Annotated in this window: 40 protein-coding genes (1 of these 40 running past the window's edge); 21 read left to right on the top strand and 19 right to left on the bottom strand. The window is 72.5% G+C overall.

All coding sequences use genetic code 11. The annotated features are described in order from the left end of the window. The 7 genes from AB0K02_RS20010 to AB0K02_RS19980 form a co-directional block, all read right to left on the bottom strand. Positions 1-334, bottom strand: the 5' portion of a protein-coding gene (locus tag AB0K02_RS20010; protein WP_365993786.1) for an aminotransferase class IV. 581 nt of this gene lie to the left of the window's left edge; the window shows 334 of its 915 coding nt (coding positions 1-334); its start codon is at positions 332-334; its stop codon lies off the left edge, out of view. A gap of 10 nt (positions 335-344) precedes the next feature. Further along, positions 345-1,175, bottom strand: coding sequence for a hypothetical protein (locus AB0K02_RS20005; protein WP_365993785.1), 831 nt, complete (start codon positions 1,173-1,175; stop codon positions 345-347). Positions 1,176-1,197: 22 nt separating this feature from the next. Continuing rightward, positions 1,198-2,997: an asparagine synthase (glutamine-hydrolyzing) gene (gene asnB / locus AB0K02_RS20000; RefSeq protein ID WP_365993784.1), complete on the bottom strand. Its 1,800-nt coding sequence runs from the start codon at positions 2,995-2,997 to the stop codon at positions 1,198-1,200. Between the two features lie 3 nt (positions 2,998-3,000). Next, complete coding sequence (locus AB0K02_RS19995; RefSeq protein ID WP_365993783.1) at positions 3,001-3,948, bottom strand: peptidase; 948 nt, start codon at positions 3,946-3,948, stop codon at positions 3,001-3,003. Further along, positions 3,945-5,240, bottom strand: a complete 1,296-nt coding sequence (locus AB0K02_RS19990; RefSeq protein WP_365993782.1) for an ATP-grasp domain-containing protein — start codon at positions 5,238-5,240, stop codon at positions 3,945-3,947. The genes AB0K02_RS19995 and AB0K02_RS19990 overlap by 4 nt, the downstream gene beginning before the upstream one ends. Next, complete coding sequence (locus AB0K02_RS19985) at positions 5,237-9,064, bottom strand: amino acid adenylation domain-containing protein (protein ID WP_365993781.1); 3,828 nt, start codon at positions 9,062-9,064, stop codon at positions 5,237-5,239. Before AB0K02_RS19985 ends, AB0K02_RS19990 begins: the two co-directional genes overlap by 4 nt. A 283-nt stretch (positions 9,065-9,347) precedes the next feature. Next, a complete protein-coding gene (locus tag AB0K02_RS19980) occupies positions 9,348-10,568 on the bottom strand; it encodes an MFS transporter (protein ID WP_365993780.1) in 1,221 nt (406 codons plus the stop codon). Positions 10,569-11,078: 510 nt separating this feature from the next. Here AB0K02_RS19980 and AB0K02_RS19975 point away from each other — a divergent pair. The 4 genes from AB0K02_RS19975 to AB0K02_RS19960 all read left to right on the top strand — a co-directional run bounded on the left by AB0K02_RS19975 (position 11,079) and on the right by AB0K02_RS19960 (position 15,268). Further along, positions 11,079-11,219: a hypothetical protein gene (locus AB0K02_RS19975; RefSeq protein WP_365993779.1), complete on the top strand. Its 141-nt coding sequence runs from the start codon at positions 11,079-11,081 to the stop codon at positions 11,217-11,219. 192 nt (positions 11,220-11,411) lie between these two features. Continuing rightward, positions 11,412-13,469, top strand: coding sequence for a phosphocholine-specific phospholipase C (locus tag AB0K02_RS19970; protein ID WP_365993778.1), 2,058 nt, complete (start codon positions 11,412-11,414; stop codon positions 13,467-13,469). Between the two features lie 19 nt (positions 13,470-13,488). Next, on the top strand, positions 13,489-13,998 hold the full coding sequence (locus AB0K02_RS19965; protein WP_365993777.1) for an SRPBCC family protein: 510 nt from the start codon (positions 13,489-13,491) through the stop codon (positions 13,996-13,998). Positions 13,999-14,155: 157 nt separating this feature from the next. Then, positions 14,156-15,268, top strand: a complete 1,113-nt coding sequence (locus AB0K02_RS19960) for an ABC transporter substrate-binding protein (RefSeq protein ID WP_365993776.1) — start codon at positions 14,156-14,158, stop codon at positions 15,266-15,268. 118 nt (positions 15,269-15,386) lie between these two features. Here the strand turns inward: AB0K02_RS19960 and AB0K02_RS19955 are convergent, their stop codons facing one another. Further along, positions 15,387-15,842, bottom strand: coding sequence for an Lrp/AsnC family transcriptional regulator (locus tag AB0K02_RS19955; RefSeq protein WP_177148056.1), 456 nt, complete (start codon positions 15,840-15,842; stop codon positions 15,387-15,389). Between the two features lie 130 nt (positions 15,843-15,972). Between AB0K02_RS19955 and AB0K02_RS19950 the strand changes: the two genes are divergently transcribed. The 5 genes from AB0K02_RS19950 (at position 15,973) to AB0K02_RS19930 (ending at position 23,226) form a co-directional block, all read left to right on the top strand. Continuing rightward, positions 15,973-16,995 (top strand): asparaginase, encoded by a 1,023-nt coding sequence (locus tag AB0K02_RS19950; protein WP_365993775.1) that lies wholly within the window; start codon positions 15,973-15,975, stop codon positions 16,993-16,995. Positions 16,996-17,120: 125 nt separating this feature from the next. Beyond that, on the top strand, positions 17,121-18,572 hold the full coding sequence (aspA, locus tag AB0K02_RS19945) for an aspartate ammonia-lyase (protein WP_365993774.1): 1,452 nt from the start codon (positions 17,121-17,123) through the stop codon (positions 18,570-18,572). 170 nt (positions 18,573-18,742) lie between these two features. Next, positions 18,743-19,639, top strand: a complete 897-nt coding sequence (locus AB0K02_RS19940) for an arginase family protein (RefSeq protein WP_365993773.1) — start codon at positions 18,743-18,745, stop codon at positions 19,637-19,639. A 302-nt stretch (positions 19,640-19,941) separates the two neighbouring features. Beyond that, positions 19,942-22,656, top strand: a complete 2,715-nt coding sequence (locus AB0K02_RS19935) for a SpoIIE family protein phosphatase (RefSeq protein WP_365993772.1) — start codon at positions 19,942-19,944, stop codon at positions 22,654-22,656. Between the two features lie 72 nt (positions 22,657-22,728). Continuing rightward, entirely contained in the window at positions 22,729-23,226 is a 498-nt protein-coding gene (locus tag AB0K02_RS19930) for a peptidylprolyl isomerase (protein ID WP_365993771.1), read from the top strand. A gap of 82 nt (positions 23,227-23,308) precedes the next feature. Here AB0K02_RS19930 and AB0K02_RS19925 read toward each other — a convergent pair whose 3' ends face one another. Continuing rightward, positions 23,309-23,683, bottom strand: coding sequence for a transglycosylase family protein (locus AB0K02_RS19925; RefSeq protein WP_365993770.1), 375 nt, complete (start codon positions 23,681-23,683; stop codon positions 23,309-23,311). Between the two features lie 299 nt (positions 23,684-23,982). Here AB0K02_RS19925 and AB0K02_RS19920 point away from each other — a divergent pair, with 299 nt between their 5' ends. Continuing rightward, positions 23,983-25,047 (top strand): cation diffusion facilitator family transporter, encoded by a 1,065-nt coding sequence (locus AB0K02_RS19920; RefSeq protein ID WP_365993769.1) that lies wholly within the window; start codon positions 23,983-23,985, stop codon positions 25,045-25,047. Between the two features lie 12 nt (positions 25,048-25,059). On the opposite strand, the gene AB0K02_RS19915 is transcribed toward AB0K02_RS19920, so the two are convergent. The 3 genes from AB0K02_RS19915 to AB0K02_RS19905 form a co-directional block, all read right to left on the bottom strand. Beyond that, a complete protein-coding gene (locus AB0K02_RS19915; protein WP_365993768.1) occupies positions 25,060-27,549 on the bottom strand; it encodes a SpoIIE family protein phosphatase in 2,490 nt (829 codons plus the stop codon). A gap of 99 nt (positions 27,550-27,648) precedes the next feature. Next, positions 27,649-28,449 (bottom strand): L,D-transpeptidase family protein, encoded by an 801-nt coding sequence (locus AB0K02_RS19910; RefSeq protein ID WP_365993767.1) that lies wholly within the window; start codon positions 28,447-28,449, stop codon positions 27,649-27,651. A 205-nt stretch (positions 28,450-28,654) separates the two neighbouring features. Then, positions 28,655-30,115 (bottom strand): amino acid permease, encoded by a 1,461-nt coding sequence (locus AB0K02_RS19905; protein WP_365993766.1) that lies wholly within the window; start codon positions 30,113-30,115, stop codon positions 28,655-28,657. A 379-nt stretch (positions 30,116-30,494) separates the two neighbouring features. Between AB0K02_RS19905 and AB0K02_RS19900 the strand changes: the two genes are divergently transcribed. Together AB0K02_RS19900 and AB0K02_RS19895 are read left to right on the top strand one after the other, a co-directional pair. Continuing rightward, positions 30,495-31,091 carry a carbonic anhydrase gene (locus tag AB0K02_RS19900; protein ID WP_365993765.1) on the top strand — a complete coding sequence of 199 codons (597 nt, stop codon included), beginning with the start codon at positions 30,495-30,497 and terminating at the stop codon, positions 31,089-31,091. 204 nt (positions 31,092-31,295) lie between these two features. Next, positions 31,296-32,792, top strand: a complete 1,497-nt coding sequence (locus tag AB0K02_RS19895; RefSeq protein WP_365993764.1) for a SulP family inorganic anion transporter — start codon at positions 31,296-31,298, stop codon at positions 32,790-32,792. 45 nt (positions 32,793-32,837) lie between these two features. Here AB0K02_RS19895 and AB0K02_RS19890 read toward each other — a convergent pair whose 3' ends face one another. After that, the gene (locus AB0K02_RS19890) at positions 32,838-34,319 is read right to left on the bottom strand and encodes a TIGR00366 family protein (RefSeq protein ID WP_365993763.1); all 1,482 of its coding nucleotides are present in this window, start codon (positions 34,317-34,319) and stop codon (positions 32,838-32,840) included. A gap of 303 nt (positions 34,320-34,622) precedes the next feature. Here AB0K02_RS19890 and AB0K02_RS19885 point away from each other — a divergent pair, with 303 nt between their 5' ends. Next, positions 34,623-35,144, top strand: coding sequence for a hypothetical protein (locus AB0K02_RS19885; protein ID WP_365993762.1), 522 nt, complete (start codon positions 34,623-34,625; stop codon positions 35,142-35,144). 145 nt (positions 35,145-35,289) lie between these two features. Then, a complete protein-coding gene (lpdA, locus tag AB0K02_RS19880) occupies positions 35,290-36,690 on the top strand; it encodes a dihydrolipoyl dehydrogenase (protein ID WP_365993761.1) in 1,401 nt (466 codons plus the stop codon). A 21-nt stretch (positions 36,691-36,711) separates the two neighbouring features. On the opposite strand, the gene AB0K02_RS19875 is transcribed toward lpdA, so the two are convergent. From AB0K02_RS19875 to ctaD, 3 genes are all read right to left on the bottom strand, one after another. After that, positions 36,712-39,144 (bottom strand): SpoIIE family protein phosphatase, encoded by a 2,433-nt coding sequence (locus AB0K02_RS19875; protein ID WP_365993760.1) that lies wholly within the window; start codon positions 39,142-39,144, stop codon positions 36,712-36,714. Beyond that, positions 39,144-40,982 carry a glycoside hydrolase family 15 protein gene (locus tag AB0K02_RS19870; RefSeq protein ID WP_365993759.1) on the bottom strand — a complete coding sequence of 613 codons (1,839 nt, stop codon included), beginning with the start codon at positions 40,980-40,982 and terminating at the stop codon, positions 39,144-39,146. Before AB0K02_RS19870 ends, AB0K02_RS19875 begins: the two co-directional genes overlap by 1 nt. A gap of 97 nt (positions 40,983-41,079) precedes the next feature. Beyond that, positions 41,080-42,810 carry a cytochrome c oxidase subunit I gene (ctaD, locus tag AB0K02_RS19865; RefSeq protein WP_365993758.1) on the bottom strand — a complete coding sequence of 577 codons (1,731 nt, stop codon included), beginning with the start codon at positions 42,808-42,810 and terminating at the stop codon, positions 41,080-41,082. 404 nt (positions 42,811-43,214) lie between these two features. Here ctaD and AB0K02_RS19860 point away from each other — a divergent pair, with 404 nt between their 5' ends. The 5 genes from AB0K02_RS19860 (at position 43,215) to AB0K02_RS19840 (ending at position 48,977) form a co-directional block, all read left to right on the top strand. Continuing rightward, positions 43,215-43,910, top strand: a complete 696-nt coding sequence (locus AB0K02_RS19860) for a GntR family transcriptional regulator (RefSeq protein WP_365993757.1) — start codon at positions 43,215-43,217, stop codon at positions 43,908-43,910. 150 nt (positions 43,911-44,060) lie between these two features. Continuing rightward, entirely contained in the window at positions 44,061-45,356 is a 1,296-nt protein-coding gene (locus AB0K02_RS19855) for an amidohydrolase family protein (protein ID WP_365993756.1), read from the top strand. A 211-nt stretch (positions 45,357-45,567) separates the two neighbouring features. Then, positions 45,568-46,920, top strand: a complete 1,353-nt coding sequence (locus AB0K02_RS19850) for an amidohydrolase family protein (protein ID WP_365993755.1) — start codon at positions 45,568-45,570, stop codon at positions 46,918-46,920. Positions 46,921-47,067: 147 nt separating this feature from the next. Next, entirely contained in the window at positions 47,068-47,919 is an 852-nt protein-coding gene (locus tag AB0K02_RS19845; RefSeq protein WP_365993754.1) for a GNAT family N-acetyltransferase, read from the top strand. A gap of 401 nt (positions 47,920-48,320) precedes the next feature. Continuing rightward, a complete protein-coding gene (locus AB0K02_RS19840) occupies positions 48,321-48,977 on the top strand; it encodes a pyridoxamine 5'-phosphate oxidase family protein (protein WP_365993753.1) in 657 nt (218 codons plus the stop codon). A gap of 37 nt (positions 48,978-49,014) precedes the next feature. Here AB0K02_RS19840 and AB0K02_RS19835 read toward each other — a convergent pair whose 3' ends face one another. Then, positions 49,015-51,069 carry a SpoIIE family protein phosphatase gene (locus AB0K02_RS19835; protein ID WP_365993752.1) on the bottom strand — a complete coding sequence of 685 codons (2,055 nt, stop codon included), beginning with the start codon at positions 51,067-51,069 and terminating at the stop codon, positions 49,015-49,017. 557 nt (positions 51,070-51,626) lie between these two features. Continuing rightward, positions 51,627-52,502 carry a protein phosphatase 2C domain-containing protein gene (locus AB0K02_RS19830; protein ID WP_365993751.1) on the bottom strand — a complete coding sequence of 292 codons (876 nt, stop codon included), beginning with the start codon at positions 52,500-52,502 and terminating at the stop codon, positions 51,627-51,629. Between the two features lie 200 nt (positions 52,503-52,702). Here AB0K02_RS19830 and AB0K02_RS19825 point away from each other — a divergent pair, with 200 nt between their 5' ends. Continuing rightward, positions 52,703-54,673, top strand: coding sequence for an FUSC family protein (locus tag AB0K02_RS19825; protein ID WP_365993750.1), 1,971 nt, complete (start codon positions 52,703-52,705; stop codon positions 54,671-54,673). Between the two features lie 149 nt (positions 54,674-54,822). After that, on the top strand, positions 54,823-56,658 hold the full coding sequence (locus tag AB0K02_RS19820; RefSeq protein ID WP_365993801.1) for a SpoIIE family protein phosphatase: 1,836 nt from the start codon (positions 54,823-54,825) through the stop codon (positions 56,656-56,658). 96 nt (positions 56,659-56,754) lie between these two features. On the opposite strand, the gene AB0K02_RS19815 is transcribed toward AB0K02_RS19820, so the two are convergent. Next, the gene (locus tag AB0K02_RS19815; protein ID WP_365993749.1) at positions 56,755-57,564 is read right to left on the bottom strand and encodes an SDR family oxidoreductase; all 810 of its coding nucleotides are present in this window, start codon (positions 57,562-57,564) and stop codon (positions 56,755-56,757) included. Positions 57,565-57,671 lie beyond the last annotated feature (107 nt).

The following is a 57,671-nucleotide window of genomic DNA, read 5'->3' as shown; positions in this document are numbered from 1 at the left end:
TGAGGGCGGCGGTCTGGATGACCTCCGAGCCGCGCCAGGCGTTCATGCGGATGTAGCCCTCGGTGATGCCCGCCTCGGCGACGACGGCGAGGGTGGCCGCGTGCAGGGTGTCGTCGCTGTGTTCGAGGTCGAAGTCGAGGATGCGTGCCGAGGCGCGCAGCCGCGCGATGTGCTCGCTCAGCATGAACGGGCTGCCGCCGTAGACGCGTATGCCCTCGAAGATGCTGGAGGCGTAGTGCAGTCCGTGGCTGAGGACGTGCAGCTTCGCGTCGGCCCAGTCGACGAGGCCGCCGTCGTACCAGATCTTTCCGGTGCGCTGGTCGAAGGGGATCACGGTGTTCCCTTCAGAGCGCGAGGTCGAAGAGCGGGTGCTGGAGGTCGCCGACGAGGGCGATGAAGCGCCGCTGGTGCTGGGTGAGGCTGCGCACCGAGACGCCGTGCAGGGCCAGCCGGTTGATGGGGTACATCACGAGGGTGTTGTTCGCGTACGGGACGGTGGTGACCTCCTCGACGTACTGCGGGTCGATGTCGAAGCGGTTGTCGCCGTACTCGGAGGCGCTGGTGTAGAACTTGTGCGCCTCGGTCCGGTACTTGTACAGCACGAGGTCGCCGCCGGTGGCGTCGTCCTCGGGCAGGCGCATGTAGAACAGGCCGCCGAACAGCTTGTACGGCTTGTCGACGTGCGGGCCCCGGTAGGCCGACGGCTTGCCGGTGACGGCCGAGTTGATGACGGCCGTGCAGTCCATCAGGATGTCGTGGGTCTCGAAGTCGTCCCTGTTGCGGCGGCCGACACGCAGGTCGCGCAGGGGGCCGAGCCTCTCCTGGGCCGCGGGCAGGTTGGCGAGGAGGTCCTCCTCGAAGAGGTCGAGGAACTCCTCGTAGAAGGCGGGCGAGGAGTGGTAGGTGACGAAGTCCTTCCAGACCTGCGCCATCGTGGGGTCGCCGAGGACCATTTCGGACATGTAGTTGTAGCGCTCGTTCGAGGTGATCGGCTTGCCGATCCGCTCGCCGATGTACTCCGCGGTCGGCATCGACTTCGCGAGCGCGTCGTACAGCTCCTGCGGCAGCGCGTCGCGGATGACGATGTGCGGGAACGGGTCCCGGCGGATGTCGTCCTTGGTCACACCGGCCAGCAGCGAGGTGATGGCGGGCCGGCTCTCGGGTGCCTGGGTCATTGCGGGATCTCTCCTAGGGTGGTCAGGGTGTGAGGTCGCGTGCGGAGAGCCAGGTCTCCAGCATCAGCAGTGACCAGAGGGGCTCGGCGGCGTGTGCCGCGGGGCTCTCGGTCTGCAGGCGGAACAGGTCGCGGACGGTGTCCTGCCGGAAGTAGTCGCGGCAGCGGGCACCGGGGCCGAGGAGGGTGTCGCCGATCATGTCGTACAGTGCCTCGCCCGGCTTGATCATCGCCACGATCGGCAGCGTGAACGGCTGTTTCGGCCGCTCCACCACGCTCCTGGGCACCCAGCGGCGGGCCGCCTCGGCGACGGGCGCCTTCACGGTGTCGCCGGCGACCTTGACGCCGGCGGGCAGGGCGTGCGCCAGGCGCATCACGGACGGCTGGAGGAAGGGGACGCGGGCCTCCACCGAGTGGGCCATGCTCAGATGGTCGACGCGGCGCAGGATGTAGTACGGGAAGCGTTCGAACTGGTCGTAGCGCAGCAGTGTTTCGAGTCTGTTCCGCTCCCCCGAGCGCACCCGGCGGTCGAGCTCGTCGCCGTTGCGGTCGCCGAAGAGCCCGCCGGACGCCCTCACGTGAGCCAGGTAGTCCGGCGTGTAGAGCCGTTCCAGGGTCGCGTTGTGGGCGGCGGCCATGGTGCCCTGGTACGCGCGGTGCCAGGTGGCGGCGCCGTCCCTGTCGGCCTTCACGAAGCGGGAGTATCCGGCGAACAGCTCGTCGGCCCCGTCCCCGGTCAGCGCGACCTTGAACCCCGCCTCGTGGACGGCCTCGAACAGCGCGAAGGTGCTGAGGCTGTGCGGGGCGTTGTTGGGCTGGTCGAGGTGGCGTACGAACCGCTCGACGAGTGCGGGGAACCCGGCCGGGTCGAGGAGCACCTGATGGTGGCGCGTGCCGCAGTGGCGCGCGACCTCCTCGGCGAAGTGCCGCTCGTCGGCCGGCCAGTCCCCCTCGTAGGCGATGTTGAACGAGGCGACGTCGGACACCAGGTGGGCGGCGAGCGCCGTGGTGTAGCTGGAGTCGAGGCCGCCGCTGGTGATGACGCAGACGGGGACGTCCGCGTCGAGCATGCGGCCCAGTTCGTGGCGCAGCAGTTCGTCGAGCATCGCCGCGGCGGCGGCGACCGTCGGTTCGCCGCCGGGCCAGTCCACCTGGGCCGCCTCCAGGGCGGTGCGGGTCACCGACAGCCTGCCGTCCGCGAAGCGCAGCGCGGATCCGGGCTCCAGCGTGCGCACGGCGCTGTACACGGTCCCCGGTCCCCACACGGCCCTGCCGCCGAGGTAGCGGTCGACGGCGAGGGGGTCGATCTCGTCGGGGAAGTCGGGAAAGCGGCTGAGGGCCTGGAGTTCGGAGGCGAAACACAGGCGGCGGCCGTCGTCGGACACGTAGTAGTAGAGCGACTTCATGCCGGCGTGGTCGGTGAAGAGCTTCAGGCACGGCTCGGCGCGGCGGTCGGTGACCGCGATCGCGAACATGCCCTCCAGGCGGGAGGTGAACGCGTCGCCGTACAGCTCGTACAGCGGCAGCAGCACGTCGCCGTCGCAGTCGCCCTCGAAGGTGTAGCCCCGTGCGGCGAGTTCGGCGCGCAGCTGCCGGTGGTTGTAGATCTCGCCGTTGAACACGCAGGACAGGTCCTCGCGCGCGAAGGGCTGGTGGCCGTGTGCGATGCCCTGGATCGCCAGCCGGTTGTTGCCCAGCGCCCAGCCGTCGCCGAGCTGGACGGTCTGCTCGTCAGGCCCGCCCTCCCGCATGGCGTCGGCGACCGCCTCCAGCACCTCGGGGCCGACGCGCTCGCCGCCGAAGCAGCCGTAGATGCGGCACATGGGTCACACCTCCGTCCGGGTTCCGGCGCCGGCCGGCGCGAGAGCGCGGTCGGCGGTGCTCTGGCGGGCCCCGGGACAGTGGCGGCCGAGGAACTCGATGACGATCTCGACCTGCCGCAGGATGTCGTCCAGCTGCGCGGGCGTGGGGCTGGTGCCGTGGCCTTCGAGCGCGCTGTTGCCCGTCTTGAGGTGGACCGGCGCGGCGACGCGGACGATGTCGGGCGCCTCGTAGGTGCGGATGAAGCCGCCGGACATCCTCGGGTTGTCCACGTGGCAGTCCAGCGGGATCGTCACGGCCTGGCGCAGCGCGGCGATCATCGGCAGCGTCAGGTCCCGTACGGGGTTGAAGCTGTTCGCGCCGAGCATCTCCAGCATCTGGGCGGAGGCCGGGTTGCCCTGCCCGCAGTGCGCGGAGACCTTCAGGTGGATGTCCTCGGGCAGGTCTCCGGCGGTGCGCAGCCGTCCGAGGACCCACAGCAGGCCCTCGTCGTAGACCACGAATCCGCGGACACCGAGGTCGAGACCGCGCTTGATGTCCTCGACGGCGCGCACGATCTGCTCCTGGCCGCGCAGCCGGTAGCCGATCCGGCTTCCTTCCGGTGTCTGCACGCTCGCGCCGATGTCGTAGCCGGCGCGGGGGCCGACGGACATGAGGATCTCGGCGCCGTACTCCTTGCCGAGCGCGACGTACTCGCCGATCTCGCGGGCGGTGTGCCGGTACATGCCGCGGGTCTCGGTGATGCGGTTGATCGTGAATCCGCGGCGGCGGCTCTCGGACAGCAGCGTCTCGGCTGCGTTCACCGAGTTCACCGTCGGCACCTCGATGCGGAAGTGGCAGCCGTCGTCGAAGGCCCTGCCGGAGCCGCCGGAAAGGTGCAGGTCCCCGTCCGGCAGTCCGAGCCGGGCGAGCTGTGCGCGGGTCTGCGCGTAGAAGGGGGTCGTGGCCGTCATCTGGTCACCTCGATACCGAGCCGGTCGGCCGTGCGGCCGACGATCTCCTCGGCGATGCGGATCGACGCCGTGCGGTCGGCGTGCACGACCTGGACCTCGCCGAAGTTGCCGAGGTTGCCCCGGCACGGAAGGAGCACGTCCCCTTCGGGGAACCGGACGGTGAGGGCGTGCAGGCTGTCGCCGTACTCGGCGGCGGCCCAGCTGAGGTCGGGCACGTGGTCCGGCTTCGGCGCGAGGTCCGCGGCGCCGAACCAGCGGACGGTCGCGTAGTGCGTGAACCGGGTCGGGCCCCGCTCGATCTCCTCGTCCAGGTGGATGCGGACCAGGAGTTCGAAGATGTCGCCGCCGCCGGCGAGCCGGAAGAGGTTCGGCAGGCAGGAGCCCATGATGCGGGGGTTGACCTCGATGAGCCGCGGTGTGCCGTCCTCGCCGAGCATGATCTCGATGTGGAAGATGCCGAGCCGCAGGCCGAGTGCGCCGACGACGGCCTCGGCGAACTCCATCACCCGGTCGTGGTCCCCCGCACTGATCCCGGCGGGAATGGTCGTGCCGGTCTCCAGCGCCTCGTGCCGCTCCCAGGTGGAGCGCTCGCTGACGGCGAGGCGCAGGAACCTGCCGTGGCTGAGGCCGAGTTCGGCGGAGACGAACCGCCCGGACAGGTACTCCTCGACGAGGATGCCGGCCTCGTAGGTGGTGCCGGCCGCCGCCTGCCCGAGGATGCCGCGGAGCTGCTCCTCGTCCGCGACGACGTCGGCTCCTTCACTGCCCGAGCCCCTCGCCGGTTTGACGACGACGGGATAGCCGGTGGTGGCCGCGAAGGCGGCGGCCTCCTCGAAGCCGGCGACGACCGCGTGCCGGGTGCTGTCGACGCCGGCGGCCGCGAGGATCTCCCGGCAGCGGTTCTTCTGCTTGGCTGCCTCGGCCGCGCGGGCGTCCGTGAACGGCACGCCGATCTCCTCGGCGATCCTCGCGACCGGGACCACGAGGGCGTCGACGGTGGCCACGAATCCGTCGATGGGCCGCTCGCCGTGGACGCCGAGCACACAGGCGCGCAGGGCGTCGATGTCGGTGGCGTCCTTCAGCACGTGGACCGTGTCGACGAACCGTGCGTACGGCGAGGCGTCGAAGTCGATGTGCTGCGACTGCTCCATCAGCAGGGAGCGGACGAGGGTCACATGGTGGCCGAGGCGTGCGGCCGCCTCGAACGCCGGGGCGTTGCCGGCCTTCCAGGTGACGAACACCACGTGTCCGGGACCGTCGTCGCGGCCCGTCGGGTCCTGCGGCTCTGTCATCGCGTCTTCCTCGCGAATCGCTGGCCGATCCGGACGTAGCCCGGAACGTCGGTGCCAGGGGTGGGGATGAAGGAGATGGAACCGGCGAGGATGTTCTTCTCGGACATGGAGGTGAACCCGCCCGCGCCGGACAGGACGAGGTCGCCTTCGTCGAGCTGGAGCCAGCTGCCGTCCGGACGGCGCTCGGCGTACTCGTACCGCAGGTGGTCGGTGCCGCGCAGGACGTTCAGCCGGTAGCCGTCGGAGGCGTACAGGCCCGCGCAGTCGTCGAGTCGCATGGTGAACGGCCGCCCGGTGCGGATCAGTCCCTCACCGGTGAGCGCCCGCAGCAGGTCCTCGTAAAGGCCGAAGGCGGGGTAGGCGTTGGCGAGCAGCAGCAGGAAGGCGCGCTCCTCGGGGAAGATCTGGACGAAGTTGTGGTGGCCGCTGCCGTTGGAGTTGAACCCGAAGGCGGACGGGCCGAACATCAGCCAGCCCAGTCCCCAGGCGTGCATGAAGTGGTGGCCGGGGACGGGGATCTGCGGAGTGCGCATCTGCTCGGCGAGGTGGGCGGACAGCAGGCGCTCGCCCGAGGGCGCGACGCCGTCGTCGATCGCGAGGAGGGCGATCTTCGCCAGCTCTTCGAGGGTGAGGCAGACGGAGAACGAGCCGGCGGCGTCGTCGGCGACGGTCTGTTTCGGCGGATCGTGCCGCAGATAGCTCTTGGCGCGCTCGTTCCACACGTAGCCGACGGAGACGGCGCCTGCGTAGTGGCCGTCCTCGGTGAGGGTCTGCGGGATCTCCGCGATGCCGAGCGGCGTGAGCATCAGTTCGTTGACGGCACGGCGCCAGGGCATGCCGAGCAGCTTCTCGATCACGGCGGCGACGATGGACGTGCCGACCGCGGAGTAGGCGAACACCTCGCCCGGCTCGAAGAGCTGCCCGTATCCGGCGAGCGTGCCGATGTAGGCGTCGAGCCCGGGCAGGTCGGTGTCGTGCCACACCTCGTAGGAGTCGTCGACGCCGCTCGTGTGCGAGAGCAGGTGCCGCAGGGTGACCTGGACGGTGCCGCCGTCGCGGCGGCGGAACGCCTGCGGCAGCAGTTCGTGCAGCGGCTGGTCGAGTCCGACGAGGCCGCGGTCGACCAGGCGCAGGGCGACGAAGGCGAGCATGGGCTTGGTGATGCACGTGACGCGCTGCCTTGTCCCGGCTCCGTACGCGGCCCCGGTGGCGGTGTCGGCGACGCCGTGGTACGTGAACTCCAGTGCGCCGTCCAGGAACACCGCCGCTCCCGCGCCGGGAACGCCGTGGCCGCGGCCCGATTCGCGCAGCGTCTCGGCGACGGCGCGCAGCCGCCCGGCGGTGCCGGACCCGGCCCGGGCGTCGGGCAGTTGCGCCCGCTTGCGGCGCAGCAGCGCGGCCTGGTCGGCGAGGGTGCGGTGCTCGTAGATCTCGGCGACGCGTACGGCCCTGCCGGCGGTGTCCGAGAGGCGGGCGGCCAGCAGGTTGGCCAGCAGGGAGTGTCCGCCGACGGAGAAGAAGTCGAGGTCCCGGGAGAGCGCTGCCGTGCCCAGCAGGTCGGACCAGACGCGTGCGACCGCGACCTCGTCGGGGTCGTCGCCTGAGAGGGCGGCCGCGGCGGCCTGCCCCCAGTCGACGTCGCGGGCGGCGAGGGACGTACGGTCGACCTTGCCGTTGGGCAGCCGCGGCAGCCGTTCCTCGACGATGATCTTCGCGGGCTGCATGTAGTGCGGCAGCTTGGCCCTCAGGTGGGCGCTCATCGCCTCGACGGAGACGGTGCCGCCGTCCTGGCCGACGTAGCAGACCAGCCGGGTGTCGCCGTCGGTGCGGACCGCCAGTGCGGCGACGTCGCACAGGCCGACGCTCTCGCGCAGGACGGATTCGATCTCGCCGAGCTCGATCCGGAAACCGCGCACCTTCACCTGGTTGTCCTTGCGGCCGAGGAAGCGCAGTTCACCGTCCTCGGTCCAGCGGGCCAGGTCGCCCGTGCGGTAGAGCCGCCCCCCGGGCACGGAGAGGTGGGCCGGGGCGGGAACGAACGCGGCGGCGGTGCGCTCCGGGTCGTTGATGTAGCCCCCGGCGAGGCCGTCGCCGCCCAGGTGGAGTTCGCCGACGGCGCCGTGCGGCACCAGCCGTCCGTGCGCGTCGAGCAGGTGGGCGACGGTGTTGTGGATCGGTACGCCGACGGTCGGGGCGGTGGCCGTGGGGCCGGTGAAGCACTTCCAGGTCGAGTACGTGGTGTCCTCGGAGGGGCCGTACAGGTTGTAGAGCCGCTCGATGCCCGTGCCGTGGAAGGCCGCGTTGACGAGCTCCTTGGCCAGCGGCTCGCCCGCCACGTTCAGGACACGGGTCGAGCCGGGCAGCGCCGAGCGCTCGAGCAGTACGTTCAGCGCGCTCGGCACGGTGTTGACCAGGGTTGGCCGCAGTTCCTCGTCCTCGGTGAGCGCGAGGACGTTGTCCACGACGACGACGCAGCCTCCGCGGGTGAGCGGCGCCCACAGCTCGAAGACCGACAGGTCGAAGTTGAGCGAGGTGGAGAACAGGACCCGGGCGAGTTCACCTGAGCCGTACGTGTCCTCGGCCCAGGCGAGGAGGGCGACCACGTTGCGGTGGCTGATGACGACGCCCTTGGGCAGGCCGGTCGAGCCGGAGGTGTAGACGAGGTGGGTCGTGGCGTCCGGGCCGACGCCGGTGTCCAGGAGGCCGCCGTCCTCGGCGGACGCCTTCTCCCACAGTTCCGTCCACGGCAGCGCGGTGGCGCCCCGGCCGTCGAGCCAGCCCGGGGCGTCGTCGCCGTCGTGGACGACGGCGGCCATGTCGGCCGTGGCGGCGATGGCGCTCAGCCGGTCCGCGGGGTACGCCGGGTCGAGCGGCACGTACGCGCAGCCCGCCTTGTGCACGGCGAGCAGCAGGACGACGGTGCGATGGGTGCGTGCCAGGCAGAGGCCGACGCGGGAGCCCGGCGTGATCCCGCCGGAGGCCAGCGCGCGCGCCAAGCGGTTGGCCTGCTCGTCCAGCTGACGATATGTCAGCACATTGCTCTGCCACTCCACCGCGGGCGCGTCGGGGGTGCGGGCGGCCTGGGCCTCGACGAGGGCGTGCAGCGGGGCACAGGCGTACGGGCGGGCGGTGTCGTTGAGCCCGGACAGAAGGTGATGGGTCTCTGCCGCGGACAGCACGGTCAGTTCGCCCACGGGGGCCTCGGGTCGCGCGGCGGCGTCGCGGAGGAGGGTGTTGAGGTTGGCGGCCATGCGGGTGATCAGTTCGGCGGTGAAGAGGCCGCGGTCGTAGTGGAGGGTCAACCGTGCGGTTGTGTGAGCCAGTTCGGCCTCCAGGAGCAGCGCGAAGCCGTCGGCGTCGGCGGCCTCGGCGCCGTCGTGCTCCACGTAGCCCGCGCGCAGCCCGGTGCCGAGGTCGGCGGAGGCGTCGGGCGCCGCTGTCCGGGCGGCGTCGCGGTAGCGGGTGCCGAGTCCGGCCGCCAGCGCGGAGAGCGTCACGTCCTCGTCGATCCGCGAGCGCACGGCGACGGGCCGGCCGAGGGGCGCACCGCCGGCGCCGCCCGCCCGTGCTCCCACGATGTCGTCCTGGCCGCTGTAGCGGTGCAGGAGCACGGTGAACGCGGCGTGGAGCAGGTCCGAGACCCCAGGCTCGCCGGACTCGGCGTCCCTCACCGGCGCGAGGCGGTCGCCGGACCAGGAGTACGTGCCCGTGCCCGCCGCTTCGGCGGCACCGCCGCCCAAGTCCCTGACGGGCAGCTGCAGAGCCGGTGCCGCGCCGGACGGTACCGCGGCGGATGAGGCGGCGGAGTTGTCGCCCACTGTCATGATCCCCCTCGTCGGATTTCGCTGTCCTGCCGTGCCGAATGCGCGGCATCCGTTGTGCGCGCATGCCGAATACACATCCGGCGAAATGCCTTCTTCGATTCCCACCCGCAGTTCCGCATCGGGGCAGCGGTTTTCACTCGCTGTGTCCGCGCACGTTTCCACCGGCCGGTGATCCGGCCTTTTCCGATGGGAAATGCGTAAGGCGTTTCGGTGCTGTGGAATTCCGTGTTCCCGGCGGCGCGGCCGGACCAGGTCCCTGCTCAGCTGCCGGAGGGCCGCCCGCTCACGCCGTGACGGGATCGGGCGTGGGCTTCGCGCTCCGCCTCGCCCAGTCCACGAGGAACGGCATGGCGCAGCCCACCAGGGCGAAGCCGGCGGCCATCACCACCCAGCCCGCGGTGCCGTGCTCGATGGCGAGCCAGGTCAGCAGGGCGGGAGCGATCATCTTGCCCATGTCGGAACCCATCGCGTACGTGCCCTGGTACTGGCCCTGCGCGTGCTCGGGCGCCAGGCCGAACGACATGCCCCAGCTCCCGGCCGACTGCCGGATCTCGCCGAGGACGTGGGCCAGCGCGCCGACGAGCAGCAGCACGCCGGCGAGCACCGCGGAGGCGCCGCCGGTGAGCGCGAAGACGACGCAGGCGACTGCGAGACACAGCGATCCCGACCGGGACGCCTTGGCCGCCGCACGCGGCTCGTCGGTGCCGCGCGCGGCTCTGACCTGCAACAGGACCACGGCGACGGTGTTGGTGAGCAGGATGGCGGCGATCATCCAGCGCGGCGCGTCCGTGTGGTGCAGGACCCACAGCGGCAGGACGACGTCGAGCAGCAGGTTGTGCATGGACAGCAGCCCGTCCAGCACGACGAAGGTCAGGTAGGGCCGGTCCCGCAGCACGATCAGCGCCGGCCCCGGGCGGGCGGGCTGCGGCGCGACGGCCGGGAGGAGCAGCGAGATCAGGCCGGTGATCAGGTACGTCGAGGCGTTGAAGACCACGGCGGCCTTGTAGGCGGAAACCGAGTCGAAGGCGAGCAGCAGACCGGCGAGGGCGGCGCCCACCGAGACGCTGATGTTGCTGGCGGCCCGGAGGTGCGCCCGGACGGTGACCCGGTCCTCGGGTGGGATCAGGCCGGCGACCATGGCCATCCGCGCACTGCGGCTGGCGCTGTAGGCGACCGCCTGGACGCACACCACGAGGACGTACATGCCGAAACCCTGTACGGCGAGGAGCGCGGCGGTGAGGGGTCCGAGGGCGATGAAGGACCAGATCTGCACGGCCCGCGGGCCGATCCGGTCGGCCAGGTGACCGGTCGGCGTGCTCACCGCGAGGGCGACAGCGGCGGCCAGGCCGAGCCCGATGCCGAACTGGCCGGGTGTCAGGTGCAGGACGGTGGTCGCGTAGATGGCGTTGAGCGCCATCCACAGGCCCTGACCCATGGTGTGCACCAGCGTGATGCCGGTGAGGGTGCGCGCCGGTCCGCGCGCCGGAAGGAAGCGGCTCAGCATGGTCCTGCCGTACCGCGCCCCCGGCAACCGGACGTCCGACCGGGGCCCCGGTGGTGACACCGGTCCCCTGAATTTGTGCACGTCAGGATCCCTGACACGCCCCCACCTCTCGTTCAGCACCATTGCCAACGACAAGATTCGGGAATTTCCCCCGTAATCCGGGGCCAAGATCGTCGGCCCCACGGGGTCTATCGAAACGGGGTGCGCACGGCCGTGTCCAGGAAAGCAGACTGTGATGCCCGTCACAGTGAATAGCTATTCGACCGGAAGTAAATTCTTCAGAAAAACATTGACGGGGATTGTCGCTGATACCCCATTTACCGGTGAGTACGGTCGGTGAACTGGCGCACGGCCGCTGCTCGCCTGCCGTCGTCCGCCGCTGCCGAGCGGCACGTGCCACAAGAGTCCAACCGGCATCCCCGTAAGTCCATGCCCTCGCCGCGCCGCCGCTCCCATCCTGTGGTGTGTACGTGCCCCACCTCCCCCACAGCTCCTCTCCCGGAGGCACTCGTGCACCGCATCAGATCCCTGTGCGTCGCCGCGGCCCTGGCCCTCGAGGCATCTGCCCGGCTCGCCGCTCCCGCCGCCGCGGGCGGCGAGACGTCCGGCACCCGCACCGGTCCGGGAGCAGAGCGAGCGGTACGCGGCTGACGACCCATCCGTGCACCGGCGGCATCGACCGGAACGGGAACACGCCGGACCGGCTCCCCGGCGCTCGGCTCCAATACCCGTAAAACCACCCACAGTTCACCGGAACAGCAGCCCGGGCCCCTTCCCTTCCGCTGGGCACTCTTGGAGGATGCCGGTCGCTCCTGTTCCCCTACCCCCCAAGAGGCCTCGCCCATGCGTGACATCAACCGGCGCCGCTTTCTGCAGATCGCGGGAGCGACAGCGGGCTTCGCGGCGCTGTCGAGCAGCATCGACCGCGCCGCGGCCATCCGCGCGGCCCGCCGCACCGGTACCATCCAGGACGTCGAGCACATCGTGGTGCTCATGCAGGAGAACCGTTCTTTCGACCACTACTTCGGCGCGCTGAAGGGCGTCCGGGGCTTCGGTGACCCCCGCCCCGTGACGCTTCCCAGCGGCAAACCGGTCTGGCACCAGTCGGACGGCAAGACGGTGACGCTCCCCTTCCACCCGACGGCCGAGGATCTCGGCATGCAGTTCCTCCAGGGCCTCAACCACGACTGGGCGGGCGGCCACAAGGCGTTCAACAACGGCAGGTACGACCAGTGGGTGCCCGCCAAGACGCCGACGACGATGGCGTACCTCAACCGGGACGACATCCCCTTCCACTACGCCCTCGCCGACAGGTTCACCGTCTGCGACGCGTACCACTGCTCGTTCATCGGGGCCACGGACCCCAACCGCTACTACATGTGGACGGGTCACACCGGCAACGACGGCGCGGGCGGCGGGCCCGTCCTCGGCAACGAGGAGGCCGGCTACGGGTGGAGGACGTACCCCGAGCGGCTGGAGCAGGCGGGGATCTCCTGGAAGATCTACCAGGACACGGGCGACGGCCTGGACGCCGCCGGCCACTGGGGCTGGATCAGCGACGCCTACCGCGGCAACTACGGCGACAACTCGCTCCTCTACTTCAACCAGTACCGCAACGCCCAGCCGGGCAGCCCGCTGTACGACAAGGCCCGCACCGGCACCGATGTCAAGAGCGGCGACGGGTACTTCGACGGCCTCAGGGCCGACGTACAGGCCGGCAGGCTCCCCCAGATCTCCTGGATCGCCGCCCCCGAGGCGTTCACCGAGCACTCCAACTTCCCCTCGAACTACGGCGCCTGGTACATAGCGGGCGTCCTCGACGCGCTGACGGCCGACCCGGCGGTGTGGAGCAGGACGGCCCTGTTCATCACCTACGACGAGAACGACGGATTCTTCGACCACGTCGTGCCCCCGTACCCGCCGGCGTCGGCCGCGCAGGGCAGGTCCACCGCGGACACCTCCACCGAGTTCTACGCGGGCGGCAGCTCGTACGCCGCGGGCCACTACGGCCTGGGCCCGCGTGTGCCGATGCTGGTCGTCTCCCCGTGGAGCACCGGCGGCTACGTGTGCTCCGAGGTCTTCGACCACACCTCGATCATCCGCTTCATGGAGCGCCGCTTCGGGGTGGCCGAACCCAACATCTCCCCCTGGCGCCGCGCGATCTGCGGCGACCTCACCTCGGCCTTCGACTTCGACGCCACCGACACCACTCCGGTGACACTGCCCGACACCTCGGCCTACGAGCCACCGGACCACGAGCGCCACCCCGACTACCGGCCCACCCCTCCCGCCGTCGGCAGCATGCCGGCGCAGGAGCCCGGCGCGCGGCCCACCCGGCCGCTGCCCTACGCGCCCTACGTCGACAGCGCCGTCAACACGGCGGACGGGCGCATCGCCCTCACGTTCGGTCCTGGCGCGGCGGCCGGGGCGCAGTTCTACGTGACGTCGCCGAACCGCACCGACGCCCCGTGGACCTACACGGCCCAGGCGGGCAAGACCGTCACCGACACCTGGAACTCCGCCTACTCCAGGGGCACCCACCACCTCACCGTGCACGGACCGAACGGCTTCCTGCGCACCTTCAGGAGCCCGGGGAAGACGGTGACCGTCGAAGCCAGGGCCCGCCACAACGCCACCACGGGAAACCTCGACCTGACCCTGACCAACCCCGGCACCACGGCCGCGAACCTGACGGTCACCAACGCCTACGGCGGAGCGCCCCGGACCCTCGCCCTGCGCGCCGGGGCCACGGTGACGCACACGGTGGACCTGAGCGGCACCGGGCGCTGGTACGACGTGTCGGTGGTCTGCGACACGAACAGCGTGTTCCTGCGCCGCTTCGCCGGTCACGTGGAGACCGGAGCGCCGGGGGTGAGCGACCCGGCGATCCGGACCACCTGAGAGCCGTATGCTGCCGGGCGTGTACACGACGCAGATCTCCCGGCACATCAGGGCACGGCGTTCCGTCGTCTACCGGGCGCTTCTCGATGCGGAGGCACTCGCCACATGGCGGGTGCCGGCCGGCATGACCAGCCGGGTGCACGAGTTCGACGCCCGGGAGGGCGGCGCGTTCCGCGTCTCGCTCACCTACGAGGGACCGGGCGGCGCCGGGAAGTCGGGCGGGCGGACGGACACGTACCACGGACGCTTCGTGCGGCTGGTGCCCGACGAGCGGGTCGTCGAGGTGTTCGAGTTCGAGACGGCCGATCCCGCGCTGCGCGGCGAGATGACGATGACGACGACGCTCACCGACGCGGGCGGCGGCACCGATGTCCTCATCGTGCACGAGGGGATCCCCGACGGCGTGCCGGCCGCCGACAACGAGACCGGCACGCGCATGGCCCTGGACAACCTCGCGAGGCTCGTCGAGAGGGATTGGTTCCGCCCGGCGGAACCCGGGGCGCCTGACGTGCACGATCCACCCGGATAATCGGTTGCCTGCCCGCGACGGTGGCGGATGCAATGTCCGGCATGATCACCCAGGTGCGCCCGCCACGGCGAGAGGGACGGGCGCGTTCCACCCGGGCCCTGCCGCTCTGCGATCCGGGCAACCGGCCACCGAATCGTCATACGGGAGAGGCCACCGCATGAGTACGCCACCACCGCCCCCCGAACCGGAGCCCACTGACGGGTCATCCGTCCGGATCGGCGCTCTCGTTCCGCTGACTCGGCCCGGCTGGGTCGAGGCGGGCCGGCACCTGCTCGCCGGACTGGAGCTGGCCGTTCACGACGTCAATGACGCCGGCGGGATCGCCGGAAGACCACTCGAGCTGGTGGTCCGGGACACCGCGGCTGATCCGCAGAAGGCCGAGGCGGCCATAGAGGAATTGGATCGCCTGGGCGTGGTGGCCCTGGCCGGGGAGTACCACAGCGTCGTCGCTCGCGCCGCCGCCGCCAGGGCCGACGCCCTCGGCCTGCCGTTCCTGTGCTCGTCAGCGGTGCTCGACGCGCTCACCGAACAGCCGACGGAATGGGTCGCGCGCCTGTGCCCGCCGCAGTCCCACGGCTGGCGGATCTACGCGGACTTCCTCCTCGGCGCGGGCCACAGCCGCATAGCCGTCGCGGCCCAGCCGAGTGTCTACTGGGCATCCGGGACCCGCATTCTGCGGGACCATCTCGCTCCACGCGGCGGCACCGTCATCGAACTCGACATGGGCGCGCTCGCTCCCGCGGCCGTGTGCGACGCGCTCGTCGACAACGGCGCGACAGCCCTGCTCCTTCTGGTCGGCCACCCGGAGCCGTCGGTGCCGGTCGTCAAGGCCGTCCGCCGCGACCAGCGCCTCGCCGAGATCATGATCGGCGCGCCGGCCGGACAGCCGGAGTTCGCCGAATGGGCGGCGGTGCTGGGCGACGACGGCGCCGCGGTCCCGTTCCTGCGCTACCTGCCCGAGCGCCTCAGCCCCCTCGGCGCACGAGTCGAGGCTGCCCTTGGCGAGCGGCTGGCCGAAGCGCCCTCCTTCGTCGCCTTCGAGGGCTACGACACGGTCGCCGTCCTCGCCGATGTGCTGCGTTCTCACGGCGCGGACCGGGCGCGGGCCGCCGGATCCTGGCCGCGCGTCGCGGTCGCAGGCACCCGCGGGCAGATCCGGTTCTCCCGCAGGCCGGGCACCGGCGTCTGGCAGTGGGCTCGGACGCCGGTCCAGGTCGTCGACCGGGATCCGGCGGAACCCGATCGTTTCCGGATCCTGCACACCGGCTGAGACGGCACGCGGGCCCGCTCGCCCAGATCGTGATCCCGAGCGTTGCCGACGCCCGGGATCAGGGCATCGGCACGGCCCCGGCCCGCCCCCGCGCCGCCGGCGGACCGGCCCGTGGGCGTCAGCCGTCCACCGGCAGGCCGGCGGGGTCCTTGATCCGCTTCATGATGATCTGCGAATTGACCTCGGTGACCCCGGACAGGGCCGTGAGTTTCTCGATCCACAGCTGCTCGTACGCCCGCAGGTCGGCCACCGCGATGCGCAGCAGGCACCCCGGGCTGCCGAACAACCGGTAGGCCTCGATGACGTCCGGGATGTCCTGGAGCGCCGCCTCGAACGCCTCGACCGCCTCGCGGTCGCGCCGCACCTCGATGGAGACGAGCACCTCGAAGCTGCGCCCGACGGCTTCCGGGTCGATCACCGCGCGATAGCCCTGGATCACGCCGTCCTGCTCCAGTTGCCGGACCCGGCGCATGCAGGGCGAGGGCGTCAGTCCCACGCGCTGCGCCAGGTCCTGGTTGCTGAGCCGTCCGTCCTTCTGGAGCTCACGCAAGATTGCACGATCGATGGCGTCCATTGCGCAATTATCCACTACGACCTCTCGACCATGCCAGCCGAAGAGGCAATCATATTGCGGGACAATCCACCTATCATTGCGTCGCACGCGAAATGCCGCCCCCACCGGGGCATCGACGAGGAGAACGCAGATGGGACGGATCGTCGTCATCAGCACCGGCGGAACCATAGCCAGCCGCTGGCAGGGGTCCGGATTCGCCGCCGATGCCCACGGCCAGGAGGTCATGGCGACCGCGGCGGTCCCCGAGGGCGTCACCATCGAGGTCGTCGACCTGTTCAGCGTGAACAGCCCGCGTGTCACCACGGCCCACCAGCTGACCCTGCTGCGCACCGTCCACGAGGTGCTCGCCGACCCGGGCGTGGACGGCATCGTCGTCACGCACGGCACCGACACGCTGGAGGAGTCGGCGTTCCTCGTCGACCTCCACCACGACGACCCGCGCCCGGTCGTCTTCACCGGCGCGCAGCTGCCGCTCGACGCGGCCGACGGCGACGGCCCCGGCAACCTCCACGACGCGCTGCTGACCGCCTCGACGACCCGCGGCCTCGGCGTGCTGGTCGCCTTCGACGGCAAGGTGCACGCCGCCCGCGGCACGGTCAAGACGCAGACGCTCGCGGCGGACGCCTTCGCCGACCCCTCCGGCACCCGCATCGGCAACGTGGGCTTCGGCCGCGTCTCGGTCCTGCGCCACCCCCGGCGTCCTGCCGGCCTTCCCCTCCCGGCCATGCCCGACAGCCCGCCGCGCGTCGACATGGTGATGCACCACTGCGACGCCGACCCGTATCTGCTGAACGCGGCCGTCGCCGCCGGCGCGCAGGGCATCGTCCTGGTGGCCACCGGCGCCGGCAACGCCACTCCCGAGACCGTCGAGGCCGTCGCCGCCGCGGTGTCCCGCGGCGTGCTCGTCGCCCTGACCACGCGTGTCCAGGCAGGACCCGTCGCCGAGATCTACACCCACGGCGGTGCGGTCGACCTCGTCGCCGCCGGGGCCGTGCCGGCAGGGACGCTGCGGGCCGGCCAGACCCGTATCGCCGTGCTCAGCGCGCTGCTCGCCACCTCCGACCCGCGCGAGCGGGACGAGGTACTGCGCCACGCCCTCGCCGTGCCCGCGCCGGCCGACGCGGCGTCACCGGCCGAGCTCGCCCGCGCCTGAGCCCTGCCGCGCGGCCCCGAGGCCGCACCCGAGCCACGCCCCGCGCCACGCGTGCTCCGAGCCCCTTCACCCGTCACCCACGCCCCGACCCCGCGTACCCACGCGACAGGAGAGTCCGAACCTCCATGGCCACGCACCAGGACCACGTCCGCACCGGGACCCGTACCGAGCACGACCTGCTCGGTGACCGCGACGTCCCCGCCGACGCCTACTACGGCATCCACACCCTGCGGGCGGTGGAGAACTTCCCCATCACCGGCACCCCCGTCTCGGCCTATCCGGACCTCGTCACCGCCCTCGCCTGCGTCAAGCAGGCCGCGGCCCTCGCCAACCGCGACCTCGGCCTGCTGGACGGACGCAAGGCGGACGCGGTCGTGGCGGCGTGCGAGGAGATCCGGGCCGGGCGGCTCCACGACGCGTTCGTCGTCGACGTGATCCAGGGCGGCGCCGGCACCTCGACCAACATGAACGCCAACGAGGTCGTGGCCAACCGCGCCCTGGAACTCCTCGGCCACCGCAAGGGCGAGTACGCGCACCTGCACCCGTTGGAGGACGTCAACGCGGGCCAGAGCACCAACGACGTCTACCCGACCGCCGTGAAGATCGCCCTCGACTTCACGGCCCAGCGCCTGCTGGACGCCATGGACGTGCTGCGCTCGGCGTTCGCGTCGAAGGCGGAGGAGTTCGCGGACGTCCTGAAGATGGGCCGCACCCAGCTCCAGGACGCGGTGCCCATGACCCTCGGCCAGGAGTTCGCCACCTACGCCGTCATGCTGGCCGAGGACCACAAGCGGCTCACCGAGGCACGGGAGCTGATCCGCGAGATCAATCTCGGCGGCACCGCCATCGGCACCGGGCTCAACGCCCACCCCGAGTACGCGGCGCTGGCCTGCCGTCACCTGCGCGCCGTCACCGGACTGCCGCTGACGGTCGCCGACGACCTCGTCGAGGCCACCCAGGACGCGGGCGCGTTCGTCCAGCTGTCGGGCGTGCTGAAGCGGATCGCCGTCAAGCTCTCCAAGGTCTGCAACGACCTGCGGCTGCTGTCGTGCGGACCGCGCGCGGGCTTCGCCGAGATCAACCTGCCCGCGGTCCAGGCGGGATCCAGCATCATGCCCGGCAAGGTGAACCCCGTCGTCCCCGAGGTCGTCAACCAGATCGCCTTCGAGGTCATCGGCAACGACATGGCCGTGACCATGGCCGCCGAAGCGGGTCAGCTCCAGCTGAACGCCTTCGAACCGGTCATCGCCCACAGCCTCCTCAAGAGCCTGTCGCACCTGCGGGCCGGCTGCCTGACCCTCGCCGAGCGCTGCGTCACCGGCATCACCGCGAACCGCGAGCACCTGGCCCACCTCGTCACCCACTCCATCGGCCTGGCGACCGCGCTCAACCCGCACATCGGGTACGAGCAGGCCACCACCGTCGCCCAGGAGGCGCTGGTGACGGGCCGCAGCGTGCGCGAACTGGTGCTGGACAAGGGCCTGTTGACCGAGAGCGAGCTCCAGCTCGTCCTGCACCCGGACAACCTCGCCCGCCCCCACGTCCTGACCGAGGCCGCGAGCCCGGCCCTCGGCTGAGACAGGCCGGGCCCCCGGGCGGGTGGCCCCGTTCACGAGAACGGACCCCGCGGCTCACGTCCCGGCGCCGTCCGCCCGAAGGCCCGGCGTAGGGTCCGGTCCACGGCCCCGCGCTGTCGCGCCCCGTCGCGCGGCTCCCGCGGCCGCCTCGTCGGCGAAGGGGTGCGCACGTGCAGGTACTGGAGTTCATCGAGGCGCCGTCCGTGCTCGGTCTGCGGCCGTCCGGCGTCCAGGACCTCCCGCAGGCGCTGCTGGAGGCCGGGCTGCTGCGTCTGCCCGGGGCCGTGCGGGCGGGCAGGGTCGAAGCGCCGGCGTACGACCCGAGGCGTGACGAGGAGACCGGGGTCCTCAACCCCAGGGGCATCGCGCGGTACTCGGTCGAACTGGCCGACGCGGTCGGTGGCGTGCTCCTGCGTGGTCACTTCCCCGTCGTGCTCGGCGGCGACTGCAGCATCCTGCTCGGCAACCTGCTGGCGCTGCGCCGCCGCGGGCGCCACGGCCTGCTGTTCCTCGACGGCCACACGGACTTCTACCAGCCCTCCGCCGAGCCGGCCGGCGAGGCGGCGTCGATGGAACTGGCCCTGGCCACGGGCCGCGGGCCCCGGCTCCTCGCCGACCTGGAGGGGCGCGGGCCCCTGCTGCGGGACGAGGACGTCGTCGCCTTCGGCTTCCGCGACGCGGCCGAATCGGCGCGGGCGGGGACGCAGCCGCTGCCGCCGCGCCTGCACGCGATGGGGCTCGACCGTGTCCGGGCGGCGGGAGCCGCGGCGGCCGCGCGCCAGGCGGTCGACCGCCTCTCCGGCGGGGAGACGGACGGCTTCTGGGTGCACCTCGACGTCGACGTCCTCGACGACGCGATCATGCCGGCCGTGGACTACAGGATCCCCGGCGGACTGTCGTGGACGGAGCTGGAGACGGTCCTGACGACGGCACTGGCCGACGAGCGGGCCCGGGGGCTGGACGTCACCATTTTCAACCCCCGGCTCGATCCCGGGGGAACCACGGCGGCCCGTCTCGCGGACTGCCTGCGTCAGGGGTTGTCGGCACGGACGGACCTGCGCGCCTGACACCCGAGCGGCCGGCCGCGGCGCCCGTACGCCACGGGCCGTCACGGGGGCGGGCGGTCGTCCGCGCCGGCGGATCGCCGCCGCGCCGCCACCGGCGACCGTCCACCCACCAGGATCACCACCGTGTGCGCCGGGCGCGGACCCCAACGCCCTCCGGGGCGCACCCCACGAGGGCGAAAAGTACATTGATGCTAGAAGGGGGCAAGATCGGGCCGTCGCCACGGCCCCCGGCCTTCGGCCGCCCGCCGCCTCTCCGGAGGTCCGCCCGCCACGGACGCCCAGGTCCCCGGGAGTGGAACGCTATGAACCGGCACAGGCTCGACAGGTTCGGCGCCTTGCGGCGCGTCCTGCGCGGCCCGCTGTCCCTGCTGGGTTCACGCAGCGTCGCAGGGCAGGTCCTCTTCCTCCAGACCGTGGTCGCGGTGCTGCTCATCGTGGCCGCTGTGATCGCCCTCGTACTGCAGGCACGGCACGACAGCGAGCAGGACGCGCAGAACCGGTCGCTGTCCACCGCCGCCGCCTTCGCCCACGCCCCGGGGACCGCGGCCGCTCTGCGCTCGTCCGACCCCAGCGCGGCGCTCCAGCCGCTCGTCGCGGCCGCGGCCCGCGAGTCGGGGGTCGACTTCATCACCGTGATGGCACCGGACGGCATGCGCTACGCCGACACCTCCCCCGACCTCGTCGGCCGGGTCACCGTGGGGGTGGAGCGGGCCAGGGCCGGGGAGGCGTTCACGGAGATCTTCGAAGGAGCTCCGAGCGACGCGGCCCGCGCGATCGTTCCGGTCATGACGCCCGACGGATCCGTCATCGGTCTGGTCGGTGCCGGCGTCCAGATCGAGAACGTCGGCAACGCCGTGGACCGGCAGCTCCCGGTGCTCCTCGGCTCCGCCGGCGCGGCCCTCGCCCTCGCCACGGCCAGCGCCGCCCTGGTGAGCCGGCGCCTGCGACGCCAGACCCACGGCATCGGCCCCGAAGAGATGACCCGGATGTACGAGCACCACGACGCGGTCCTGCACGCGGTGCGCGAGGGCGTCCTGATCGTCGGCGGCGACGACCGCCTGATGCTGGCCAACGACGAGGCCCGCCGCCTCCTGGAGCTGCCGCCCGACGCCGACGGGCAGCCGGTCGCCGATCTGGACCTGGACCGCGGCATCAGCGCGCTGCTGGTCTCCGACCGTGCCGTCACCGACGAGGTGCACCTGGCCGGGGACCGGCTGCTGGCCGTCAGCACCCGCCCGACCGCGCCCTACGGCGGGAACTCGGGCAACGTGGCGACGCTCCGCGACACCACTGAGCTCCGGGCCCTGGCCGGCACGGCGGAGGTGGCCCGGGAGCGCCTGAAGATCCTCTACGAGGCCGGGGTGCGGATCGGGACCACGCTGGACGTGGTGCGGACCGCGGAGGAGCTGTCGCGGGTCGCGGTCCCCCGCTTCGCGGACTTCGTCACGGTCGAACTGCCCGACGCGGTGCTGCACGGCGACGAGCCCTCGGGGGCGCCGTCGGCGATGCGCCGGGCGGCGCTGTGCGGTATCCGGGCGGACCACCCCTTCCAGCCGGTGGGCGACGTGATCCACTTCGTGGCGCACGCGACGCCGATGGCGGCGGCCATGGCCAGCGGTCACGCCGCCCTGGAGGCGGATCTGACGGTCGCGGACGCCTGGCGGGCGCAGGACCGCCACGGCGCGGACGTCGCCCTGGCCTACGGCGTCCACTCGCTCATCACGGCGCCGCTGCAGGCCAGCGGCGTACTGCTGGGCATGGTGAACTTCTGGCGTTCGGAGCGGCCCGACCCGTTCGAGGAGGAGGACCTGTCCTTCGCCGAGGAGCTGGCCGCCCGCGCCGCCGTCGCCGTCGACAACGCGCGGCGCTTCACGCGCGAGCACCGGATGGCCGAGACGCTCCAGCGCAGCCTGCTGCCCCACGTGCTGCCCAGCCAGGGCGCCCTCGACATCGCGTACCGCTACCTGCCCGCGCAGGCGCGGGTGGGCGGCGACTGGTTCGACGTGATCCCGCTGCCCGGGGCGCGGGTCGCGCTCGTCGTCGGCGACGTGGTCGGCCACGGACTGCACGCCGCGGCGACCATGGGCCGCCTGCGGACCGCGGTGCACAACTTCTCCACGCTGGACCTGCCTCCGGACGAGCTGATGACCCGCCTCGACGAACTGGTCAGCCGCATCGACCAGGACGAGCCGGGCGGCGACGGCGAGGGCACCACCGGAGCGACGTGCCTGTACGCGATCTACGACCCCGTCTCCGGAGCGTGCTGCATGTCGACGGCCGGGCACCTGGCTCCCGCCCTGGTGCACCCGGACGGGACGGTGCGGTTCGTGGACGTCCCCGTCTCACCCCCGCTGGGGCTGGGCGGCCTGCCGATGGAGGCCGCGGAGGTGCGCCTGCCCGAGGGCACCGGGCTCGTCCTGTACACCGACGGACTCGTCGAACACCGCGGTCGCGACATCGACTCCGGACTGGAGGCGCTGCGAGGGGTGCTCTCCGACCATGCCCACGGCGCCCCCGAGGACATCTGCGAGGCGGTGATGGACACCATGCTGCCCACGCCGCGCCGCGACGACATCGCCCTGCTCGTGGCGCGTACCCGGCTGCTGGATCCGGGGCGGGTCGCCACGTGGGACGTGCCCCGCGACCCCGCCGCCGTCGCCCCGGTCCGAAGCGCCTGCACCAGGCAGCTGGAGGAGTGGGGGCTGGACGATGTGGGATTCACCACGGAGCTCGTGCTGAGCGAGCTGATCACCAACGCGATCCGCTACGGCTCCGAGCCGATCCACGTACGCCTCCTGTACGAGCGTGCTCTCGTGTGCGAGGTCTCCGACGGCAGCAGCACCTCGCCCCATCTGCGCCGCGCTGCCACCACCGACGAGGGAGGCCGCGGCCTGTTCCTCGTGGCCCAGCTCTCCACGCGGTGGGGAACGAGGTACACACCGACGGGGAAGGTGATCTGGACGGAGCAGTCCCTGACGGACGGTCACATCCCGCTGGAGGCCCTGCTCGGTACCTGACGCTCCGCCCGAAGCGGGGCGAAGGGTGTGCCTGGTGTGCGCGGTGGTGACCACAGATGTCAGGATGCAGTCATGAGTAACAACGTGTACTTCGACATCACCATCGACGACCAGCCCGCCGGCCGGATCGTCTTCGCCCTGTTCGACGACGTGGTCCCGAAGACCGCCAGGAACTTCCGCGAGCTGGCCACGGGCGAGCACGGCTTTGGCTACGAGGGCTCGTCCTTCCACCGCGTCATCCCGGACTTCATGCTCCAGGGCGGAGACTTCACCCGCGGCAACGGCACGGGCGGCCGGAGCATCTACGGCGAGAAGTTCGCCGACGAGAACTTCCAGATCAAGCACACCAAGCCGGGCCAGCTCTCCATGGCCAACGCGGGCCCCAACACCAACGGCTCGCAGTTCTTCATCACCACGATCGTCACCGACTGGCTCGACAACAAGCACGTCGTCTTCGGCGAGGTCGTCGAGGGCATGGACGTCGTGAAGCAGATCGAGGCGCTGGGCTCGCGCAGCGGCGCGCTCAAGTCCAAGGTCACGATCGCCAAGTCGGGCGTTGTCGAGGGCTGATCACGGTCGAGGGGTGGGGTGCCGGCAGTCCGGGCAGGACCACCGGCACTCCCCCGCTCTCCAGCGGCGGCCGGCCTCCCTCTCAGCGGCCGGCGCAGGTCCAGGCGCCCATGCCCTGGATCCGGGCGAGTCTCTTCGCCGTCGCGATCTGTTCCGACCTCGTCGCCAGATCCGCCCGCGGCGCGTACTTCAGGCCGCCCGCCGCCCGCCAGCTCGACTGGGTGAACTGCAGGCCGCCGTAGTGCCCGTTGCCCGTGTTGGCGTGCCAGTTGCCGCTGGACTCGCACAGGGCGATGGCGTTCCAGTCGACCCGTGGGCCCATGGGCACCATGCCGCGCGCGGCGTCCGCCCGGGCGCCCGGAGCGGCGCACAGCAGGGCAAGTGAGGCGGAGACAGCGACGCACAGACCCGCTCCGATGCGGATTCCCCCGGCTTGGCCGTAATGGTGACGATGCATCAGGCGCCCTTCTCTCGGCGGAGCTGCCACAACGGTGGGGCAGGCTGTCCATGACCATAGGTTCAGGTGAGAAGGGCGGCATCCGCTGTTGCGCCCATCGGGTGCGGCCGACCGGTGCACGACGGTGGCGGCACCCGCACGGGGTGCCGCCACCGTCGTGCATTCACGCCTCCGGCGCCGTGGTCCGGCCGGCGTGCCCCGCGGGGCCGAACCGGACGCACCTGCGAGCATGTCGCACCTGGTCACGGGGTGTACGACGGCTGTAGCCGCAATGGGTTCCGCATGCGACGGTAGGCCGTATGGCGGGGACAGAGCACACACACGACGACCACGGTCACCGGCACCACCACTCTCACGGGCACGGGCCGGACGGCCGGTGGTCCGCCATGCGTCACCGGGCGGCGCACCTGCTCCGCCCGCACTCCCACGAGTCGGCCGCCAAGGTCGACCGGGCACTGGAGTCCTCCGCCCAGGGCATGCGGGCGCTGTGGATCTCGCTGGCCGTCCTCGGTGCCACGGCGGCGGCGCAGGCCGTCGTGGTGGTGCTCTCGGGTTCGGTGGCGCTGCTGGGCGACACCGTGCACAACGCGGCCGACGCGCTGACCGCGGTGCCGCTGGGCGTCGCCTTCGTCCTCGGCCGGCGGGCGGCCACCCGGCGGTTCACCTACGGCTACGGGCGGGCCGAGGACCTGGCCGGCATCGTGATCGTGCTGACCATCGCCGCATCGGCGGCCTTCGCCGCGTGGTCGGCGGTGGACCGGTTGCTGAATCCTCGGGAGGTGAGCCACCTGCCCGCCGTCGCCGCCGCGGCCGTGATCGGCTTCGCGGGCAACGAGTGGGTCGCGCGCTACCGCATCCGCACCGGCCGCAGGATCGGCTCGGCCGCTCTGGTCGCCGACGGGCTGCACGCCCGCACCGACGGCTTCACCTCGCTGGCGGTTCTGCTCGGCGCGGGCGGCGCGGCCGTGGGCTGGCGCCTGGCCGACCCGGTCGTCGGCCTCGCCATCACGGCCGCGATCCTGCTGGTGCTGCGCGACGCCGCCCGGGAGGTCTTCCACCGGGTGATGGACGCCGTCGACCCCGCCCTGATGGACGCCGCGGAGCAGTCACTGCGCGGCGTGAGGGGCGTGCGCGCGGTGGGCGAGCTGCGGCTGCGCTGGATCGGGCACCACCTGCGGGCGGAGGTCGCCGTCGTCGTCGACGGCCGGCTGACCGTGTTCGAGGCGCACCGGGTGGCCGTGGACGCCGAGCACGCGCTGCTCCACGCGCTGCCCCGGCTGACGGCCGCCCTCGTCCATGCCGACCCGGCACCCCGGCCCGGGACGGCGGATCCGCACGCCGCCCTGGCGCACCACGCGGCGTGACCCGCGGGCGCCTCAGCCGCCGTCGGCGCCGTCGGGGAACTCCTGTTCCGTCCAGATGATCTTGCCGGAGCTCGTGTACCGCGTGCCCCACCGCTGCACGAGCTGGGCGACGATGAACAGTCCCCGGCCGCCTTCGTCCTCGACCGTGCTGTGGCGCAGGTGCGGTGACGTGTGCCCGGCGTCGGCGACCTCGCACAGCAGGGCCCGGTCCCGGATCAGGCGCAGGTGCAGCGGACCCCCGGCGTAGCGGACGGCGTTCGTGACCAGTTCGCTGACGACGAGCTCCGTCGCGAACGCCAGCTCGTCCAGGCCCCATTCGCCCAGCTGTCCGGTGACGAGTTCGCGGGCGCGGCCGACCACGACGGGTTCCGCCGGGAGCTCCCAGACGGAGACCTGGGCGGCGCCCAGCTGACGCGTACGCACGAGGAGCAGCGCGGTGTCGTCCGTCGCGGCCCCACGGGGGCGCAGTTCGGCCACCGCCCGGTCGCACAGTTCCTCCAGCGGCCTGCCGTGGCCGTCGGAGAGCAGACGGCCCAGTGTGTCGAGTCCGTCGTCGACGTCGCGGTCGCGCGCCTCGACGAGGCCGTTGGTGAACAGGGCGATGAGGCTGCCCTCGGGCAGCTCCGTCTCCACCGCCTCGAACGGCATTCCGCCCAGTCCCAGCGGCGGCCCGGCGGGCAGCTCGATGAAGGCGCACGAGCCGTCGGGCTTCACGATCGCGGGCGGCAGGTGGCCGGCTCTGGCCATCGCACAGCGGCGGGAGACCGGGTCGTAGACGGCGTAGAGGCAGGTCGCGCCGATGGCCACGTCGGGGTGGAGGCCGGCTCCGGCCGGCCGGCCGGGCGCGGCGTCCTCCACGAGGTCGGTATGTCGTTCCGGCGACCGGCCGACCAGGTCGTCCAGGCGGGTCAGCAGTTCGTCGGGGGCCATGTCCAGCCTGGCGAGCGCCTCGACGGTCGTTCGGAGCCGGCCCATGGTGGCCGCCGCCTGCAGCCCGTGGCCGACGACGTCGCCGACGACCAGGCCGACCCGTGCGCCCGAGAGCGGGATGACGTCCGCCCAGTCGCCGCCGACCCCGGTCACGTCGTCGGTGGGCAGGTAGCGGTGGGCGACGTCCACCGCGGGCTGCTGCGGCAGATGCTGGGGCAGCAACTGGCGCTGAAGGGTGCGGGAGGCGACGCGTTCGCGGGTGAAGCGGCGGGCGTTGTCGATGGACACGGCGGCACGTGCGGTCAACTCGTCCGCGAGCGCGACCTCGCCGTTGTCGAAGAAAACGGGACGGCCGGTGCGCACGAAGGTGACGAGGCCCATCGTGCCGCCCCGCGTCCGCAACGGCACGACCAGCGTGTTCTCGTCGAGCACCCGGCCTCCTGACGCCAGGCTCCGCAGCTGGGGAGAGCCCCGCGGGTACCGCACACGACGGACCGGCTCGCCCTCGCGCCCGGGCGGCGGTTCGCCCTCGTCCGGGTACGGCACCGGCAGCACGCTCTGCGCGCCGGACCGCGGGTCGCACCGGGCGGCGACACGGACGTAGACCGAGTCCTCCGGCCCCTCGGTGCCGGGCTCGCCGCCTTCCAGCACGACGCGCTCCAGGTCGACCGTGACCGCGCTCGCGAAGTCCGGGACGGCGATGTCCGCGATCTCCTGCGCCGTGACGGACATGTCCAGCGTCGTGCCGATACGGCGGCCCGCCTCGACGAGCAGGGCCAGGCGGTTCTGGGCCTCGTAGCGGGCCGTGATGTCGAACGCGTCCTCGCAGACGCCCAGCACGCGCCCGTCGGCGTCCAGCAGCCGGTAGTACGAACACGACCAGACGTGGTCCCTCTCCGGATCGCTGGGGATCCTTCCGCGGAAGTGCAGGTCGATCGCGGGCTCGCCGGTGTCGATCACCTGGTGCATGACGTCGTTGAGCGTGCGGCCGTCGGCGGTCAGCAGGGCGCCGTCGGGGTACAGCTCGTCGGCCCTCCGGCCGCGGTACTCGGCCAGCGGGCGGCCCACCTCGTGGTCGTGCGCGGTGTTGGCCCACGTCAGCCTCAGATCGGTGTCGTAGACGGCCAGTCCGATCGCCGACTGGGTGGTCAGCCCGTGCAGCATGGCCCGCCGGGTCTCGGACAGACGCAGACCCTCCAGCTCGGCGATCACCAGGATGCGCGCCGCCGGGCCGCCGCCGGTGAGCGGGCACACGTCCACGACCACCTGTACGGCGTGGCCGTCGCGGTGGCGTGCCATACGGGTGTCGCTGCCGCTGGGCGGGAGGTCGTGCGCCGTGCGCCGTCCGGCGTCGGCCGGATGGGATCCGAGAAGCACGTCGACCGGCTGCCCGACGACCGCTTCGCCCGGGTGTCCGAGCAGGGACTCGGCCGCGGGGCTCCACCCGATGACCGTGTTCCGGGCATCGAGGACCACCGTGGCCGCCTTGGCGAGGTCGAGAGGGCCACGCGGATCAGCGCTCTCCGGCACGCTCCATGCGGTCCATGTGTTCGCCGCGTTCCACGGACTCATGGCGGCTGAACCGGCACCGTTCATCTCCTCCAGAATCCACCCCGGCCCATACGCGCACAAGCCGCGCCGGCGTCCGCCGCGGCCCCGGCCGCCGGGCGGTCATCGGGCGAGTTCGGCGGCGGGCCCCATGACGATCACGGGCTGCTTTCCCGGGTCCAGGGCGCGCAACAGCTCCCGCATGGCGTCCCGGGGAAGCGAGATGCACGCCTGGGTGGGGCCGTCGTGGTCGACATGGATCCACACGCCGCCGCCCTTGTCGGAGCCGAGCGGCCGCTTCCTGTCCAGCGGAGTCGTTCCCCGGACGCGGTTGTAGTCGATGGCGACCACGTAGTCGAAGGAGCCGTCGAGGGGTTCGCCGAGGAAGCCGGTGCCGCTGGCGACGAACTCGTCGTCCTGGTCGTACGGCAGCCGGGCCCCCGGGTCCGGCAGCAGACCGCCGGCGTCGCCGAGCCCGAAGACTCCGATCGGTGTGCGCAGATCGCCCTCGCGGTGGTCGCGCGTCCAGCCGCGCACGGCGTTGTGCGCGGGCCATGGCCCGGCGGCGCGCCTCCACTGCAGTGTCGCGTCCTGTTCGTAGAGCACCGCGGTGGCGTCGCTGGTGTCCTGCGTCTCGCCGACGACCACCAGGGCCTGGCGCGTGCCCACCGGGACATCGGCGCGGGTGGCGGGTCCGACTCCGGGGAGGTGGGCGGGGGACGGCGGCCGGAAGCGGGCGCCCGGGCGGGCGTCCTGCCCGGCGGCGTCGTGCCGGCCGTACGGCCCCTCGGCGGTCGCGGGCGCCGCGAGGGAGGGCGGCGAGGGGGGCGTGGACGGTGTCTGCGTGCACGCGGCGAGCAGCGGGGCGGCGCACAGGGCTGCGACCAGCCACCTTGCGGCGCCGTTGCTGAGACTGAGGGGCATGGGGCAGCATCCTCCGGCGCTCGGGAAAACAACGCCGCATGGGTACCCCGTGCGCCGCCGCCTCTGTCACCCGGCCCGCGCACTCACTCCACCGGGGCACGGCCGCATGGCCTCATGTCGTCTGTGTGCGGGTGGGAGAGCGCTTCCCGGTCCGCGGTACGCGGACGCGGGCCCGGCCGTCGTGACGGCCGGGCCCGCGTCGGTGTCAGCTTCCTCCGGGCTCGCGCGGCGGCGCCGCGGAACCGGCCTTCGCCGCCGCCTCCGCCTTGGCGAGCTCCGACTTCCGGTACGAGTAGGCGAAGTAGAAGACCATTCCGACGAGGAACCAGACGGCGAACCGCGCCCATGTCTGCCACTGCAGGAAGGTGATCAGCCAGATCGAGAAGATCACACCGAGCGCCGGCACCACGGGCATGCCGGGGCACCGGAACGTGCGCGGCAGGTCGGGCCGCCGGTAGCGCAGCACGATCACGGCGATGCACACCACGACGAAGGCCAGCAGGATGCCGATGTTGGTCAGTTCGGCGGCCTCGCCGATCGGCAGGAATCCGGCGATGGCGGCCGAGGCGAAGCCGACGATCCATGTCACGCGGGTCGGCACGTGCCGGGTCTCGTGCGTCTTCGCGAACCATTTGGGCAGCAGCCCGTCGCGGCTCATCGAGAACCAGACCCGGGTCACGCCCAGCATGAACGTGAACATGACGGTGAGGATGCCGATGATGGCGCCGACCGCGATCACGTCGGCGAGCCCGGACAGTCCCACCGACTGGAAGGCCGTGGAGAAGCCGCTCTCCCTGTCGATGTCGCGGTAGTTCTGCATGCCCGTCAGAACGAGGCAGGCGAGCACGTAGAGCACCATCGAGATGGCCAGCGAGTACACGATCGCCTTCGGCATGTGGCGCTGGGCGTCCTTGGACTCCTCGGCGGCCGTGGACATCGCGTCGTAGCCGAAGACCGCGAAGAACACCGTCGCCGCTCCCGTGAACGCCCCGCCCACGCCGTAGGGGAAGAACGGGTCGTAGTTGGCGGTGTCAATGTGCACCACGCCGACGGCGATGACGAGCAGGACGACGAGCACCTTGAGCACCACGACGCCCGTCTCGAAGCGGGCCGCGTTCTTGATGCCGAGGGTGAGGAGGTAGGCGATGAGCAGGCAGAGCAGCACGGCGAACAGGTCGATCCTGTGTCCGTCCCCGGTGCCGGGCGCGCCCAGCATCCAGGCCGGCAGCTCGGCGCCCATCGAGACGACGAGGAAGTTGAAGTACCCGGAGATGCCGATCGCCACGACGGCCACGATGGCGGTGTACTCCAGCAGGAGGTCCCAGCCGATGAACCAGCCCGCCAGTTCGCCGAGGACGGCGTACCCGTAGGTGTAGGCCGACCCGGCCTTCGGGATCATTCCCGCGAACTCGGCGTACGAGAAGGCGGCCGCCGCGCTGGCGACGCCCGCGATCAGGAACGAGACCAGCACGGCCGGACCCGCGGTGCCGTTGGCGACGGCACCGGCCAGGCTGAAGATGCCCGCGCCGATGATGCCGCCGACACCGATGGCGGTGAGCTGCCAGAGCCCGAGGGTGCGGGTCAGCCGTTGGTGGACATCGGCCTCCTCGATCTGCTCGATGGGTTTGCGGCGCAGAACTCCGTGCCCCATCCGGAACCCGGCCATGGGCGTCACCTCTTCACTGAAGGCGTCTCTGACGCCCGATCATGATGGCCGAGACGTCCCCTCGGCGGAAGGGGCCGCGCTGGTGTCGCGCGCGGATCCCGCGTTGGCCGGCGCAAAGATCGAGTCGGCCAAGTATGCCGGGATGGCGTATTTGTGATCTGTCATCACCAGGTAATGCGATGGTAAAGTCCTGGTAGTGGCGGTCGACGAGAATCACACCGCGGACACGGCGATCGCAGCACCCCGCGGCCGCCGCGCAGGACACCGGGACGCGAGGCCAGGCGCCCACCCCGGCACCCTGCCGACCGTCACACCACTGTCCATCTGACCCGACCACACCGCACCCCGGCGCTCGCCGCGGTGCAGGAGGCAGGCCATCATGCAGTCGCTCATCGACCACGCCAGGTCCTTCGCGGACCGTGTCGCCGCCGACGCGGAGGAGTTCACACGCCTCGCGGACGGCCAGGCGCCCGACGTCCTCTTCATCACCTGCTCGGACTCGCGCGTCGTCCCCGCGTGGTTCACCGGCGCCCGCCCCGGCGAGCTGTTCGAGCTCCGCACCGCCGGAAACATCGTTCCCCCCTACCCCGCGCAGGGCCGGCCCGCCGGCGAGGCGGCCACCATCGAGTACGCGCTGCGTGTGCTCCACGTCCGCGACATCGTCGTCTGCGGCCACTCCCACTGCGGCGCGGTGGGCGCCGTGGTCCGCGGCGACGACCTGTCCTCGGTGCCCGCCGTGCGGGCGTGGCTGGAGCACACCACCCGCGTGGAGCGCGGTACCGACGACTCCCCCGAGCTGGCCGGCGCCGTCCAGCAGCACGTGCTGGCGCAACTGGACACACTGCGCGGCTATCCCGCTGTCCAGGAGGGGCTCCAGGACGGCTCCCTGACACTGCACGGCTGGTACTACGAGGTGCACACCGGCACCGTCCGCGTCCACCGCCCCGGCACCGGGGCCGTGTTCGACCGGCTCTGAGGGCCGCGCAACCGGCGCTCTGAAGCGCCGAGTTGCCCACGCCCACAGCACAGGCGCCCCCACTGCCGTCCGTCGGGCGCACGGTCCGCCGTGCCCCGGCGGCACGAGCCGCCGCGCCGTGCCGAGCCCCCTCCCCCACCGCCTCGTCCGCGCACCGGCCCGCCACGGCCGGTCGGACCCGTACCCTGAGGACCCTCACCCGTGGTGTCACGTTCGCGTCTCCTCAGCGAGCCCCGCGTCGTACGGCGCGATCTGCTCGCCTCCCTCGTCGTCTTCCTCGTCGCCCTCCCGTTGTGCGTCGGCGTGGCCGTCGCCTCCGGCGTCCCCGCCGAACTGGGCTTGATCACCGGCATCGTCGGCGGTCTCGTCGTCGGTGCGCTGCCCGGCAGCACCCTCCAGGTCAGCGGCCCGGCCGCCGGTCTGACCGTGCTCGTCTACGAGACCGTCCAGGAGTTCGGGCTCGGCACGCTGGGCCCGATCGTCCTGGCCGCCGGACTGCTCCAAGTCGCCCTCGGCGCGGCCCGGTTCGGCCGCTGGTTCCGCGCGATCTCCGTCTCCGTGGTGCAGGGCATGCTCGCCGGGATCGGCCTGGTGATCGTGCTCGGCCAGCTGTACGCCATGGCGGACGTCTCCCAGCCCGGCAGCGGCCTCGGCAAGCTGGCCGGCCTGCCCGGTCTCGCCGCCGAGATCGCCACCCACGCCGCCGCCCTCACGGCCTTCCTCGTCGGCGCGGGCACCGTCGCCGTACTGGTCCTGTGGCCCCGGATGCCGGCGAAGGTCCGTGTCGTCCCGGGCCCGCTGGCGGCGGTGGCGCTGGCCACCGCCGCCACCGCCTTCACCGGTCTGTCCCCGGCGACGGTCGAGGTCAGCGGGCTGCTCCAGGCCGTCCGGCCGCCCGGCCTCGACGACTTCGCACAGCTCGGCAGCACGGCGGTCGTCGGCACGGTGCTCGCGTTCGCCCTCATCGCCTCGGCCGAGAGCCTGTTCAGCGCCGCGGCGGTGGACCGCATGCACAACGGGCCGCGCACCGATTACGACAAGGAGCTGGTGGCCCAGGGCGTGGGCAACACGCTGTGCGGAGCGCTCGGCGCGCTGCCGATGACGGCGGTCATCGTGCGCAGCGCGGCCAACGTCCAGGCCGGCGCCCGCACCCCGCTGTCCCGCATCGCGCACGGCCTGTGGCTGTTGCTGTTCGCGGCCCTGCTGCCGGCGGTCATCGGCGTCATCCCGCTGGCCGCACTCGCCGGTGTCCTCGTCCACGCCGGGTGCAAACTCGTCCCCGTCAAGGACCTCGTTCCGCTGTGGCGCGCACACCGCGGCGAGGCGGTCCTGCTGGCCGTCACGGCCCTGGCGGTCGTCGTCACGAACCTCTTCGAGGGCGTGATCCTCGGTCTGCTGCTCGCGGTGGTGAAGTCCGCGTGGGAGACCTCGCACGTCCAGCTGAGCACGCGCCGCCTGACCGGGGGCCGCATCGTGGTCACCCTGACGGGCAACGCGACCTTCCTGCGCCTGCCTCGCATCCTCGAACAGCTGGAAGAGCTGCCGCAGGACCAGCCGATCGAACTCGACCTCGCGCGCCTGCGCCACCTGGACCACGCCTGCCGGGTGGCCCTGGAGAACTGGGCGCACCGGCACAACCACCCCGAGACCGAGCCCGTACGGATCCGCCACGGGGAACCGACGGCCGCCCTGCTGCCCTGACGGGCCGCAGCCCCGCCGCCCGGCCTGTCCGGGCGGCGGGGATCGTCAGGGGAAGGTGAGCGTCTGGGCGAACAGTGTGACGACCACGAGGACGACCGGGAAGCACACCAGGAACATCGCGAAGGTGTAGCCCATGATGTCCCGCGCCTTCAGCCCCAGGATCGCCAGGGTCGGGAGCATCCAGAACGGCTGGAGCAGGTTGGCGCTCGCCTCGCCCAGGTCGTACACCACCACCATCCAGCCCTGGTGCACCTCGAGTTGGTTGGCCGCGTCCATCACGTACGGGGCCTCGATCACCCACTTGCTGCCGCCGCTCGGCACGAACACACCGAGGACGCAGGAGTAGACCGCGATGAGCGCCGGATAGAAGAAGGCGTTGGAGATGTCCGTCAGCCAGCCGGCGATGGTGGAGGACAGGCCGGTGAAGGCGATCATGCCGAAGATGCCGCCGTACAGCGGGAACTGGATCAGCACACCGGACGCGGCGGACACGCCCTCGCGTACGGCCGCGACGAGCCGCGCCGGCCGCCAGTGCAGGATCAGGGCGAGCAGGATGAGGATCAGGTTGACCGTGTTCAGGTCGAGGGCGCCCAGGGGATTGCCCGTCGCCGAGGCGAAGTAGCGGAACAGGTACCACACGCCGAGCAGGAAGATCAGGACGGCGAACGCGGGGCTGTGCTCCAGCCAGTCGCCGGGCCGGCGCGGCCCGGCGGCGCCGGTCTCCTCGCGCGTCTCCTCCAGCAGTGGCCGCAGGCGGATGCCCAGGTCCTCGGCCGTCTTCGCGGCCTCTGGCGAGGGAGCGAGGAACCAGGCGAGGACCACCGCGACCAGGAACACGACGGCGGTGGCGGCCATGCCCTGCCACAGGAAGATGGTCTCGGTGAGCGGGATCAGGCCCGAGCCGCGGCCTTCGGCGATGACCTTCTGCACCGCCTCGGGGCTCGCCCCGGCGCTGGCGACCTGGAGCGCGGCGGAGCCGGACAGGCCCTGCGCCCAGACGGTGCCGAGTCCGAGGAACGCCATCGCGCCGATCGCCCGGTAGTCGACACCGCGCACCAGCCGGGAGATCTCCTTGGCCAGGATCGCGGTGAAGATCAGGCTGAACGCCCAGTTGAGGTACGACGACACCATGGACACGGCGGCGGTGAACGCGATGGCGGCGCGCGGGCTCCTGGGGACTCTGGCGAGGCGGGAGATCAGCCGGGCGACGGGCCGGGACACCGCGACCGCGTAGCCCCCGATGATGATCATCGCCATCTGGAGCGTGAACTGGATGAGCGACCAGAAGCCCTTGCCCCAGGCGTCCACGAGCCCGTATCCGGTGGTCGCCGTGGGATCGTCGGGCGCCCCGGTGACGGGGGCACCGGTCAGCAGGCCCAGTGCGAGGACCACGAAGGTGCCGACGAGGACGAAGCCGAAGGCGTCGGGCAGCCAGCGCTCGGTGGCGGCGGTGAATCGCAGGGCGATGCGGGCGAGGACGTTCTCGCCCGTGTCGTCCGTGGTCCGCCCGGTCCTCGTCACAGCCATCCCGCATCTCCTCACACCGCGCAGCCTGGGCGCATCACGCGCACCGCGGACCAGGAAGGTAGAGCAGGACGACGTCGATCACTATGGGCCGGGAGCCCATAGACCGTGCGGTGGTCATGGTGGACGGCCCTGTGGGGCGCGATCGGTGGCCGGGCGGCGCTTGCCCGGGAGGCCGCAGGGACAGCACACGATGGCATCGGGACATATCAATGAATGGGGCGATAATGCTGCAACCATTCCCCTTCGAGGTGTGTCTCCGTCAGTGACACCGCAGTCCCCGCACAGGAAGAAACGGGGGACACCATGCACCACCAGTCCCGGCTCGCGGCCGCCGCCGCTGCCATCCTCCTCACCGCCGGGATCGGGTCGACGATCCCCGCGTCCGCCTCGCAGTCCGCCGCACCGTCAAAGGCTCCGACGACCGCGCTCGTCACCAACGCACGCTGGGGCGGCCACAGCACCTTCGACCGGATCGTCATCGACATCCGCGGCAAGGTGCCGCCCGTCACCGTGCAACCGGTGAAGAAGCTGTACTACGACGGCCTCGGGACCAGGGTCCCGCTCGCCGGAAAGCACTTCCTGGAGATCAGGCTCTCGCCTGCCGCCGCACACGACGACCACGGCAGGTCCGTCTACAAGGGCCCCAAGCTCACCAAGATCTGGCTCCCCTCCCTGAAGGGCCTCGCCCTCACCGGCGACTTCGAAGGAGTGGTCACCCTGGGAGCCGCGTTCAACACCAAGCCCACCTACACGACCCGCGTACTCCACTCGCCGGAGCGCTTCGTGATCGACATCCGGCACGCGCCACCGGTCTGCGGCCGGTGACAGCACGGGGGTCCCGGTCTCCCGCACCGGGACCCCCGCCCGGCGGGGCCGTGCGGTCCCGCGCCTCTGGTCCGCCCGGTGCATTCCGCCCATGTCGTACGGGGATCGCCGCGCCCGCCGGGGGGCCGGACCCTATCGTGCCCGCATGAGTGCACACTTCGATGTCGTGGTCCTCGGGGCCGGTCCCGGCGGCTACACGGCGGCGGTCCGATGCGCCCAGCTCGGAATGTCGGTGGCAGTGGTCGAGGAGCGGTACTGGGGAGGCGTGTGCCTGAACGTGGGGTGCATCCCCTCGAAAGCGCTGCTGCGCAATGCCGAACTGGCCCATCTGTTCACGCACGAGGCCGGGACCTTCGGGATCCGTGTCGAGGGGCAGGTCCGCTTCGACTACCAGGAGGCGTTCCAGCGCAGCCGGAAGGTGGCCGAAGGACGCGTCCGCGGTGTGCACTACCTCATGAAGAAGAACGCCATCACCGAGTACGACGGGACGGGCTTCTTCACCGACGCGCACACCCTGCTGGTCCGGGCCGCCGACGGCACGGAGCAGAGCGTCGGCTTCGACCACTGCGTCCTCGCCACCGGGGCCACGACGCGCCTGCTGCCCGGCACGAGCCTGAGCGAACGCGTGGTGACGTACGAGGAACAGATCCTCAGCGACCGGCTGCCCGGCACCGTCATCATCGCCGGAGCGGGAGCGATCGGCGTCGAGTTCGCGTACGTGCTGCACAACTACGGCGTACAGGTGACGCTCGTGGAGTTCCTCGACCGGGTCGTCCCGCTGGAGGACGAGGAGGTCTCGGCGGAACTGGCCCGCCGGTACCGCAAGCTGGGGGTCAACGTCCTGACGTCGACGCGCGTCGAGGCGATCGACGACTCGGGGCCGCAGGTGCGGGTGCATGTGACGACGGGCGGGCAGCGCCAGGTGCTCGAGGCCGACAAGGTGCTCCAGGCCATCGGGTTCCGGCCGCGGGTGACCCATTACGGCCTGGAGAACACCGGTGTGCGGCTGACCGATCGGGGGGCGGTCGATGTGGACGGCCGCTGCCGCACGAGCGTTCCCCACATCTTCGCGATCGGTGACGTCACGGCGAAGCTGATGCTCGCGCACGCCGCCGAGGCCATGGGCATCGTCGCAGCCGAGACCATCGCGGACGCGGAGACCATGGAACTCGACTACACGATGATCCCCCGCGCCACCTACTGCCAGCCGCAGATCGCCAGCTTCGGCTGGACCGAGGCCCAGGCGCGGGAACGCGGCTTCGACGTGCGGGTGCAGAAGTTCCCCTTCACCGCCAACGGCAAGGCCCACGGCCTCGGCGACCCCGCCGGCTTCGTGAAGATCCTCAGCGACGGCCGGCACGGCGAGCTGCTGGGGGCCCATCTCATCGGCCCGGAGGTCACCGAACTGCTGCCGGAACTGACGCTGGCGCAGCAGTGGGACCTGACGGTGCATGAAGTGGCCCGTAACGTCCACGCCCACCCGACCCTGGGCGAGGCGGTGAAGGAAGCGGTGCACGGCCTGGCCGGCCACATGATCAACATGTAGTGGCTCCGGTCCGCGCCGCCCTCACGGACCGGGCAGCGGCTGCTGGGTCCAGATGGTCTTCCCGTGGCGTGTGTAGCGGCTCCCCCAGCGTTCGGTGAGCTGAGCGATCAGGAAGAGGCCGCGTCCGCCTTCCTCGGTGGCCTGGGCCCGCCGCATCCTGGGCTGGGTGCTGCTCGCGTCGGAGACCTCGCAGAACAGTGCGCCCGCCCGGATGAGCCGGAGCTCGACGGGGCCGCCGCCCGCGTAGCGGATGGCGTTGGTGACCAGTTCGCTCGCCACGAGTTCGGTGGTGAAGGAGAGTTCGTCCAGGCCCCAGCGGGACAGCTGCCGCACCACCAGGGTGCGCGCGTGCGCGACCACCGCGGGGTCCGCCTCCAGCCGCCATGTCGCGCAGTCGTCGGGGGCGATCACGCGCGTACGGGCCAGCAGCAGCGTCACGTCGTCCGACAGGGGGCGCGGGGCGAGACGTGACACGATCTGCCGGCCGGCGTCCTGGAGCGGGTGGCCGGGTGCGCCCGCGCGGGGCAGCAGGGAGGCGAGGGTCGCCATCCCCTCGTCGAGGTCGGCGCGGCCCCGCTCGACCAGGCCGTCCGTGTACAGGGCGAGGACGCTGTCCTCCTCGACCTCCGTCTCCAGGGGTTCGAACGGCAGGCCGCCGACTCCCAGGGGCGGTCCCGGGCTGACGTCCAGATAGCCGACGGTCCCGTCCGGGCGCAGCAGGGCGGGCGGGGGGTGCCCGGCGCTGGCCACGACGCAGTGCCGCGTCACGGGGTCGTACGTCATGTACAGGCAGGTCGCGCCGTACGAGTCGTATGCCGTGCGCGGAGCGTGGTCGTGCGCGCCGGCCGCGTCGGCGGTCTCGTCCGTGAGCTGGGAGACGAGGTCGTCGAGGTGGGCGAGCAGTTCGTCGGGTTCCAGATCGAGGTCGGCCAGCGTCCGGACCGCGGTGCGCAGCCGTCCCATCGTCGCTGTGGCCTGCAGACCATGGCCCACCACGTCGCCCACGACGAGGGCGACCCGTGCCGAGGACAGCCGGATGACGTCGAACCAGTCGCCGCTGACGCCGGTCGCGGTGTCCGTCGGCAGGTAGACGCTGGCGCTGCGGACGGCGACGGTGTCGGCCGTCGTGGGCGGCAGCAGGCTGCGCTGGAGGCTCACGGCGGCGTGACGTTCGCGCGCGTAGCGGCGTGCGTTGTCCACGACGAGTGCGGCACGGGAGGCGATCTCGTCGAGCAGGGCCATGTCGTCCTTCTCGAAGGGGGTGCGCGGGCCGGTGCGCCACACCGTGACCCGGCCCAGGAGCCGCCCTCTGGCCCGCAGCAGTGCGCTCATCCCGGAGTGGGCGCCCTCGGGGCCGGGCGGCGTGGCGTCTGCCGCGCTCCCGGTCCGCGCGCCCGCGGCGGCCGCGCGGTCGGCCGGCCGGGGCCGGTCGGCGGACCACATCCGGCGGGAGGGCCGGTCGCCGGCGTCGACGGACACAGGGGCGCCGACCCCCAGGGGGTCTCCGCCCGGCCCGGCCGCGGCCGCCCGGCGCAGCAGGTGCTGCCCCTCCTCGTGCACCTCCGGTTCCTCGTGCGCGAACACGGACTCGGCGATGTCGAGTGCCGCCGCGTCGGCCAGGGCGGGAACGAGGACGTCCACCAGGTCGCCGGTCGTCTCCGCCAGCGAGAGGGAGTTGCCGAGGACGGCGGTGGCCCTGTGCAGCAGGTCGAGCCGTTCGCGCGCCCGCCGCTGCTCCGTCACGTCGACGAACAGGGCCGTGACGCCCATGACGCGGCCCTGCGGGTCCTGGAGCCGGAAGGCGGACAGGGCCACGATGCGGCCCGCGCCGGGGTCCACGCGGGTGCGGACGAGGATCTCCGTGCCGACCTGCGGGGTCCCGGTGGCGAGCACCTGACGCAGCAGACCGTCGATGCTCCGCGCGTCCTCGTCCCGGAGGAAGGCGGCGAGCCGCAGCCCGCCGAGGTCGTCGGGCACGCCCGTGTACGGGAGGAGGTGCGTGTTCGTCCTCTCCAGCCGCAGATCCGTGTCGAACATCGCGAGCCCCACGCGGTCCTGGAGGAACAGCTCCTCCAGGAAGGCGTGGGCCTGGCGCCATTTCGCCATCAGGGACCGGGGCACGGCGAGGACCAGGAGGCGGGCGTCGCGCCCGCCGGTCCGCCCCTGGTCGAGGGGAAGCACGCGGAACAGCACCTCCGCCTCCTCTCCCCCGCCCTTGCGCACCACGGCGCTGCCCTCCCAGACCGGGCCGTCCCGCTGGGCGAGGACGTCCGGCCAGCAGGAGGGGTCGGCCAGCAGTTCGCGGACCCGACGGCCCGACAGGTCGTCGGCCGGGCGGTTCAGCAGGGTTTCGGCCGCCGGTGTGCAGCCGAGGACGGTTCCGGTGGCGTCCACCACGAGTCCGGCCGTGTTCTGCGCGTCGAGTGGATCGTCGTTGCCGCGAGCCGTGCGCATCAGCCCAGGGCCCGGTCGAGGTTGAACGCGGCGCTGATGAGCGCCAGATGGGTGAACGCCTGCGGGAAGTTGCCGATCTGCTCGCCGGTGCGGCCGATCTCCTCGGCGTACAGGCCGAGGTGGTTGGCGTAGGTGAGCATCTTCTCGAAGGCGAGCCGGGCCTCGTCCAGGCGCCCGGCGCGGGCGAGCGCCTCGACGTACCAGAAGGAGCAGATCGAGAACGTGCCTTCCTCGCCCCGCAGTCCGTCCGGACTGGCCTGCGGGTCGTAGCGGTACACCAGGGAGTCGGACACCAGGTCCTCGCCGAGCGCGTCGAGGGTGGACAGCCATTTGGGGTCCGTCGGGGAGATGAACTTGGCGAGCGGCATCATCAGGACGGCCGCGTCGAGCACGTCCTCGCCCTCGTGCTGGACGAACGCCTTGCGCTCGGCGGACCAGCCGCGCTGCATGATCCGCCGGTAGATCGTGTCGCGTACGCCGCCCCAGCGGATCATGTCGGCCGGCAGGCCGCGGTGTGTGGCGACCCTCATCGCGCGCTCGATCGCGACCCAGCACATCAGCTGCGAGTACAGGAACCTCTTGCGGCCGCCGCGGGTCTCCCACACCCCCTCGTCGGGCTGGTCCCAGTTCTCGCAGACCCAGTCGACCAGCTCGACGACGGTGTCCCAGTGCCGGCTGGAGAGCGGCTGTCCCCATTTGTCGTAGAGGTACAGGCAGTCGACGAGCGCGCCGTAGACGTCCAGTTGGAGCTGGCCGACGGCCCCGTTGCCGATACGGACCGGGGCCGAGCCCAGGTGACCCTCGAGATGCCCGAGTTCCTCCTCGGGCAGCTCACGGCGGCCGTCGATGCCGTACATGATCTGCAGCCGGCAGTCCGACTCCGCCGGGGCGAGGGCCTTGTCGGAGAGGAAGTTGACGAACGCTTCGGCCTCGTCCGTGAAGCCCAGCCTGAGGAGGGCGTAGATGCAGAAGGCTGCGTCGCGGACCCAGACGTACCGGTAGTCCCAGTTGCGCTCGCCGCCGATCTGTTCCGGCAGGCTGGTCGTCGGCGCGGCCACGAGGGCGCCGGTCGGCGCGTAGGTGAGCAGCTTGAGGGTGAGCGCGGAGCGGTGCACCATCTCCCGCCAGCGGCCGCGGTAGCGGGACCCGGACAGCCAGCGGCGCCAGTACCGCACGGTGGCGTCGAACAGGTCCTCCGCCTCGGTGAGCGCACAGGGCCGCGGCTCGACCGTGCCGCCGATCCGGTCCAGCGCGAAGACCGCGGAGTCGCCTTCGAGGAGTTTGAACGAGGCGCGGACGTCCGGGCCGTCGATCTCGACCGGCACGGTGGACGTCAGAGCGAGCGAGAGGTCCGCGGAGTCGAAGACCGTCTGTCCCTGCCGGGTGCGGACGGTGTGGCTCTGCCGGCCGTAGTCGAACCGGGGCGCCACCCGCGCGGTGAAGGGCAGCGATCCGCGGACGCACAGCACGCGGCGGATCAGACGGTGCCGGTCGGCCTCACGCGAGTCGTCGACGACGGGCATGAAGTCCTGGATCTCGCCGACGCCGTCGTCCGCGTAGAAACGGGTGATCAGGATGTTGGTGTCGGGGAAGTAGAACTGCTTCGTGCGGACCGGCACGTCGGGGGCGAGGGCGAACGAGCCGCCGCGGTCGGCGTCCAGGATCGACGCGAAGACACTGGGCGCGTCGAAGCGTCCGCAGCAGTACCAGTCGATGGTGCCGTTCGTGCCGATGAGCGCCGCGCTGCGCAGGTCGCCGATGAGCCCGTGCTCGGCGATGGGGAGGTACCTCGGCGCGCCCGCCCTGCTGGGGCGCGCACTCGTGGCTCCGGCAGTCACGCGAGCCTCCCATGACGTCGCAGGACACCCGCGTTTCAGTCTAGGACCGCCTCTTGGCGGCGGCGACCCGCGCCGGTCCGGACGGGCGGGGGCCGTGTCAGCCCCGGTCCTCCTCCCCCGTCGGCCTCGCGATGCCCTTGCCGGGCTCCACGGCGTCGCGGCGGCCGCGCCAGCGGGCTTCGTCGAGCTGAGAGAGGCCGGGGTGGTGCAGGTCGAAGGCGGGCGATTCCGAGCGGATCCGCGGCAGTGTGGTGAAGTTGTGGCGGGGCGGGGGGCAGGAGGTGGCCCATTCGAGGGAGCGCCCGTAGCCCCAGGGGTCGTCGACGTCCACGCGCTCGTTCGCCTTCGCGGTCTTCCACACGTTGTAGAAGAACGGCAGTGTCGAGATCCCGAGCAGGAAGGCTCCGATGGACGAGAGCGTGTTGAGCGCCGTGAAGCCGTCGGCGGCGAGGTAGTCGGCGTAGCGGCGGGGCATGCCTTCGGCGCCCAGCCAGTGCTGCACGAGGAAGGTGGTGTGGAAGCCGACGAACAGCGTCCAGAAATGGATCTTCCCGAGGCGTTCGTCCAGCAGGGTGCCGGTCATCTTGGGCCACCAGAAGTAGAAGCCGGCGAACATGGCGAAGACGACCGTGCCGAAGACGACGTAGTGGAAGTGGGCCACGACGAAGTAGGTGTCGGTGACGTGGAAGTCCATCGGCGGCGACGCGAGGACGATGCCCGTCAGGCCGCCGAAGAGGAAGGTCACGAGAAAGCCCATGGACCACAGCATCGGCGTCTCGAAGGACAGGGACCCGGTCCACATCGTGCCGATCCAGTTGAAGAACTTGACCCCGGTCGGCACGGCGATGAGGAACGTCATGAAGGAGAAGAACGGCAGCAGCACGGCGCCAGTCGCGAACATGTGGTGGGCCCACACCACCACGGACAGACCGGTGATGGCGATGGTGGCGCCGACGAGCCCCACGTAGCCGAAGATCGGCTTGCGCGAGAACACCGGGATGATCTCGGTGATGATGCCGAAGAACGGCAGCGCGATGATGTAGACCTCGGGATGGCCGAAGAACCAGAACAGGTGCTGCCACAGCAGCGCCCCGCCGTTCTCCGGGTTGAACACCTGGGCGCCGAATCGGCGGTCCGCCTCCAGGACCAGCAGGGCGGCCGCGAGGACCGGAAACGCCATCAGGACCAGCACCGAGGTGAACAGCACGTTCCAGGTGAAGATCGGCATCCGGAACATCGTCATGCCCGGGCCCCGCAGGCAGATGATCGTGGTGACGAAGTTGACCGCGCCGAGGATCGTGCCGAACCCGGCCAGTGCGAGCCCCATGATCCACAGGTCCCCGCCGACGAACGGGGCGCGCTCGCCGCCGCTGAGCGGCGTGTAGGCGGTCCAGCCGAAGTCCGCCGCCCCCTGCGGTGTCAGCAGGCTGCTCACCACGATCAGACCCCCGAAGAGGAACAGCCAGAAGGACAGCATGTTCAGCCGGGGGAACGCGACGTCTGGCGAGCCGATCTGCAGCGGCATGACGGCGTTGGCGAATCCCGCGAACGTGGGCGTGGCGAAGAGCAGCAGCATGATCGTGCCGTGCAGGGTGAACGTCTGGTTGTACTGCTCGCTGCTGACGATCTGGAGGCCCGGCCGCGCCAGCTCCGCGCGGAGCAGCAGCGCCATCACGCCGCCGATGACGAAGAAGAGGAACGACGCGATCAGGTACAGGTGCCCGATCTTCTTGTGGTCGGTGGTGGTGATCCACGAGATCACCGCCTGGCCTCGTCCGCGGTGGGGAACCGGAACCGGTGTGACGGTCTGCTCGGTCGGCGTCGCCATGGAAACCCTTCCGTGTCGGGCGGGGCGGAGCACGGCGCGGCGGGCGGTCGGCCGGACACGGCGTGCCGGTCTCCTGACTACCCCGAGTCCTCGACGTGACGCCCGCCGAAACGGCGGCGCATAAGAGTGACCCTGCGGGCCGAAGCCGTCGGCGGCAGGACGGTCGCGTTCGGTCCCGTCGCCGCCCGGGCGGGCGTACCGGGTGGTGCGGCGGTGATCTCGGCGATGCGCCGGGCCGGTTCCCCGGGGGCGCGCGGCCCGGACCGCGTGACCGGCCGTCAGCCGGACGATGATCTCGACGGCCTCGGTCGGCGCCGCGACAGGGGTACGAGGACGGCTCCGGAGGAGTGGCGCCGTGCGGCGCATATCCTCACTCGGGGCATGCCGAGTGGAGGGCCGTAGAGGTGGCGGAGAGCAGGAAGAGCGTTTCGGGCGGCACGGAAGGCGGCTCGCGTCCCTCCGCCTCGCTCAGCGCGCGGGCGCGCGAGGCCGTGCGGCAGCGCATCGTCGACCGGCGTTACCCGCAGGGCGCGCGCCTGGTCGAGCGCGAGGTCGCCGAGGAGCTCAGCATGTCGCGCGTCCCGGTCCGCGAGGCCCTGCGGGCGCTGGTCGCCGAGGGCCTGCTGGAGCTGCTGCCGCACAGCGGGGTGCGGGTTCGCCGCCTGGAACGGGCCGACGTGGAGCACCTGTACGAGGTGTGGGAGCCGCTGGCCATCCAGGCGTCGCGGCTCGCGGCGCGGGCGGCGGCCGGTGACCCCGAGGGGCTCGCCGCCCTGGAGGCGACGCTCCGGCAGGCCGAGCAGGCGGCCGCGGACGACGCCGGGGAACGCGAGGTGGCCGCGCACACGGCGTTCCACGAGGGCGTGGTGACGCTGTCGGGCAACCCCCTGCTGGCCCGCACGATGGATCAGCTGAGCTGGCAGCTCCAACTGCTGTTCGGCATGCGCGAGGAGCCCGCGCACATGCGTGCCCAGCACGCCGACATGTTCCGCCACATCGCGCTGGGCGACGCGGAGGCCGCCGCGGCGAGCACGCTGCTGCATGTGCGCGACAGCAGGACGGTGGCCCTGCGCTCCCTCTTCGGCAACAGCTCCCGTTGAGCTGTTTGTATACCAACGCAGAAATCGCCAGTGCGCAAGTCCCATCCGAACCGCTTCCCGCCTACCTCTTCGACACCGCCCTTGCCGCTCGCGATCAGCTTGGTATACAAACTGGGGAACCCGCCGTACCTACTCCCCCGGGGAACCGCCATGTGTGTCGACGCCGTCCCGCCTCCCTCCAGCCGACTGACCCGCCGCGGGATCCTCGCGGGCGCCGCCGCGCTCGCCGGCACCGTCGCGGTGGCCTCCTCCTCCGCGACCGCGACGGCAGCGGCGGCGGCCGGCCGGAACGGTCCGGCCGGAGGCGGCAGGGCGGCGGGCGGCGACCTCGTGGTCCGCGGCGGCACACTGCTCGACCCGGCGACCGGCGAGGTCACCGAGGACGCGGTCGTCGTCATCAAGGACGGCGTGGTGCTGGCGGCCGGGTCCCGGGCGGCCACGGAGGTGCCCGAGGGCGCGGACGTCCTCGACGCCCACGGCCGGTGGATCCTGCCCGGCCTGATCGACGCGCACATCCACCTGAGCACGGTGGCCGAGGCCCGTGACGCGGTCCGCCTGGGCGTGACCAGCGCGCGCAGCGGCTCGACGAGCTTCTACCAGGACATCGCCGTACGGGAACTGGCCCGCCACACCCCGGTCCAGGCGCCCCGGCTGCGGGCCGCGGGCGTCTTCGTCACACCGCACCTCGGCGACACGGTGCTCGCCGACCCCGACCTCACCCCGCTCGTCCGCCTCCAGGACGGCGTCCGCTCCGCCGAGGCACTGCGCCGGGTCGTCGAGGTGAACCTGGCGCGCGGCGCCGACGTCGTCAAGACACGCGTCAACGAGCGCGCCGGGCTGCCCGACCAGGATCCGCTGACGCAGGTGTACTCGTACGAGCAGCTCTCCGAGGTCGTGGCCGCGGCCCGGCGCGGAGGCAAGGGCGTCCTGTGCCACAGCTACAGCGAGAAGGGCTGCCACGACGCGGTCACGGCCGGCATCCGCTCCCTGGAGCACGGCGTGTTCGTCGGCGAGCGCACCCTGCACGAGATGCGACGCCGGGATACGTACTTCACTCCCACACTCACCGCCATCGCCGGACTGGCCGCGTCGCCGGACCCGGTGCTCGCCGAGCGCGGCCGCACCTTCCTGCCGGTGCTCAAGCGCGCGGTCCTGGCCGCGCACGAGCTGGGTGTGCCGCTGGCGGCGGGCACCGACTCGGCGGGCGGGACCGTCGACCCCGTGGGCCGTGAGGTCGAGTTGATGCGGGAGGCCGGTCTGCCGGCGCTCGACGCGATCCGTACGGCCACGACCGGCGCCGCCCGTCTGCTGGGCCTGGAGCGCACGGCGGGCCGGCTCGCGCGGGGGTTCGCGGGCGACGTGATCGTCGTGGACGGTGACCCGCTGGCGGACGTGTCGGTGCTGAAGAAGCCGGTACGAGTCGTCCGGGCGGGCATCGCGCTCTGAGCCGGTCCGGGCCGTGAACGCCGGGGCGGGCGGGCCGTTGGGTCCCTGCCCGCCTCTGGCCACCGCTCCCGCACGTACCGCCCGCCGGCGCCGCCCGTTCCCCGGCCCTCGGCATCCCCTCGCCCTCTGCCGCCACCACCGACGCCGACACCGGCGTTCCGCCCCACCCTCACCGCCGCGATCCGCCCCCGCCGAAGTCGAAGGAGTCCGCATGACACCGCCCTCGCATTCCGCCAACGGCCTGTCCCGCCGCCGTGTGATCGCCGGCGCCGCCGCCATGGCCGGCACCACCGCGGCGCTGTCCGCCACCGGCTCGCAGGCCCGGGCCCAGGCCGCCTCCGCTCCTGCCCCCGCCCCGCAGCCGCACGGCGGCCGCCCGTCCAGGGCCGTGGTCTTCCGGAACGTACGTCCGTTCGGAGTACGGACCCCCCTGGATCTGACGGTCGTCGACGGCCGGATCTCCGACCGGCCCGCGCCGCCCGGCGCCCAAGTGGTCGACGGCGACGGCCGTACCGCGCTCCCCTCGCTCGTGGACGCGCACATCCATCCCGACAAGACGACCTGGGGCGGCTCCTGGGTGTCGCGCAAGCCGGCGAGCGGCATCGCCGACTACGTCGCCCAGGACGTGGAGTTGTTCCGCAGCCAGAGCCGGCCCGTCGCGGAACGCGCGTACGGCCTGATGGCCCATGCCGTGACCCGGGGCACCCGTGCGATGCGTGCCCACGCGGACGTGGCCCCGGCGTACGACCTGGCCGGCGTCGAAGGCGTGGGCACGGCCCGCGAGCGGCTGCGGCACGCGCTCGACGTCCAGATCGTGGCCTTCCCGCAGCACGGCGTGATCCGCACTCCCGGAACGGCGGAGCTGCTGGAGGAGGCGGCGCGTACCGGAGCCGTCGACCTGATCGGCGGCATCGATCCGATCGGCTTCGACCAGGCGCTCGACGAGCAGCTCGACCTGGTCTTCGGCATCGCGGACCGGCACGGCGTCGGCGTCGACATCCACCTGCACGACCGCGGCGAGAAGGGGCTCACGGCGCTGCGCGGCATCATCGACCGCACGCGGGCGCTGTCCCTGCGGGGCAAGGTGACCGTCAGCCACGTGTTCTGCCTGCCGGGGCTGGACGACCGCGAACTGGCCGCGGTCGCCTCCGACATGGGGGACCTGGGCATTTCGCTGACCACGGTGGCGCCGTCCGACTCTCTGGTCCTCCCCGTCGCGCGGCTGCGGGAGCACGGCGTGGACGTCGGGCTGGGATCCGACGGTGTGCGCGACTCGTGGAGCCCGTTCGGCAACGCGGACATGCTGCACCGTACGCATCTGCTGGGCTGGGTCAGGGACGTACGCCTCGACGAGGAGCTGACGGACTGCTACCGCGTGGCCGCCCACGGCGGCGCGGACGTTCTGGGACTCGCCCACGCGGACTTCGCTCCCGGGGCTCCGGCCGACTTCGTCCTCGTACGCGGCGAGTGCCTGCCGCAGGTGGTGATGGACATGCCGCGGCGGGACATGGTCGTCCACGGCGGACGCGTCGTGGCGCGCGACGGGGAACTGGCCAACGCCTGAACCGGCTCGTGACCCGCAGGGCGTCGCCGCCCGAATGGCTGGTCCTGATCGGTTCCGTGCGACACGGCTGCTAGAAACGCCTCGTCGGACACCGAGGACGAGGCACACGGGCGGCGGCTGCGGTTCTGCTCGGCGGAGGAACGGACCATGGCGGAATTCGAGATCCGGAACGCGAGCGCACTCGACATCGCGCTGATGAGGGAGTGGGCCAATGAGGAGGGCTGGAATCCGGGCGACTCCGATCCCTGGGCGTTCAGCGTCGCCGACCCGCACGGCTTCCTGGTCGGGCGCCTCGACGGTGAGCCGGTGGGGTGCATCTCGGCCGTGCGCTACGGCTCCGGATTCGGCTTCGTCGGCTTCTACATCACCCGCCCCTCGGTGCGCGGACAGGGGTACGGCATCCGGCTCTGGCGCGCCGGGACGGCACGTCTGGCCGAACGGGTCGTCGGGCTCGACGGGGTCGTCGACCAGCAGGACAACTACCGCCGGTCCGGTTTCCGCCACGCCTGGAACAACGTCCGCTTCGAAGGTGTGCCGCCCCGGGGCGACGCGGCGACGCCGGCGGCGGTGGAACTGGTCGACGCCCGTTCCCTTCCCTTCGGCCTGCTCGCCGCGTACGACCGGCGGTTCTTCCCCGAGGCGCGGCACGCGTTCCTGGCGGCCTGGGTCGGTCTGCCCGGTCGCACGGCGGTCGCCGCGCTGCGGGACGGCGCCTTGCAGGGGCTCGGCGTCATCCGCCCCTGCAGCGGCGCCTCGCGCATCGGTCCGCTCTACGCGACTGACGCGGATGTGGCGGCCGCCCTGGTCCACGCGCTCGCGGCCACCGCTCCCGGCACGGCCGTGGCCGTCGACGTCCCCGACCACAACGCGGCGGCCCTGGACCTGATGCCGCAGCTCGGGCTCGCGCCCGGCTTCGAGACGGCCCGCATGTACACCGGCCCGGCCCCCGAGACCGACCGGTCAGGGCTGTTCGGCGTCACCAGCCTCGAACTCGGCTGACCGCCGCGGCCGGGTCGGGCGTGCGGCCTCGGCCGCCGCGGTTCCGCGACCCCGTCACGACGCCGCCCGTCCCGGCACCCGTGGCCGGCGCGCCGCGCGGCCCTCTGTGCCCCCGCCGCCCTCCGTCCCCGCAAGCAGCGCCGCGGGGCGGACCTGTACGGTGCCCGCGGTGCGGTGTTCGACCGGGCCAGTCGTCGGGGAACCGCTGACGACACTCCTGCGCCGCATTCCGCGCACGGCACGATCAGTGGATCTTCACAACTGCGCGACGGCTTCGACGCCTTCCCACAGCCTCGGCCGGGCAGCATAGTGGCCCCATCGCCCGGCCGTGCGCCGGGCGATGGCCCCCATGGCACGCACCGCCAGTTCCACCAGGCCCCAAAGGAAGAGGACGACCCCCCGTGACACCTCACAGCGGCACTTTCGGATCCGCCGGCGAGCGTCTGCTGCAAAACCACCTCGGCAGCGCGGAACGGGCCGCCGGCTTCTACGGACGCCAGGTACAACCTCAGCTCACGCCCCAGATGCGGGACTTCATACGCCAGCAGAACATGGTCTTCATCTCGACGGCCGACGCCGGCGGAGAGTGCGACGCCAGCTTCCGGGCCGGCCCACCGGGTTTCGTCGTCGACCTGGACCAACGCACCCTGACGTACCCCGAGTACCGTGGCAACGGCGTCCTCGCCAGCGCCGGGAACATCACGGAGAACCCGCATATGGGCCTGCTGTTCATCGACTTCACCCACCATCACATCGGGCTCCACGTCAACGGCAGGGCGCTGCTGCGCACCGACGAGGAGCAGCGGCGGACGTATCCGCGGCTCCCTGTCGACACGGCGCCGGGGCGCCGCCCCGACCTGTGGGTGCACCTCGTCGTGGAAGAGGCGTACGTGCACTGCTCGAAGCACATCCCGCACCTGGAACCCGCCCAGCGGCCACGGCTCTCCCCCGACAGCCGTCCCAAGGACGCCGACTACTTCGTCGCCCCGCGCCCGTCCGCTCCGCCGTCCCCGGCACCCGTCCCGGTCCCGGCCCGGCAGTACGGCTACGGACGTTAGGTCCTCTCTCTCAACAGGTGCTCTCCCTCAAGAGGACCTATGCGGTCCGCCGTACGGCGAGCAGGGCGACGTCGTCGATGCGGCCCGGATCGTCCTGGCCGGCGAGGAACTCCGCCAGGGCCGCGAGATCCACGTCGCCGCCGCGAACCGTCGTCCGCAGCCAGCCCCTGATGTCGTCCGCCATGCGGCGCACGCACGTGTCGATGTCGGCGTCCCGGCGCTCGACGAGGCCGTCGGTGAACAGCACCAGGGCCTCGCCCCGGCCGAGGCTTGCCGCCGTCGTCGGGTAGTGGGCCTGCGGGTCCACGCCGAGCGGCGGACCGCCCGCGAGACGGATCTCGTCGACGTCGCCCGGGCGCACACGCATCGGATGGGGGTGTCCGGCCCGGGCGCCGTGCAGCGTGCCGTCGACGGGATCGAGGACGAGGTACGCGCAGGTCGCGAAGCGGTCGGTTTCCAGGTCGCACAGCACGCGGTTGACCCGGGCCAGGATCGTTCCGGGTGCGAGGGCCGCTTCGGCGCAGGTCCGCAGCGCGACGCGCAACTGCCCCATGACGGCGGAGGCATGGGCGTCGTGGCCCTGGACGTCGCCGATGACGAGGGCCGCCGTTCCGTCGCTGAGGGGCAGCACGTCGTACCAGTCCCCGCCGATGTGCATGCCGCGGGTCCCGGGAAGGTAGCGGGACTGCGCGCTGAGCGCGGAGAGCGTGGGCAGGTGGCGCGGGAGCATGGCCTCCTGCAGGTCGGTGGCACGCTGGTGCTCGGCGTCGAACAGCTGCGCGCGCTCCAGGCTCTGGGTGAGGATGACGGCGACCGCCGTGTAGAAGGTGCGTTCTCCCGCGTCGAAGTGGCGGGGCCCGGCGAAGGCGATCAGGCACGCCCCGGTGACGTGGTCGGCCGACCCGAGGGACAGCACCACCCAGGACCTCGGCGGCAGCGGGCCGGCGACGGCGAGGCCGGGGACGTGCGACAGGGAGTGCCGCGTGAGGTCCTCGATGAACAGCGGTTCGTCCTGGGTGGCGGCGAAGGCCATCATCGCGTGGGCCGGTTCGCGCAGGCGCTCCAGGACAGGGCCGACACGGGTCTCGCCCACGATGTCCAGGCGGCCGTCGTCCGCGATGCCGAGGACCAGGTTCTCGGCGCCGAGGGCGGGGCGCGCCAGATCCGTCATGACCTGGGTGACGTCGCGCACCGTGACCGCCTTGGACAGGGCACGGGTGAGCGTGAACAGGAAGGCGTCGCGGGAGGTGTCCGGCGAGACATGGGCGGCGGTCGACGTGGCGGCGCCGCCCGTGGTCTCGTAGACGAACCCGAGCGCCCGGGACGGGCGGCCCGTGTGGTCGACCAGGACGCGGCCGCATTCGGCCAGATGGTGCACGCTGCCGTCGCGGTGGACGACCCGGTAGGACAGGTGGTACCGGTCGGAACCGGCCAGGTCACCGGACTCGGCCGCGGTGACGGCGGCCTCGGTGACCTGGGCGATCGCGGCCTGCAGCACCGGCACGTCCTCGGGATGCAGCAGGGCGAAGAACGTCTCGCCCCTGCCGTCGAACTCGGCCGGGTCGACGCCGTAGACGGCGCACGCGCGTTCGTCCCAGTAGACGTCGTCCGCGGCGAAGTCCCAGGCGAACACGCCCGCCTCCGCCGCGTCCATCGCCGAGGCGAGGAGCCCCGCCTCGGCGCGGGCCCTGAGCGCGAGGGCGCACCCTTCGGCGAGCAGGGCCCAGAGGTCGGGGTCCGACCGGTCGCCGTCCCGGCCGTCGCCGTCGTCCGTGCCGACCGCGAGCGCGCCGAGCACCTGACCGTCCGTCGCCAGGGGAAGCACCGACGTGCGGCCGACCGCGCCGTCGACCGTCCTGGGCCGCCCGGTGTGCACCACCTCGCGCGCGGCCTCTTCGAGTGCCTCGTCACCGGGTACGGGAAACACGTCGAGGACTGCCCCCCGTCCGACGTACAGCCGTGTCTGTCCGACCGGGAGACTCCACAGCCCGTCGCCCGCGGCGGTGAGCGCGTCGACCATGGCCTGTGGTTCACGGCAGCGCATGACACGCAGCACGTGGCGCACGAGCTCTGAGGGATCGGCTCTGCCCATGCCACAACCTTTCCGACGGCAGCCGCATGCCCATTCTGCGCACTGCCCGGACGAGGGGCATGTTCTCGGGCGGCACTCCGCACGGTGGCCGTCATGCCTCCGGCAGGGTCTGCTGGCCCAGATCGTCTTGCCCGTGGCGTTGCAGCGGGTGCCCCAGCATTCGGTGAATCTCGCGGCCAGGAGCAGCCCGCGGCCTCCCTCGACCGACGGAGCCCGACGCGAGCCCGGTTGCCACGGGTGCCGGCGGGAGTCCGGTCGGTGTCAGCCGGCTGGCGCCGTCTTCCGCGCCGCCCGGCAGGCCGCTCGTGCGGATGCCCATGGGGGCCACCACTTCGTCCTGCGCCGCTCGGCCCCGCTGACCTGCGGGCCGTTCGCGGCTCTGGTCCGAGCATGCTCCCGCGTGCCGCGACTCTCAAAACCGACCGGTGGCCCCCCGCGCACGCCTTTGCGCACGGCCGCCGGGCGACGAGCAGTCCCCGGATGTGGCCGCCCAGGTGCTCGGGCTGCCGGGCGGGCGGTGGGTCACGGTGCCCTTCGGTGCGGCATCGGGACCGCGGCTACCGCGCCCGGGGCGGCGTACGCCGGGACATGGTGGTGCGGGCGTCGCCGGCGGGGGGCTCGGGCGCTGGGCCGTGGCGGACGACCAGTGCCGTGATGTTGTCGTGGCCGCCCGCGTCGAGGGCGCGGCGAACCAGGAAGCGCGCGTCGTCCAGGAGTTCGTCGCGGGAATCCGCCGCCCGCGGGCGACCGGCCAGTGCCGCCCGCAGGTCCCCCGCGCCGGGCAGGCAGCGCCACAGGCCGTCGGTGCAGAGCAGGAGGCGGCCCGGTCCTGCGGGCCGGTGGCTGCGGACGTACGGCGAGGGTTCGTCGGCGCCTGCGCCCAACCAGGCGGAGAGCGCCTCGTGTTCGCCCGTGTCGTCCTCGGTCAGCGCCATGCCCGTCCCCTCGTCGGGCAGCCAGTAGGCACGGCTGTCGCCGACGCCGGTGCTCCAGACCCCCTCGGGGCCGACGGCTCCCGCGACGAACGTGCAGGCGGGCGCGGTGTCCGGCGACTCGGTCAGCGCGGTGACGGCGTGAAAGGCCCGGCGGGCGGCGTCCGCGAGCGCGGTCTCCGGCAGGGTGCCCGCCCGGAGCAGCGCGGCCAGCGCTGTCACGCCCGCCTCGGCCGCCACGCGGGCGGCGCGCTCCGCGCGCGGCGACATGGAGACACCGTCGGTGACGGCGGCGACGGTCCAGACGCCCGTCGTCTCCAGCGCCATCGCGTCCGCGTTGACGCCGCGCCGGCTTCCCCGGTCGCTGACCCCTGCCGCGACACCCGCGACCGTGATCTCCACATGGGCGCGGAAGGCAGGCTGCTGTGCGCCGCAGTCCCAGCACCATCCGTCGGGGGCGACCGCTCCGCCGCATCGCACGCAGTGCGTCGTGTCCGTCATCGGACCGCATCGTGTCACGCCCCGGCGCAAGGCGGTCCGGTCTGCCGGTGCACGCGACGGGAGGGCCGCCGCGGCGACGGGTTCACACGGCGGCAACGCGGCCGTAGCCGCCCTGTGCGGTGCCGCGCCTACGCTCGTCGGCGACACGCCGTCGGCCGACGCCGCCCCACGGGCCACTCCCGCACCAACGAACGAGGCCCATGCTGCTCGACACCCCTCCCTGGTTCGCCCATCTCTTCCAGCGGCAGCGACTGCCCATACCCTGGGCCGCCGTCATGCGCGGCGCGATCGCCTGCGGCCCCCTGCTCGCCGCGGGTCTCGCCACGGGACGTGCGCACCTGGCCGTCCCCGCCGCGCTCGGCGCGATGCTGGCGGGGGTCAACGACCGCCCGGGAACGCGGCGCAGGGGCGTGGTACACATCGGTCTGCCCGCGCTGGCGGGGGCGTTCGGGATGCTTCTCGGCTCCGGGCTCGCGCCGCTCGGCGCCGGCTGGTGGGCCGTGGCCGTGGTGTGCGCGGTCGCGCTGGTCTCGGGAGCGGTCAGCGCGGCCGGCCCGGTCAGTTCGGCCGCGGGGATGCAGATGCTGGTCACCGCGGTCGTCGGTCTCGGCATGCCTCTGCCGGGAACGCCGTGGGCCAAGGCCCTGTGCTTCCTCGGCGGCGCGGGCTGGCTGTTGCTGCTGCGTCTCCTCCTGTCGTCGCGCGGGCGCTCGGCCGCCGGGCCGCTGAGCGGCGAGCGCGAGGCGGTGGCGTCCGTGTTCGACGCGCTGGCCGACGCGCTCGCCGACGTGGGGCGACCGGGGGCCGAGGCCGCGCGGCGGCGGCTCACCGCCGCGCTCGACCGTGCCGACGAGGAGGTGCGCCTGCTGCGGCGGCTGCGTGTGGGTCGCCGCCGTGACGAGGCCGCGCTCCTCGAAGGGCTCGCCGCGGCCACCGCGCTGTGCGAGGCCGCCGTGGCCCTGCTGTGGGAGCGCCGGCCGCTGCCCGTACGGATCTGCGAAGGCCCCCGGCGGCTGGCGCGGGCGGTGCGCACGGCGGGCCGGCCGGGCGTCCTGCCCGCGCCCGCCTCGGTCACTCCGGCGTGCGCCGCGTTCCACCAGGCGCTCCTGGACACGGCCGTGGCCGCCGCGGGGGCGGGGCCGACCCCGGGGCGCCCCGCTCGGACGCCGGCACGGACGCGGACGCCGGTAGGGCCTGGGGGCGTGTACCGGCGCCGGGTGCTCGGGCCCGCGGGGCGTGACTACGGACTGCGCGTGGCCCTGTGCGTGACCGCGAGCGCCGCCGTGGCGCTCGCCCTGCGCGCCGATCACTGGTACTGGCTGCCCGCGACCGCCGCGTTCCTGGTCAAGCCCGATCTCGGCCCGCTGTTCTCCCGTACGGTGAACCGTTTCGCCGGGACGGCAGCCGGGGTGGCGGCCTTCGGCGCCGCCTCGTCCCTGTCCGCCGGAGTGTGGTGGCCCGTGGCCACCGCGGCGTTCGCCGGCGCTCTCCTGCCCGTGGCCACCCGGCACTTCGCCTTCCAGACGTCGGTCGTGACCGTGCTGGTCCTGTCGTTCGTGCACGTCGGCGGGGACACCGAGGTCGCCCGGCTGCGGCTGCTCGACACCTCCATCGCCTGCGGCATCGTGCTGCTGGTCGGTCATCTCCCCCGTCTGGGAGATCCCCGCCGGCGCGTACGCCACCGCACCGCCGCGGCGGTGCGCCGCACCGAGCGGTACCTGCGCCATGTACTGGCCACCGTCCCCGGGCAGCCCGCCGGACAGCGTCCCGTGCTGCGCCGCGCCGCGTACACGGCGCTGGCCGAGGCACGCACCGCCGCGGGCACCGCCTCCGCCGAACTCCTGCCGCGCGGGGTCCCCGGCTGCGACTGGCAGCCGCTGCTCACGACCACGGAACGCATCGTGGACGCGACCACGGCGTACGCGGTTCACCTGGCCTACGGATCGCGCCCGCCTGCCGCCGCCGTCCACCGGCTGGCCCGTTGCCTGGCGGCTGCGGCCGACACCCTGGACCAGGCGCGCGATCTGGAGGAGGCCGTCGGGCGGTCGGCACAGGCGCTGGCCGCAGACCTGCGGCACAGCGGTCTGGAGGCGCTGGCACAGGACGGCACGGCCGGTCCGTGCCCGGACACCGGCGGACACCGCGTCGGTGCGCCCGTGCGGGCGCACTGAGGGGGCTGCGTCCGTACGCAGGCGCTGGACATGCACATCCGGGTGCTCCGGTGAAGCATGGAGACGTCAGCCTGCGAGCCGCCCGGCGACGGGCGGCACCGAAAGCGGTGAAGCGTGCATCCACACCCGCCGACGGCACCGGCAGGGCGATGATCAGCCCGGACCGGCTTCCGGCGCCCTCGTTCCTCAAGGCGGTGTTCGACGCCCTGGGCGCGGGGATCTACGTCACGGACGCCGACGGCCGCATCACGGCGGCCAACCCCTGGGCGGAGCGGATCGTGGGGCGCTCCGAGGAGGAGACGGTCGGGCGCGACCTGCACGACCTGCTCCACCGTGACGCCGACGGCAGGCCACTCCCCCGTGACGGGTGCCGGATCCTCGACGTGCTGGCCGACGGGCGGGCGGCCGAGGGCAGCGACGACCACTACCTCCGCGCGGACGGCACGGTGACGCCGATCATCTGGGCGGCGACCGCCCTGATGCGGGAGGACCGGGTGGACGGTGCCGTGATCGTCTTCCACGACTTCACCCTCCACCGGGAGGCGGCCGAACGGACCGCGGCGCATCTGGCCGCGCTGGAGGAGCTGACGAACCGGCTGAGCACCGTGGCGGGCATCTCCAGCGTGCTCATCTCCACGCTGGACATCGACGAGATGCTGCACCGGCTCGTACGGCTGCTCGTGCCCGAGCTCGGCGACTGGGCCGCGGCCGACCTGCTCACCGGCGACGAGAGCCAGGTGGCGCGGCGCCTCGCCGTCCACAGCCGGCACGACCACGAGGGCGCGCGCTCCCTGGAGGGCCCGCTGCCGCCGCTGCCGAAGACATCGGCCGGGGCGCTGTCGCGGGTCCTGCGCCACGCGGAGCACGTCCTCCTCGACGCCGGAGCCCTGAGCGCCGAACCGGACTCCGCCTTCGGGCGCGCCCACCGCGAGCTGTTCCACCGCCTCGGCGGCCACTCGGCCGCCGTCGTGCCGCTGTACTCGCGCCGCAAGGTCTACGGCGCGCTCACCGTCGCCCGGACCGCCGGCTCACCGGCGTACACGGAGGCGGATCTGCTGGTGCTGGCCGACATCGGCCGCAGGGCCGGGCTGGTCATGGACAACGCCCTCCTGTTCGACCAGCAGCGCCATGTCGCCGAGACCATGCAGCGTCAACTGCTCACCCCGCTGCCGCAGATCAACCGCCTGCGGATGGCGGCCCGCTACTGGCCGGCGCAGAGCGCCGCGGAGATCGGCGGCGACTGGTACGACTCGTTCCTCCTCGCCGACGGTGTGACCACGATGGTCATCGGCGACGTCGCCGGGCACGACCTCAAGGCGGCCGCGCACATGGCCGAGGTCCGCAACATGCTGCGCGCCCTGGCCTGGGACCGGCAGGAGCCGCCCAGCCTCATCATGCGCCGACTGGACGAGGCCATGACCCACACCAGTGACGCCCCGATGGCCACGGCGATCTTCGCCCGCATCGAGGGGAGGCCGGGCGGGCCGTGGCGGATGCACTGGGTCAACGCGGGTCATCCGCCGCCTCTGCTGGTGACAGACGACGGCCGGGCCCGGTTCCTCGAGGAGGGCCACGGGCCGCTGCTGGGGATGAGTTCCGCACTGCACCTCGGCCTCGGCTGGCCGGACGCGCGCGTGGAACTCCCGCCGCGATCCACCCTGTTGCTCTACACCGACGGCCTGGTCGAGAGCCGCTCGCGGCCCATCGACGACGGGCTCACGCTGTTGCGGCGGCGGGCCGGCGCGCTCGCGCGCCTCGACGTGGAGGACTTCTGCGACGAGTTGCTCGACCGCATCGAGCCGAGCGGCGACGACGTCGCCCTGCTCGCCCTGCGCCTGCCGGCGGCGGGAGAGGGGGCGGACGACGAGGAGCCGCCGCCGGCGCACCCCGCGCACAGCCCCGCCGCCGGCAACCGGGCGGCGCCGGGATCCCGTGTCGAGCACACGCCGGTGCGGAACGCCTCCGACGAGGTGCGGGAGACCTGACGCCCCGGTGCGGGGCACACGGCCTCATACGGCACGAGCGGCGCCGACGGCCTCGCGCACCGCGGACGCGCCCACTGCCTCGCGCAACGGAGGGGTTCAGGGGCGCCGCCAGTCGTCCTCGCGCAGGTGGGAGCCGGCCATCGGGCCCATGCGCAGCATCCCGCCGTCGACCGACCAGGACGCTCCGGTGACGTAGGACGCGTCCGGGCCGGCCAGGAACGCGATGACCGCCGCCACCTCGCGGGCGTCGCCCGGGCGGCCCAGAGGGATGCCGGGCCGCTCGGCGCGCCGCACGTCCGCGTCCTCCTGACGGGTCATGGGGGTCGCGATCTCGCCGGGGGCCACGGCGTTCACCGTGATGCCGTGCTCGGCGAGTTCGAGCGCCATGACCTGCGTCAGCAGGCCGAGGCCGCCCTTGGCCGCGCAGTAGGGGGCGGCTCCGACGCGCGGCTGGTGCTCGTGGACGGAGGTGACGTTCACGATCCGGCCGCCGTCGCCCTGCGCGATCATCCGGCGTGCGGCGCGCTGAGCGCACAGCAACGGTCCGACGAGGTCGACGTCGACGACCTGGCGCACGGTGTGGAGGTCGAGTTCCAGGAAGGGGGTGGCGGTTCCCGTTCCGGCGTTGTTGACGAGGACGTCCACGCGGCCGAGTTGGTCGGCGAGGTCGTCCACCACCCCGGCGGCGTCGGGCAGTCGGGTCAGATCCATGCGGGCGAGGGCCGCCTTGCGGCCGTGTGCGCGCACCTCGTCCGCGGTCGACTCGCCGCCTTCGCGGTCGGTGTGGAAGGTGATGCCGATGTCCATGCCGGCCGCGGCGAGACGGACGGCGGTGGCACGGCCGATGCCGGAGTCGGCGCCCGTCACGATGGCGACCGGGGCGGGGTGTTCCTGGTGGGTGCTCATGGCGCTCTCCGTCGCTGGGTGCGTGCCGTCGCGGGCACGGGCGGGCCGTCGGTGCGCGGCACAGGCCGGTCAGGCGCGCGACCCGTGGCGCCGCCTGTGCGTGGCAC

Source organism: Streptomyces sp. NPDC049597, from assembly GCF_040675505.1.
Classification (GTDB): Bacteria; Actinomycetota; Actinomycetes; order Streptomycetales; family Streptomycetaceae; genus Streptomyces.
This window is presented reverse-complemented; position numbering and strand designations above follow the sequence as displayed.

What these genes read in the sequence shown, in the direction of transcription:
- AB0K02_RS19825 (WP_365993750.1), top strand. Translation starts at nt 52,703, where the DNA reads ATGCTGCTCGACACCCCTCCCTGGTTCGCCCATCTCTTCCAGCGGCAG.
- AB0K02_RS19920 (WP_365993769.1), top strand. Translation starts at nt 23,983, where the DNA reads ATGGCGGGGACAGAGCACACACACGACGACCACGGTCACCGGCACCAC.
- AB0K02_RS19930 (WP_365993771.1), top strand. Translation starts at nt 22,729, where the DNA reads ATGAGTAACAACGTGTACTTCGACATCACCATCGACGACCAGCCCGCC.
- AB0K02_RS19950 (WP_365993775.1), top strand. Translation starts at nt 15,973, where the DNA reads ATGGGACGGATCGTCGTCATCAGCACCGGCGGAACCATAGCCAGCCGC.
- AB0K02_RS19850 (WP_365993755.1), top strand. Translation starts at nt 45,568, where the DNA reads ATGACACCGCCCTCGCATTCCGCCAACGGCCTGTCCCGCCGCCGTGTG.
- AB0K02_RS20005 (WP_365993785.1), bottom strand. Translation starts at nt 1,175, where the DNA reads ATGACCCAGGCACCCGAGAGCCGGCCCGCCATCACCTCGCTGCTGGCC.
- lpdA (WP_365993761.1), top strand. Translation starts at nt 35,290, where the DNA reads ATGAGTGCACACTTCGATGTCGTGGTCCTCGGGGCCGGTCCCGGCGGC.
- AB0K02_RS19835 (WP_365993752.1), bottom strand. Translation starts at nt 51,069, where the DNA reads ATGGGCAGAGCCGATCCCTCAGAGCTCGTGCGCCACGTGCTGCGTGTC.
- AB0K02_RS19955 (WP_177148056.1), bottom strand. Translation starts at nt 15,842, where the DNA reads ATGGACGCCATCGATCGTGCAATCTTGCGTGAGCTCCAGAAGGACGGA.
- AB0K02_RS19905 (WP_365993766.1), bottom strand. Translation starts at nt 30,115, where the DNA reads ATGGCCGGGTTCCGGATGGGGCACGGAGTTCTGCGCCGCAAACCCATC.
- AB0K02_RS19890 (WP_365993763.1), bottom strand. Translation starts at nt 34,319, where the DNA reads ATGGCTGTGACGAGGACCGGGCGGACCACGGACGACACGGGCGAGAAC.
- AB0K02_RS19970 (WP_365993778.1), top strand. Translation starts at nt 11,412, where the DNA reads ATGCGTGACATCAACCGGCGCCGCTTTCTGCAGATCGCGGGAGCGACA.
- AB0K02_RS19900 (WP_365993765.1), top strand. Translation starts at nt 30,495, where the DNA reads ATGCAGTCGCTCATCGACCACGCCAGGTCCTTCGCGGACCGTGTCGCC.
- aspA (WP_365993774.1), top strand. Translation starts at nt 17,121, where the DNA reads ATGGCCACGCACCAGGACCACGTCCGCACCGGGACCCGTACCGAGCAC.
- AB0K02_RS19980 (WP_365993780.1), bottom strand. Translation starts at nt 10,568, where the DNA reads ATGCTGAGCCGCTTCCTTCCGGCGCGCGGACCGGCGCGCACCCTCACC.
- AB0K02_RS19910 (WP_365993767.1), bottom strand. Translation starts at nt 28,449, where the DNA reads ATGCCCCTCAGTCTCAGCAACGGCGCCGCAAGGTGGCTGGTCGCAGCC.
- AB0K02_RS19995 (WP_365993783.1), bottom strand. Translation starts at nt 3,948, where the DNA reads ATGACGGCCACGACCCCCTTCTACGCGCAGACCCGCGCACAGCTCGCC.
- asnB (WP_365993784.1), bottom strand. Translation starts at nt 2,997, where the DNA reads ATGTGCCGCATCTACGGCTGCTTCGGCGGCGAGCGCGTCGGCCCCGAG.
- ctaD (WP_365993758.1), bottom strand. Translation starts at nt 42,810, where the DNA reads ATGGCGACGCCGACCGAGCAGACCGTCACACCGGTTCCGGTTCCCCAC.
- AB0K02_RS19885 (WP_365993762.1), top strand. Translation starts at nt 34,623, where the DNA reads ATGCACCACCAGTCCCGGCTCGCGGCCGCCGCCGCTGCCATCCTCCTC.
- AB0K02_RS19925 (WP_365993770.1), bottom strand. Translation starts at nt 23,683, where the DNA reads ATGCATCGTCACCATTACGGCCAAGCCGGGGGAATCCGCATCGGAGCG.
- AB0K02_RS19820 (WP_365993801.1), top strand. Translation starts at nt 54,823, where the DNA reads ATGATCAGCCCGGACCGGCTTCCGGCGCCCTCGTTCCTCAAGGCGGTG.
- AB0K02_RS19990 (WP_365993782.1), bottom strand. Translation starts at nt 5,240, where the DNA reads ATGACAGAGCCGCAGGACCCGACGGGCCGCGACGACGGTCCCGGACAC.
- AB0K02_RS19960 (WP_365993776.1), top strand. Translation starts at nt 14,156, where the DNA reads ATGAGTACGCCACCACCGCCCCCCGAACCGGAGCCCACTGACGGGTCA.
- AB0K02_RS19875 (WP_365993760.1), bottom strand. Translation starts at nt 39,144, where the DNA reads ATGCGCACGGCTCGCGGCAACGACGATCCACTCGACGCGCAGAACACG.
- AB0K02_RS19830 (WP_365993751.1), bottom strand. Translation starts at nt 52,502, where the DNA reads ATGACGGACACGACGCACTGCGTGCGATGCGGCGGAGCGGTCGCCCCC.
- AB0K02_RS19815 (WP_365993749.1), bottom strand. Translation starts at nt 57,564, where the DNA reads ATGAGCACCCACCAGGAACACCCCGCCCCGGTCGCCATCGTGACGGGC.
- AB0K02_RS19845 (WP_365993754.1), top strand. Translation starts at nt 47,068, where the DNA reads ATGGCGGAATTCGAGATCCGGAACGCGAGCGCACTCGACATCGCGCTG.
- AB0K02_RS19985 (WP_365993781.1), bottom strand. Translation starts at nt 9,064, where the DNA reads ATGACAGTGGGCGACAACTCCGCCGCCTCATCCGCCGCGGTACCGTCC.
- AB0K02_RS19935 (WP_365993772.1), top strand. Translation starts at nt 19,942, where the DNA reads ATGAACCGGCACAGGCTCGACAGGTTCGGCGCCTTGCGGCGCGTCCTG.
- AB0K02_RS19855 (WP_365993756.1), top strand. Translation starts at nt 44,061, where the DNA reads ATGTGTGTCGACGCCGTCCCGCCTCCCTCCAGCCGACTGACCCGCCGC.
- AB0K02_RS19915 (WP_365993768.1), bottom strand. Translation starts at nt 27,549, where the DNA reads ATGAGTCCGTGGAACGCGGCGAACACATGGACCGCATGGAGCGTGCCG.